General features: G+C 46.1%; 51 protein-coding genes and 1 tRNA gene (1 of these 52 running past the window's edge). 44 read left to right on the top strand and 8 right to left on the bottom strand.

The window, feature by feature from the left end:
- The 17 genes from BLP57_RS00275 to BLP57_RS00195 all read left to right on the top strand — a co-directional run.
- Positions 1 to 158, top strand: the 3' portion of a protein-coding gene (locus BLP57_RS00275) for an HPr family phosphocarrier protein (protein ID WP_015527198.1). The gene continues 73 nt to the left of window position 1, outside the view; the window shows 158 of its 231 coding nt (coding positions 74–231); its start codon lies off the left edge, out of view; it ends in the stop codon at positions 156 to 158.
- A gap of 216 nt (positions 159 to 374) precedes the next feature.
- Complete coding sequence (locus tag BLP57_RS00270; RefSeq protein WP_015527197.1) at positions 375 to 653, top strand: autorepressor SdpR family transcription factor; 279 nt, start codon at positions 375 to 377, stop codon at positions 651 to 653.
- On the top strand, positions 640 to 1299 hold the full coding sequence (locus BLP57_RS00265; protein WP_330389271.1) for an SdpI family protein: 660 nt from the start codon (positions 640 to 642) through the stop codon (positions 1297 to 1299). The genes BLP57_RS00270 and BLP57_RS00265 overlap by 14 nt, the downstream gene beginning before the upstream one ends.
- A gap of 157 nt (positions 1300 to 1456) precedes the next feature.
- The gene (locus tag BLP57_RS00260; RefSeq protein WP_092068357.1) at positions 1457 to 1888 is read left to right on the top strand and encodes a hypothetical protein; all 432 of its coding nucleotides are present in this window, start codon (positions 1457 to 1459) and stop codon (positions 1886 to 1888) included.
- Between the two features lie 34 nt (positions 1889 to 1922).
- Positions 1923 to 3209: a vWA domain-containing protein gene (locus BLP57_RS00255; protein WP_242872523.1), complete on the top strand. Its 1287-nt coding sequence runs from the start codon at positions 1923 to 1925 to the stop codon at positions 3207 to 3209.
- On the top strand, positions 3206 to 4726 hold the full coding sequence (locus BLP57_RS00250) for an ATP-binding protein (RefSeq protein WP_092068350.1): 1521 nt from the start codon (positions 3206 to 3208) through the stop codon (positions 4724 to 4726). The genes BLP57_RS00255 and BLP57_RS00250 overlap by 4 nt, the downstream gene beginning before the upstream one ends.
- Before the next feature lie 124 nt (positions 4727 to 4850).
- Positions 4851 to 5723, top strand: a complete 873-nt coding sequence (locus BLP57_RS00245; protein WP_015527192.1) for a phosphoribosylaminoimidazolesuccinocarboxamide synthase — start codon at positions 4851 to 4853, stop codon at positions 5721 to 5723.
- 176 nt (positions 5724 to 5899) lie between these two features.
- Entirely contained in the window at positions 5900 to 6718 is an 819-nt protein-coding gene (gene srtB / locus BLP57_RS00240) for a class B sortase (protein WP_021651401.1), read from the top strand.
- Between the two features lie 32 nt (positions 6719 to 6750).
- A complete protein-coding gene (locus BLP57_RS00235) occupies positions 6751 to 7473 on the top strand; it encodes an NAD-dependent protein deacylase (RefSeq protein ID WP_015527191.1) in 723 nt (240 codons plus the stop codon).
- A gap of 49 nt (positions 7474 to 7522) precedes the next feature.
- On the top strand, positions 7523 to 7717 hold the full coding sequence (locus BLP57_RS00230) for a DUF951 domain-containing protein (RefSeq protein ID WP_092068713.1): 195 nt from the start codon (positions 7523 to 7525) through the stop codon (positions 7715 to 7717).
- Positions 7718 to 7832: 115 nt separating this feature from the next.
- Entirely contained in the window at positions 7833 to 8120 is a 288-nt protein-coding gene (rpsF, locus tag BLP57_RS00225; protein ID WP_015527189.1) for a 30S ribosomal protein S6, read from the top strand.
- A 73-nt stretch (positions 8121 to 8193) separates the two neighbouring features.
- Entirely contained in the window at positions 8194 to 8652 is a 459-nt protein-coding gene (locus BLP57_RS00220) for a single-stranded DNA-binding protein (RefSeq protein WP_015527188.1), read from the top strand.
- Positions 8653 to 8700: 48 nt separating this feature from the next.
- Positions 8701 to 8964 (top strand): 30S ribosomal protein S18, encoded by a 264-nt coding sequence (gene rpsR, locus BLP57_RS00215; protein WP_021651398.1) that lies wholly within the window; start codon positions 8701 to 8703, stop codon positions 8962 to 8964.
- A gap of 173 nt (positions 8965 to 9137) precedes the next feature.
- Positions 9138 to 11186: a DHH family phosphoesterase gene (locus tag BLP57_RS00210; RefSeq protein WP_092068347.1), complete on the top strand. Its 2049-nt coding sequence runs from the start codon at positions 9138 to 9140 to the stop codon at positions 11184 to 11186.
- A gap of 2 nt (positions 11187 to 11188) precedes the next feature.
- Positions 11189 to 11635, top strand: a complete 447-nt coding sequence (gene rplI / locus BLP57_RS00205) for a 50S ribosomal protein L9 (RefSeq protein WP_015527184.1) — start codon at positions 11189 to 11191, stop codon at positions 11633 to 11635.
- 3 nt (positions 11636 to 11638) lie between these two features.
- On the top strand, positions 11639 to 12967 hold the full coding sequence (dnaB, locus tag BLP57_RS00200; protein WP_015527183.1) for a replicative DNA helicase: 1329 nt from the start codon (positions 11639 to 11641) through the stop codon (positions 12965 to 12967).
- A gap of 226 nt (positions 12968 to 13193) precedes the next feature.
- A complete protein-coding gene (locus tag BLP57_RS00195; RefSeq protein ID WP_021651396.1) occupies positions 13194 to 13763 on the top strand; it encodes a MerR family transcriptional regulator in 570 nt (189 codons plus the stop codon).
- A gap of 46 nt (positions 13764 to 13809) precedes the next feature.
- On the opposite strand, the gene BLP57_RS00190 is transcribed toward BLP57_RS00195, so the two are convergent.
- Complete coding sequence (locus BLP57_RS00190; RefSeq protein ID WP_015527180.1) at positions 13810 to 13980, bottom strand: DUF362 domain-containing protein; 171 nt, start codon at positions 13978 to 13980, stop codon at positions 13810 to 13812.
- A gap of 207 nt (positions 13981 to 14187) precedes the next feature.
- On the opposite strand from BLP57_RS00190, the gene BLP57_RS00185 reads away from it, so the two are divergent.
- Positions 14188 to 14388 (top strand): DUF1858 domain-containing protein, encoded by a 201-nt coding sequence (locus BLP57_RS00185; RefSeq protein WP_015527179.1) that lies wholly within the window; start codon positions 14188 to 14190, stop codon positions 14386 to 14388.
- Between the two features lie 106 nt (positions 14389 to 14494).
- Here the strand turns inward: BLP57_RS00185 and BLP57_RS00180 are convergent, their stop codons facing one another.
- On the bottom strand, positions 14495 to 15262 hold the full coding sequence (locus tag BLP57_RS00180; RefSeq protein WP_021651393.1) for an adaptor protein MecA: 768 nt from the start codon (positions 15260 to 15262) through the stop codon (positions 14495 to 14497).
- Between the two features lie 360 nt (positions 15263 to 15622).
- On the opposite strand from BLP57_RS00180, the gene BLP57_RS00170 reads away from it, so the two are divergent.
- The 10 genes from BLP57_RS00170 (at position 15623) to BLP57_RS00125 (ending at position 26331) form a co-directional block, all read left to right on the top strand.
- Complete coding sequence (locus BLP57_RS00170) at positions 15623 to 15892, top strand: hypothetical protein (RefSeq protein ID WP_021651392.1); 270 nt, start codon at positions 15623 to 15625, stop codon at positions 15890 to 15892.
- A 185-nt stretch (positions 15893 to 16077) separates the two neighbouring features.
- Entirely contained in the window at positions 16078 to 17727 is a 1650-nt protein-coding gene (locus BLP57_RS00165) for a glycosyl hydrolase family 18 protein (protein WP_092068344.1), read from the top strand.
- Positions 17728 to 17812: 85 nt separating this feature from the next.
- Entirely contained in the window at positions 17813 to 18532 is a 720-nt protein-coding gene (locus BLP57_RS00160) for an N-acetylmuramoyl-L-alanine amidase (protein ID WP_242872522.1), read from the top strand.
- Between the two features lie 69 nt (positions 18533 to 18601).
- Complete coding sequence (locus BLP57_RS00155) at positions 18602 to 20599, top strand: hypothetical protein (RefSeq protein WP_092068340.1); 1998 nt, start codon at positions 18602 to 18604, stop codon at positions 20597 to 20599.
- The gene (locus tag BLP57_RS00150; protein WP_092068337.1) at positions 20589 to 21299 is read left to right on the top strand and encodes a glycosyltransferase family 2 protein; all 711 of its coding nucleotides are present in this window, start codon (positions 20589 to 20591) and stop codon (positions 21297 to 21299) included. The genes BLP57_RS00155 and BLP57_RS00150 overlap by 11 nt, the downstream gene beginning before the upstream one ends.
- A gap of 18 nt (positions 21300 to 21317) precedes the next feature.
- Positions 21318 to 23576 (top strand): DUF2298 domain-containing protein, encoded by a 2259-nt coding sequence (locus BLP57_RS00145; RefSeq protein ID WP_092068334.1) that lies wholly within the window; start codon positions 21318 to 21320, stop codon positions 23574 to 23576.
- 136 nt (positions 23577 to 23712) lie between these two features.
- Entirely contained in the window at positions 23713 to 24294 is a 582-nt protein-coding gene (locus BLP57_RS00140; RefSeq protein ID WP_092068707.1) for an HD domain-containing protein, read from the top strand.
- A gap of 12 nt (positions 24295 to 24306) precedes the next feature.
- A complete protein-coding gene (locus BLP57_RS00135) occupies positions 24307 to 25389 on the top strand; it encodes an L-threonylcarbamoyladenylate synthase (protein ID WP_022426059.1) in 1083 nt (360 codons plus the stop codon).
- Positions 25370 to 25798, top strand: coding sequence for a ribose 5-phosphate isomerase B (gene rpiB / locus BLP57_RS00130; protein WP_015527166.1), 429 nt, complete (start codon positions 25370 to 25372; stop codon positions 25796 to 25798). The genes BLP57_RS00135 and rpiB overlap by 20 nt, the downstream gene beginning before the upstream one ends.
- A 38-nt stretch (positions 25799 to 25836) precedes the next feature.
- Entirely contained in the window at positions 25837 to 26331 is a 495-nt protein-coding gene (locus BLP57_RS00125) for a deoxycytidylate deaminase (RefSeq protein ID WP_015527165.1), read from the top strand.
- An 86-nt stretch (positions 26332 to 26417) separates the two neighbouring features.
- Here the strand turns inward: BLP57_RS00125 and BLP57_RS00120 are convergent, their stop codons facing one another.
- The gene (locus tag BLP57_RS00120) at positions 26418 to 29102 is read right to left on the bottom strand and encodes a sensor histidine kinase (RefSeq protein ID WP_092068331.1); all 2685 of its coding nucleotides are present in this window, start codon (positions 29100 to 29102) and stop codon (positions 26418 to 26420) included.
- A 42-nt stretch (positions 29103 to 29144) separates the two neighbouring features.
- The gene (locus tag BLP57_RS00115; protein ID WP_059085991.1) at positions 29145 to 29846 is read right to left on the bottom strand and encodes a response regulator transcription factor; all 702 of its coding nucleotides are present in this window, start codon (positions 29844 to 29846) and stop codon (positions 29145 to 29147) included.
- A 236-nt stretch (positions 29847 to 30082) separates the two neighbouring features.
- On the opposite strand from BLP57_RS00115, the gene BLP57_RS00110 reads away from it, so the two are divergent.
- The gene (locus BLP57_RS00110; RefSeq protein ID WP_044961497.1) at positions 30083 to 31018 is read left to right on the top strand and encodes a radical SAM protein; all 936 of its coding nucleotides are present in this window, start codon (positions 30083 to 30085) and stop codon (positions 31016 to 31018) included.
- Between the two features lie 182 nt (positions 31019 to 31200).
- Here BLP57_RS00110 and BLP57_RS00105 read toward each other — a convergent pair whose 3' ends face one another.
- Both BLP57_RS00105 and trkA read right to left on the bottom strand, forming a co-directional pair.
- Complete coding sequence (locus BLP57_RS00105) at positions 31201 to 32640, bottom strand: TrkH family potassium uptake protein (protein WP_021651380.1); 1440 nt, start codon at positions 32638 to 32640, stop codon at positions 31201 to 31203.
- Positions 32641 to 32652: 12 nt separating this feature from the next.
- On the bottom strand, positions 32653 to 34011 hold the full coding sequence (gene trkA, locus BLP57_RS00100) for a Trk system potassium transporter TrkA (protein ID WP_015527160.1): 1359 nt from the start codon (positions 34009 to 34011) through the stop codon (positions 32653 to 32655).
- Positions 34012 to 34357: 346 nt separating this feature from the next.
- On the opposite strand from trkA, the gene BLP57_RS18155 reads away from it, so the two are divergent.
- The 3 genes from BLP57_RS18155 to BLP57_RS00085 are packed head-to-tail and all read left to right on the top strand — an operon-like array spanning position 34358 to position 35406.
- Positions 34358 to 34501: a spore coat associated protein CotJA gene (locus BLP57_RS18155; protein ID WP_242872521.1), complete on the top strand. Its 144-nt coding sequence runs from the start codon at positions 34358 to 34360 to the stop codon at positions 34499 to 34501.
- A complete protein-coding gene (locus BLP57_RS00090; protein WP_015527158.1) occupies positions 34501 to 34779 on the top strand; it encodes a spore coat protein CotJB in 279 nt (92 codons plus the stop codon). Before BLP57_RS18155 ends, BLP57_RS00090 begins: the two co-directional genes overlap by 1 nt.
- A gap of 3 nt (positions 34780 to 34782) precedes the next feature.
- Positions 34783 to 35406 (top strand): manganese catalase family protein, encoded by a 624-nt coding sequence (locus tag BLP57_RS00085; protein WP_015527157.1) that lies wholly within the window; start codon positions 34783 to 34785, stop codon positions 35404 to 35406.
- 135 nt (positions 35407 to 35541) lie between these two features.
- On the opposite strand, the gene BLP57_RS00080 is transcribed toward BLP57_RS00085, so the two are convergent.
- Positions 35542 to 39783, bottom strand: a complete 4242-nt coding sequence (locus BLP57_RS00080) for a 2-hydroxyacyl-CoA dehydratase (RefSeq protein ID WP_092068328.1) — start codon at positions 39781 to 39783, stop codon at positions 35542 to 35544.
- 302 nt (positions 39784 to 40085) lie between these two features.
- Between BLP57_RS00080 and tgt the strand changes: the two genes are divergently transcribed.
- From tgt to BLP57_RS00025, 10 genes are all read left to right on the top strand, one after another.
- Positions 40086 to 41237, top strand: a complete 1152-nt coding sequence (gene tgt / locus BLP57_RS00075) for a tRNA guanosine(34) transglycosylase Tgt (RefSeq protein ID WP_015527155.1) — start codon at positions 40086 to 40088, stop codon at positions 41235 to 41237.
- A gap of 157 nt (positions 41238 to 41394) precedes the next feature.
- A complete protein-coding gene (gene yajC / locus BLP57_RS00070; protein WP_015527154.1) occupies positions 41395 to 41709 on the top strand; it encodes a preprotein translocase subunit YajC in 315 nt (104 codons plus the stop codon).
- Between the two features lie 643 nt (positions 41710 to 42352).
- Positions 42353 to 43708: an SPFH domain-containing protein gene (locus BLP57_RS00060; RefSeq protein ID WP_015527153.1), complete on the top strand. Its 1356-nt coding sequence runs from the start codon at positions 42353 to 42355 to the stop codon at positions 43706 to 43708.
- 84 nt (positions 43709 to 43792) lie between these two features.
- A complete protein-coding gene (locus tag BLP57_RS00055) occupies positions 43793 to 44878 on the top strand; it encodes a hypothetical protein (protein ID WP_022426084.1) in 1086 nt (361 codons plus the stop codon).
- Positions 44879 to 44891: 13 nt separating this feature from the next.
- Entirely contained in the window at positions 44892 to 45692 is an 801-nt protein-coding gene (locus BLP57_RS00050) for a TPM domain-containing protein (protein ID WP_092068322.1), read from the top strand.
- Positions 45693 to 45957: 265 nt separating this feature from the next.
- Positions 45958 to 47043, top strand: coding sequence for a 3-isopropylmalate dehydrogenase (gene leuB, locus BLP57_RS00045; RefSeq protein WP_092068320.1), 1086 nt, complete (start codon positions 45958 to 45960; stop codon positions 47041 to 47043).
- A 119-nt stretch (positions 47044 to 47162) separates the two neighbouring features.
- On the top strand, positions 47163 to 48836 hold the full coding sequence (gene ilvD / locus BLP57_RS00040; protein WP_092068317.1) for a dihydroxy-acid dehydratase: 1674 nt from the start codon (positions 47163 to 47165) through the stop codon (positions 48834 to 48836).
- 15 nt (positions 48837 to 48851) lie between these two features.
- Entirely contained in the window at positions 48852 to 50534 is a 1683-nt protein-coding gene (ilvB, locus tag BLP57_RS00035; RefSeq protein ID WP_092068314.1) for a biosynthetic-type acetolactate synthase large subunit, read from the top strand.
- On the top strand, positions 50527 to 51609 hold the full coding sequence (gene serC / locus BLP57_RS00030; RefSeq protein ID WP_015527147.1) for a 3-phosphoserine/phosphohydroxythreonine transaminase: 1083 nt from the start codon (positions 50527 to 50529) through the stop codon (positions 51607 to 51609). Before ilvB ends, serC begins: the two co-directional genes overlap by 8 nt.
- Positions 51609 to 52772, top strand: coding sequence for a phosphoglycerate dehydrogenase (locus tag BLP57_RS00025; RefSeq protein WP_021651414.1), 1164 nt, complete (start codon positions 51609 to 51611; stop codon positions 52770 to 52772). The genes serC and BLP57_RS00025 overlap by 1 nt, the downstream gene beginning before the upstream one ends.
- Positions 52773 to 53607: 835 nt before the next feature.
- Here the strand turns inward: BLP57_RS00025 and BLP57_RS00020 are convergent.
- Positions 53608 to 54579, bottom strand: a complete 972-nt coding sequence (locus BLP57_RS00020; protein ID WP_022427213.1) for a carbohydrate kinase family protein — start codon at positions 54577 to 54579, stop codon at positions 53608 to 53610.
- 215 nt (positions 54580 to 54794) lie between these two features.
- Here BLP57_RS00020 and glgB point away from each other — a divergent pair, with 215 nt between their 5' ends.
- Positions 54795 to 57068 carry a 1,4-alpha-glucan branching enzyme gene (gene glgB / locus BLP57_RS00015; protein WP_092068309.1) on the top strand — a complete coding sequence of 758 codons (2274 nt, stop codon included), beginning with the start codon at positions 54795 to 54797 and terminating at the stop codon, positions 57066 to 57068.
- A 125-nt stretch (positions 57069 to 57193) separates the two neighbouring features.
- Positions 57194 to 57266, top strand: a tRNA-Thr gene (locus BLP57_RS00010).
- The last annotated feature ends 405 nt before the right edge of the window (positions 57267 to 57671 follow it).

The following is a 57671-nucleotide window of genomic DNA, read 5'->3' as shown; positions in this document are numbered from 1 at the left end:
CGTTTGCAGTGGATCTGAAAAGGGGAAGCAGAACGGTAAATGGCAAATCCATTCTTGGAGTTGCATCCATTGGCCTTGGCAGAGAGATGGACTTTTGTGCACATGTGCCGGAGCTTGCGCCGGAGATCACATCCAGTCTTGGTTTTTGCATGAGGTAGGTTTAAGAGGGGAAAAAATAAATAATGGTTGATCGATGGTGAATGAGGATATCGTAAGGTCGCAGAGGCGATGATCGGTATCCTCATTTTTTGATAGATGACAAATGTAACTATTTAGAAAAAAATCTAAATACTTATTGACCGGGGAATCCGGAAGTGATATATTCTATTTAGAAATATTTCTAAATACCATCCGAAAGGAGGAAGACATACACGATGGCGTTTGCGGAAACCTTCAAGGCACTTTCGGATCCTGTGCGGAGAGAAATCCTGCAGCTTCTGAAAAACGGGAAAATGTCAGCCGGGGAGATTGGAGGACATTTTGATATGACAGGTGCAACCATATCCTATCATCTGAAAATTTTGAAGAAAGCAGATCTTGTGTGGGAGACGAAGGTAAAGAATTTCGTGTATTACGAACTGAATACTACAGTTGTAGAGGAGCTGCTTCTGTGGCTCAGTGATCTGAAAGGGGGAAAGAATGATGAAAGGTGAAGAAAGAAAAAAGTTTCTGAAGGAATATAAAATGTCTCTGATCTCCGGGAGTATCCTTACGGTCTCGCCGTCACTGGCAGGGATCCTGCTGTGGAACCGTCTGCCGGAGAAGATCGCAACACATTTTGATCAGCATAATCTGGCTAATGGCTGGAGCAGCAAACCGATGGCAGTTTTTGGAATTCCGTTTCTGCTTTTGCTGATCCATCTGTTTTGCGTGTTTTTTACAGCCAATGATCCAAAGCGAAAAAATATCAACAGGCGTATTTTTACTATGATCCTGTGGCTGGTTCCGGTGGTGTCTGTGATCACCTGCATGTCAATCTATGGTCTTGCTCTGGGTATGGACATTGATATAGGTGTGATCGTGAATATCATGGTGGGGATCATGTTTATCATTCTCGGAAATTACGTTCATAAGGTGAAACAGAATTATACAGTGGGAATGAAGCTTCCCTGGACCTTGAACAGTGAGGAGAACTGGAACCGTACCAACCGTATGACAGGCTGGATACTGATCCTGTCAGGGCTGCTTTTTCTTATGAATTCGCTGCTCCTGAAAACGGAAATTGTTTTTGCGGTAATTTTGCTGGTCATCCTTGTGCCAATGATCTATTCATTTATTCTTTATAAAAAGGGAATCTGAGAAAATAATTTCGGACCGTCACTGTCAGAAAAAAGGCAGTGGCGGTTTCTTTTTTAACAAAAAATAATGTTCAAACAAAGCGGTACGTGATATGATAATGTCATACAAAAGCATTTTCTCGAACACTATAAACAGACAGCAGACAGGAGGGATCATTATGACAGAATTAAGCCGTTTTCAAAAAGATGTGGAAGTTGCTGCCACTGCTCTTGAAATGCGGGCGGAGAACGAGGATGCCAAAGAAGAGGCCATTCATCTTTACCGGAAATTCGGAAGTACCAAGCAGGAGCCGCTGCGGCTGGCAGTTGCCCTGCGGGGATATTTTCTGGAGGAAGGTGTGGAGGAAGAGGAACGCGCGCATTATGGAGCATATCTTAAGAAAAGGATCCGTCCGGCTGTGGAACGCCTGATCCTGGAAGATGACTGGGAAAAGATCGAGAAGCTTTATGAGAACGAATGGTTTGGGGAACAGGAGCTGGAGGTGTTCCTGAAACTGGCTGAAGAGTGGAGGAGACCTGCAGCGCTGATGGGACTTCTCCATTTGAAAAAAGCAAATTATGGATTTAAAGAGAAGAAATTCGAGCTGTGATTTTTTTAGGAAATCGGGAATGGAGGCGGATTCGGTGGAACGGAGGCAGGAAGAGCTTGGAATACATATCCTGGAAAATATAAGGAACGAACTGTACTACTATTTTCCATATCTGGACGGTGCTTTTGCCTGCATTTCCGGGAAGGGCTCAGAGCAGACCGGAACCATTGGAACAGATGGAGCTTTTTTTCTTTTTTCCCCGGAATATCTTCTGAAGCTTTATGTAAAAAAGCCGGAGGCAGTGCGAAGAGGTTATCTGCATATGCTGCTGCACTGTCTGTATCTGCACCTCTTTCGGGAGGATCAGGAGGACAGACGCTTATGGAACCTGGCCTGTGATATTGCGGTGGAACAGATCATTTCCAGGGAAAGGATCCCGATTCTGGAGACAGGCGGCGATGCGAAAAAAATCCGTGAAAAGGTTTTTCATATTCTGGGAGACAGGTCGGATTCCGCAGAAAAGATATGCCGGAAGCTGAAGGAACAGGCTTTTCCGTTTCACCTGGAAGAGTTGGAGGAAGCCTTTCATTTTGATGACCACACCCTGTGGGGCATCTGCACAGGAGAAAAAGGAAAAAGAACAAAGGAAAAATGGAACAAGCTTCTTTCCTATACTGTCGCAAACCGTCAGGATTACCGGAAACGGCGGGGAAGCCAGAAAGGGGACCAGAAGGAAGAGGCAGGAACGGTAAGATCCGGAAGATACGATTACAAAAAATTTCTCCGTCAGTTTTCTGTGCTGCGGGAAGAGGTGGAGCTGGATACGGAAAGCTTTGATTATATTTTTTATAATTACGGGATGGAGCATTATGGAAATCTTCCGCTGATCGAGCCGCTGGAATATAAGGAAGTGAACCGTCTGGAGGAGCTGGTGATCGCCATTGATACTTCCGGCTCCTGTGATGGAGAGACTGTGCGGAGATTCCTTGGAGAAACGTATTCCATTCTCAGTGAAAAAGAGAATTTTTTCCATAAAATGAAGGTGTATCTGATCCAGTGTGACTGCTGTATCCAGGATGTTAAGGTGATCCATTCCGAGGAAGAATGGAAGGAATACAGCAAAAATATCACCATACAGGGCCGGGGAGGAACGGATTTCCGGCCGGTGTTCCGGTATGTGAAGGAGCAGCAGGAGAAAAAAGAAATCCGCAGTCTTAAGGCTCTGATCTATTTTACAGACGGGGATGGGATATATCCCGGAAGCAAACCGGATTATGAAACGGCCTTTGTATTTTTACATAAAACAGAAAAAATGGAGCTTGTTCCGCCCTGGGCGATCCGGCTTGTGGCAGAGCAGGAAGGAGTGCGTTACAGAACATGAACATAAAAGAGGCAAAAGAAGAGATCAAACATACCTTACTGGCTTACAACCGGAAGGATGCAGCCGGACGCTACACATTTCCCAAACTCCGGCAGCGTCCCATCCTGCTTATGGGACCTCCCGGAATCGGGAAAACAGCGATCATGGAGCAGGTGGCAGAGGAATGCGAGGTAGGTCTGGTAGCCTATACCATCACCCACCATACAAGACAGAGTGCGGTAGGACTGCCAAGGATCGTGACCCGGTGCTACAACGGAAAAGAGGTCAGCATCACAGAGTATACCTTAAGCGAGATCATTGCTTCTGTGTATGATTGTATGGAACGTACCGGAAAGAAGGAGGGAATCCTGTTTATCGATGAGATCAACTGTGTCTCCGAGACACTTGCGCCTACCATGCTGCAGTTCCTTCAGAACAAGACCTTCGGAAGCCACAGTGTGCCGGAAGGATGGCTGATCGCGGCAGCAGGAAATCCTCCGGAATATAATAAATCGGTCCGGGAGTTTGATATTGTAACACTGGACCGTGTGCGGAGGATGGATATCGAGGCAGATCTTGAGGTGTGGATGGAGTATGCCTGGAAAAAGGAGATCCATGGATCGATCCTGGCTTATCTCGGCATGAAGAAGGATCATTTTTATTTTGTGGAGAATACAGTGGACGGGAAATTCTTCGTGACAGCAAGAGGCTGGGAAGACCTGTCTGAGATCCTGAAGGCCTATGAGGAGCTGGGCGTGGAGATCACAGAGAATCTGATCGGGGAGTATTTATGCAGAGAGGAGATCGCAAGAAGCTTTTTTGCCAGCTATCAGCTGTATCGAAAGTACGGAGAGGACTATGGCCTGGGACGCCTGCTTTCCGGAGAGATGCCGGAGGAGGAACAGCAGAAAAAGGTAAAAATGGCGAAGGAAGCTTCCTTTGAGGAACGCTTCCTTGTGACAGGGCTTCTGCTTGACGGTCTGAACGGAAGTTTTCTGACCTATGAGAAGATGGATGGTGAAACAGGTGCTGTTTATCAGGAACTTCTGCATCTGAAAGCTTTTCTTCAGGATAAAAAGGACATGACAGCGCTGGATGAATTTACAGATATGAAGAAGAAAAGTCTGGCTGTCCGTCTGGAGGCGGAGCTTCTTACCGCAGATCAGCAGACTACGGAAGAGCTTGTGATCCGCACTCTGGAGGAATTCAGCCTTACTATCCGAAAGGAGCATATCACAGAAACAGAGGCTGGCTTTGAACGGATCCGGCAGCTTTTTACGGAAATGGCGGAGAAGAGAAAGGCCTGTGCGAAAAAGATCAGCGGGGAGCTGGAACAGGCCTTTACATTTATGAAGGAATGCTTCGGGGACGGACAGGAAACGGTGCTTTTTGTCACCGGACTGACTCGGAACAGCCATGCGGCGGCCTTTATCCGGGAGTATGGCTGTGATCCTTATTTTGCCTGTAGTGAGAAGCTTCTTTACCGGAAGCAGGAGAAAAAGCTTCAGGAGGAATGTGCGTCGCTATTAGAAATATGAATGATCCCTTAACGAATACTTATGACTGAAAGGGGCCTGACATCTTGACAGGAGGGCTTGTGAGGTGATACGGTAACGGTGTCGAAAACAAAAATCAAATAACCGAATGATGAGGTGTGAGAACATGCAGGAATTAAAACCAATCAAAGAAGGTAAAGTACGTGAGATCTATGACAATGGAGACAGTCTGATCATGGTTGCAACAGACCGTATCAGCTGCTTTGACGTAATTCTGAATAACGAAGTTACAAAGAAAGGTGCTGTACTGACCCAGATGTCCAAATTCTGGTTTGACATGACTGAGGACATTCTTCCGAACCACATGATCTCTGTAGATACCAAGGATATGCCGGAGTTTTTCCAGCAGGAGAAATTCGAAGGAAAATCCATGATGTGCCGTAAACTGAACATGCTGCCGATCGAGTGTATCGTACGTGGATACATCACAGGAAGCGGCTGGGCAAGCTACAAGGAGAACGGCACTGTATGCGGCATCAAGCTTCCAGAGGGACTGAAGGAATCCGACAAGCTGCCTGAGCCGATCTACACACCATCTACCAAGGCTGAGATCGGTGATCACGATGAGAATATTTCCTTTGAGCAGAGTATCGATCATCTTGAGAAATACTTCCCGGGAAAAGGACGCGAGTATGCAGAAAAGCTTCGTGACAACACCATTGCTCTTTACAAAAAATGTGCAGAGTATGCACTCAGCAAGGGAATCATCATTGCAGATACAAAATTCGAGTTTGGTCTTGATGAGGACGGAAACATGGTCATCGGTGATGAGATGCTGACACCGGACAGCTCCCGTTTCTGGCCGGCAGAAGGCTATGAACCAGGACATGGTCAGCCATCCTTTGACAAACAGTTTGCACGTGACTGGCTGAAAGCCAATCCGGACAACGACTGGACACTTCCGCAGGAGATCGTTGACAAGACTATTGAGAAATATCTCCAGGCATACAAAATGCTTACAGGAAAAGAATTGGCCTGAAAATAACAGCAGCTCTGAAATAGAACATACCTTACAAGCCGCTTCGGATGCCCATTCCGAGGCGGCTTTTTTCTGTATAAAACAGGACAAAAACAAAACGGTTGCAAGAAAACGGAGGGATATTTATAATAAATACAGAAACCAGATGATCCTGACAGATTTAAAGGAGTGTGATTATGAGCAGGAAAAACAAGGTGAAAAAGAAAAAAACAGTTGGAGATCATATTCTGACGATCGTTCTGATCGTGGCAATCTGTATTTTCTGTTATGCAGCTTTTAACCTTTATCATATTTATACAGAATATAAAAAAGGAACCGATGAATATAACAGCATTTCCGAAATGGCAGTGACAGAACGTGATCCGGACCAGGTGGAAGAGATAGATCAGCCGGATGAACAGCCTGTAGCACCTGTGAGCATTGATTTTGATTCTCTCAGGAGTATCAATGAGGATGTGATCGGCTGGATCTATATGGAAGCATTGCCTGAGATCAGTTATCCGGTGGTACAGGGAGAGGATAATAATTTTTATCTGCATCAGACATATGAGAAAAATTATAATTTTGCGGGAACGATCTTTATTGATTATGAGAACAAAAGAGATTTCAGCGATTGTAATACCCTGGTGTACGGACACAACATGAAGAATGGTTCCATGTTTGGAATGCTGAAAAAGTACAGAGCGGATGAGACGCTTTATAATACCAGCAAATATTTCTGGATCCTCACACCGGAAAAAGATTACCGGTATGAGATCATTGCAGCGTATACGACTTCTGTAAACAGCGATACGTATACCTTATTTAAAGGACCTGGCAAAGAGTTTCTGGAATATGAGAAAAAAATGTTCCAGAATTCGGAGATCAGAACAGATGCCACTGCAAGTGAAGCCAATGTGAAGGATAAGATCGTTACATTATCAACTTGTACCGGCAATCAGGCAACACGTTTTGTGGTACAGGGAAAAAGAGTGAATGCGGTGAACCCGCAGTAGAGCTTTTGCGGATAAGTTTGGGAGGAAATGATATGGGAAATGAGATAGAAAAATTACAAAAGATCATTGATGAGAGCAGAAATATTGTATTTTTCGGCGGTGCAGGTGTTTCAACAGAAAGCGGGATCCCGGATTTTCGAAGCCAGGACGGACTGTATAACCAGAAATATGATTACCCGCCGGAGACGATCTTAAGCCATACATTTTTTATGCGAAAACCTGAGGAATTCTTTAAATTTTACAGAGATAAGATGCTTTGTGATACTGCAAAACCGAATGCGGCACATCTTAAGCTGGCGGAGATGGAGCAAACAGGAAAGCTGAAGGCTGTGATCACTCAGAATATCGATAATCTTCACCAGATGGCAGGAAGTAAAAAGGTCCTGGAGCTTCACGGAAGCGTTTACCGAAATCATTGTGTGAAATGCGGGAAATCCTATGATTTTAAATATATGAAGGAATCGAAAGGTGTTCCGCGGTGCAGCTGCGGCGGCATGATCAAGCCGGATGTGGTCCTTTATGAGGAAGGGCTGGATGACTATACGATCCAGGAATCAGTAAGAGTGATCTCGGAGGCGGAGGTGCTGATCATTGGGGGAACTTCTCTGGCGGTATATCCGGCAGCAGGTCTGATCGATTATTTCCGGGGAAATCATCTGGTGGTGATCAACAAGGCACCGACACCGAGGGATAAATATGCGGATCTTCTTATTAAAGAACCGATCGGGCAGGTGTTTTCTCAGATAAGAGTCTGAAAATATGGGAACCTGGGATGATCTGCAAATTAAAAATGAGGAGTATCAAATGGAATTAAATTATGAAGTTGGAGATATTGTCACACTGAAGAAGGCTCATCCCTGTGGCAGTAAAGAATGGGAGATCCTTCGCGTAGGAGCGGATTTTCGCCTGAAATGCAAGGGCTGCGGACATCAGATCATGGTGGCACGTAAGCTGGTTGAGAAAAATACACGAGATTTGAAAAAAATTGAAAAAAATTAAATTTATGCTTTACATCACGGGAGAGATGTGCTAGAATCAACAATCGTGATATATTTCATATCCTTGCTCTTTGACAGGCAAAGGGCCAAAAGACCATAAGGAGGTTAAGACAAGCATGAACAAGTACGAGTTAGCATTAGTTGTGAGCGCTAAGCTTGAGGACGAAGCACGTGACGCTGTAGTTGAGAAAGCAAAAGGCTACATCACACGTTACAACGGCGTGATCACAGAAGTTGAAGAATGGGGTAAGAAGAAATTAGCTTACGAGATTCAGAAAATGCATGAAGGCTTCTACTATTTTATTCAGTTTGAAGCAGATTCTCAGTGCCCGGCGGAGATCGAGAGACATGTCCGCATCATGGACAATGTATTAAGATACCTGGTTGTCAAGAAAGAGGCATAATTTTTGCAGCGGATTTTTGAAAACACCATTAAGAACCTGTTCAGTTAAGTGAAATCATAAGAGAGGTAGAACGATGAACAAAGTAATATTAATGGGACGCTTGACAAGAGATCCTGAGGTAAGATATTCCGCAGGAGAAAATGCCCTGGCAATCGCCAGATATACACTGGCAGTTGATCGCAGATTCCGTCGTGACGGAGAGGCAAGTGCTGATTTTATCAGCTGTGTTTCTTTCGGACGTACAGCAGAATTTGCAGAAAAGTATTTCAGACAGGGACTGAAAATTGCAGTTACGGGACGTATCCAGACAGGAAGCTATACGAACCGTGAGGGACAGAAGGTTTATACGACAGAGGTTGTTGTTGAGGATCAGGAATTTGCTGAGAGCAAAGCATCAAGCGACAGCTATGCAGCAGCTCATCCGAGAACAGAGGCAGCACCTGCAACGTCTATGCCGAGTCCGAGCGCAGCAAGCGCCGACGGCTTCATGAACATTCCAGATGGAATTGATGAGGAGCTGCCGTTCAATTAGAACATCTGATCAAGACAGATGAGACGAATAAGATAGGAGGAAACAATCATGGCTTACAATAGAGGCGAGAGACCAGATTCTCCGATGAAGAGAAGAGGCGGACGCAGAAGAAAAAAAGTTTGTGTATTCTGCGGTAAAGAGAATAACGAGATCGATTACAAGGATGTAGCAAAGTTAAGAAAGTATGTTTCCGAGAGAGGTAAAATTCTCCCGAGAAGAATTACAGGTAACTGTGCGAAACATCAGAGAGCACTGACAGTTGCTGTTAAGAGAGCACGTCATATGTCCCTGATGCCATACGTTCAGGACTAATTCTGATCTTATACGGGGTCGTTGCGAAACAGATGAGCAGTCATCTGGAGGCAGCGGCCCTGTTTTTTTTATGAGCAAAACAGATTTTATCATTGCTATGGAATTATAATAAGGAATCTGGTATAATGTTAAATAACTTGTGGGTTAAATTACATTAAGAACAGGAAAAAGCAATGAACAACAAAGTTAAATTCAAGGGGCCTATGAAACACTTCATGCGCTGGCCGCTGTACCTTTCGGTCCTGGTCGTGCTGCTGGACCTGCTGGTGTTTATTGTAAGTGTAAAGGCCGGAATTCTGGTGTCTGTAGGTACTGTGATCTATATTTTTATCGCAGTACAGCTTTTTCGATATCACAAACCGCTGATCATCAATGATATGATCGCATTTGCCAATCAGTATGATGTGGTAGAAAAGCGGATGCTGGAAGAACTGGCGCTTCCTTATGCCATTATGGATATGGAAGGCCGCATGATCTGGTCCAACCGTGTTTTTTCAGAAATCACGGGGAGAGATCAGTTTTATAAAAAAAATATCAGCACAGTTTTCCCGGATATTACTCCGGACAAGCTTCCTGTAGCCGATGAACCGGAAATTTCCGAGATGAGTATACATTTCGGGGATCGGATCTACCGGGTTTCCATGCAGCGGGTGACTATGGGTGAAGTAGTCAGCCATGCGGATATTCTGGAGAATATGTCCCAGAATGTCAGTCTGATCGCCATGTATCTTTATGATGAAACAGAGCTTAAGGAATACATCCAGAAAAATGAGGATAACAAGCTTGTTGTAGCACTGGCTTATCTGGATAATTATGAAGAAGCACTGGAGAGTGTGGAGGATGTGCGAAGATCGCTGCTTATCGCACTGATCGACCGAAAGATCACCAAGTATTTTTCCAACTTTGACGGCCTTGTGAAGAAACTGGAGAAAGATAAATATCTTCTGATCATGCGCCAGAGTTCACTGGAAACACTGAAGGAACAGCGTTTTCATATCCTGGATGAGGTTAAGACGGTTAACATCGGAAATGAAATGGCTGTGACATTAAGTATCGGAATCGGTCTGAATGCTTCTACGTATATCCAGAATTACGAATATGCCAGAATTGCCATTGAGATGGCACTGGGCCGTGGCGGTGATCAGGTAGTGATCAAAAATGAAAATAATATTACCTACATTGGCGGCAAGGCACAGCAGATGGAGAAATCAACCCGAGTGAAGGCACGAGTGAAGGCTCAGGCTCTGAAGGAATTTATGAGCACCAAGGATCGAGTGGTGGTTATGGGACACAAGATCACAGATGTGGATGCTCTGGGAGCTGGGATCGGTATTTACCGTGCCGGTAAGACTCTTGGTAAGCCGGTGCATATTGTGATCAATGATCCGACCACATCCATTCGGCCGCTGATGAGTGGATTTATGGAGAATCCGGATTATGAGCCGTCCATGTTTGTGGACAGTAATCAGGCCAAAGAACTGGTGGATAACAATACGGTAGTAATTGTGGTAGATACCAACAAGCCAAGTTATACCGAATGCCAGGATCTTCTCTATATGACAAAGACCATTGTGGTATTGGATCATCACCGCCGCGGCAGCGAGGTGATCCAGAATGCAGTTCTGTCCTATGTGGAGCCATATGCATCCTCAAGCTGCGAGATGATCGCAGAGATCCTGCAGTATTTTGCAGACGGGCTGAAGCTTCGCAGTATTGAGGCGGACTGTATTTATGCGGGTATCATGATCGATACCAACAACTTTACAACAAGAGCGGGTGTGCGTACCTTTGAGGCAGCAGCATTCCTGCGCAGATGCGGAGCAGATGTGACACGTGTACGTAAGATGCTCCGGGATAATATTGATTCCTATAAGGCGAGAGCGGAGGCAGTTCGTACTGCGGAGATCTACAGAGATTATTTTGCCATTGCAAGATGTCCGAGTGAAGGTCTGGAAAGTCCTACCGTTGTAGGAGCACAGGCGGCCAATGAGCTGCTCAATATCGCAGGAGTCAAGGCATCTTTTGTTCTTACCAGCTATAATAATGAGGTTTACATCAGTGCCAGAGCCATTGATGAAGTGAATGTACAGGTCATGATGGAACGGATGGGCGGCGGCGGACATCTGAATATTGCCGGTGCACAGGTGAAAGACACCATGGATGAGACCGAAAGAATGCTGAAAGAAATTATAGACCAGTTATATCAGGAAGGGGACAAATAGAAATGAAAGTAATTCTTCTGGAAGATGTTAAATCCCTGGGTAAAAAGGGACAGATCGTAAATGTAAGTGACGGATATGCAAGAAACATGATCCTGCCAAAAAAGCTTGGTGTTGAAGCTACATCCAAGAATCTCAATGACCTGAAACTTCGTAAGGCAAATGAAGAAAAGGTTGCACAGGAAAACCTGGACGCTGCCAAGGCATTTGCAGAGGAGCTTTCCACAAAGGAGGTTATCCTTACTCTGAAGGTAGGTGAAGGCGGAAGAACATTCGGTTCTGTATCCTCAAAAGAAATCTCAGAGGCAGCCAAAAAACAGCTGAATCTTGATATCGATAAGAAAAAGCTCCAGCTGGAGAATCCGATCCGTAACCTGGGTGTTACCAATGTTCCGGTACGACTTCATCCGAAGGTAACCGGAAGTCTCAAAGTCTGGGTAAAAGAGGCGTAATCAATGGAAGAAGCACTGATCAAGAGGATTCTGCCTCACAGCATTGAGGCAGAGCAGTCAGTGATCGGATCCATGATCCTGGATCGTGATGCGATCCTGGTGGCTTCCGAGATCCTGACCAGTGATGATTTTTATCAAAAACAATACGGCATCATTTTTGATGCCATGGTGGAGCTCTGTAATGAAGGACAGCCGGTAGATCTGATCACTCTGCAGAATCGTCTCAAGGAGAAAGAGCTTCCGCCGGACATCAGCAGTATGGAATATGTCCGTGATCTGATCGCAGCAGTTCCTACATCAGCCAATGTGAAATACTATGCCAATATCGTAAGCGAAAAGGCAGTTCTCCGTCGGCTGATACGGACTACGGAAGAAGTTGCCAATGCCTGTTATCTGGAAAAGGACAGTACGGAAACCATACTTGAGGAATCCGAGAAAAAGCTGTTTAATATTTTGCAGAGAACAAATGGCAGCGATTATGTGCCAATCCAGCAGGTTGTGTTGAATGCAGTCAGCAATATTGAGAAGGCTTCCAAGCTGAAGGGCTCCGTTACCGGGATCCCGACCGGATTTGTGGATCTGGATTATAAGACTTCCGGTATGCACGCGTCCGATCTTGTACTGATCGCAGCTCGACCTTCCATGGGAAAAACTGCCTTTGTATTGAATATTGCCCAGTATATGGCGTTTCGTAAAGATGTGACCGTGGCTATTTTCAGTCTGGAGATGTCCAAGGAGCAGCTGGTAAACCGTCTTCTTGCTATGGAATCTCACGTGGATTCCCAGAATCTCCGTACCGGAAATCTGAAAGATGAGGACTGGACGAAGCTGGTAGAAGGAGCGGATATTATCGGTGGCTCCAATCTTATTATTGATGATACACCTGGAATCTCCATTGCGGAGCTTCGTTCCAAATGCAGAAAATATAAGCTTGAGCATAATCTGGGGATCATCATGATCGATTATCTTCAGCTGATGAGCGGAAGTGGAAAATCGGATTCCAGACAGCAGGAAATTTCAGATATTTCACGATCGCTGAAAGCGTTGGCAAGAGAGATCGATGTACCGGTAATTGCGTTATCACAGCTTAGCCGTGCAGTGGAACAGAGACCGGATCACAGGCCGATGCTTTCGGATCTTCGAGAGTCCGGAGCTATTGAGCAGGATGCGGATGTGGTCATGTTTATCTATCGAGATGATTATTATCACAAAGATACCGAGAAGAAAGACATTGCGGAAATTATCATAGCCAAGCAGAGAAACGGCCCGATCGGAACTGTGGAGCTGGTATGGCTGCCGAGATATACCCAGTTTGTAAATATGAAAAAATAGAGCCGTGCAGACGGTAAATGAAAGGCTGTCAGGATGAAAGCTTATAGTTATCCTGATGGCCTTTTGTATTTTTGTCTGTGTGATCGTGGAGTTCGGGATGCTATGGATATAGGCAAAGAGTCATATTTTGTAAAATTATGTCAACCGATTATTCTTGCTATTTCCTGATCTCAGGGGTTATACTGTAGACAGCAGCAGTGAATCTCTATATAAGGGGGCGTTCACAATGGAAAAAAGATATACAGTCAGACAGGCCGTAACACTGACCGGAGTGAAATCTTATGTCCTGCGTTACTGGGAGGAAGAACTGGAGCTTCGGATCGGACGCAATGAACTGGGACATCGCTATTATACACCGTTTGATATCCAGCTTTTTCTTAAAATAAATGAGCTGAAAAGTAAAGGACTTCAGTTGAAAGCAATCCGTACACTGATCCCACCGGAGGTAAGAAAGACAGATACACCGGATTTTTCAGAATCTGGTATCAGGATCCTGGATGGAGAAGCTGTTGAGCTTGAAGATAGCCCAATGAAAAAAACGGGATCTGAAAAGGAGTTCATGGAAAAAACGGAATCCGGGAATACAGAGAAGTGCGAGGCAGATAACGATAAGATATTGGAGTTTCAGGAAATCATGGAACGCCTGATCCGTGAGGAAATGCAGAGAAAGAAAGAAGGAGAGTACCGGTGTCGTTCTCTGGATGAAGCAATCCGCAGGCAGCAGCAGGCAAGAAGAGAAGCGGCAGCTTCCTGTGAGGGAAAAAAGAATAAAAAAAACAGAAAAGGCTGCCGGTAAACCGGCAGCCTCATTCATTATAGCAGCTTATCAAGCTAATGATGCATTACTCAGCAGAGATAGCACCAACTGGACAGGCCTCAGCGCATGTTCCGCAGTCAACACAAGCGTCTGCGTCGATTACATAATGCTCGTCTCCCTGAGAAATAGCCTCGTTCGGGCACTCACCCTCACATGTTCCACAGCTAACGCACTCGTCAGAAATTACATATGCCATAATTGATATCCTCCTTTTAAATTGTGTATTGTATGTATCCCCTACCAGGGATTCTATTCCCATTCTAATATATCTGCATAAAGAATACAAGTATAAATTTATAAACAAAACTGAAAATTCGTAACCCGTTGATTCCATTCCGGATTCGTATTATAATAGCAGAACGGAATGAAATATTTCGATAAAACAGTAAAGGAGAATACAATCATGGCAAAAGTTACAAAGAGCATGCTGATCGGAGAACTGCTCACTGTAGACCCGAATATCGCACCGATCCTGATGAGAGCAGGAATGCATTGTCTTGGCTGCCCGTCTTCACAGATGGAATCTCTGGAAGAAGCAGCAATGGTCCATGGCCTGGACGCAGATGTCCTCGTAGCTCAGATCAATGATTTTCTTGGTGAGTAATAAACAGAAGCTTTTTTGCTGAAACAAAAGGACCGCTGTCGGGAAATGCAGATCATATGGATCGCATTCCGACAGCGGTTTGTTTGTCTGTAGGATATTTGGTTTGTCAGATATTCAGAAGTTTCTGAAGTGCATGATCAGCGATCAGTGCACAGTGCTCTCTGAGGTAGGCTTCACCGGCTGGTGTGAATGCGCGGCCGATGCCATACTCGGAAAGGATATTGCAGACCTTGTTAAATTCTTCAGGTGTACAGTCTGACTGATGAAGTACCAGCTGATAGACACCGTCTTCTCCTTCACGATAGAGAGTATTATCACCGGTAAAGAAACCATTCATACCATGAGATGCGGCAATAACATCATCCAGCCCCGGGAAAGAGTACAGGCGTATAAGCTTTACAGAACTCTCAGCCGGCTGCTGTGATGCATCCGGAGTTTCTGTTGCCTGAGAGGCGGAAGTTTCCGCCCTTTTTTCTTCCGGTTTCTGTGAAAGATCCTTAAGCTTGGATTCACAGAGCTTCTGGAAGATATCGATGATATTGTCAGCGCCATCGATCTCTACGGTATCGGAAGGTTTGTTGCCCTTGAAGGGTGCAAATTTGGAAAAACGTGTATCCAGTTCTTCAGGATCTTCCACTTTAGTGATAATGAGGATAATACTTTCGGCATTGACAGGAATAGCCTCGATCATCAGAGGAATATTATCTGCTTCAAAACCAAATTGTATCTGTGCCTGCTGCATCATATCACGAAAGAGACGTTTGGCTTTTTCGGTACCGTATGCAAGTTCGCTGATACGGATCTGATGACTGTCCAGATCTTCTTTCGTCAGGGTACAGCGGATCTGATTTTCATTGATTTTTTCTATTTTCATATGATCACATCCTATAGGTAAATAAATTTAATCTTTTACATACTGTATTATATAACAGTTATACACAAGATGTAAAGATGTAGAAACCGGAGAAAAAAGAAAATTTCTGATTCTTTTATAAAAGACTTGCATCTGAAGGGAAATCAGGTATAATGAAAAGCAGAAAAGCTGTCTCCTCCCGGAAACAAGAAGACAGTAACGATAACTTAAAGTCATATTTTTCTGAAGATAAGGATTCTGTGTGAAATTCATCGGCGAGTCTGTCGGTACACAGAGAAATTTTCCCCCATTTTATTATTTATATTTTATTACAAGTATCATCCTAACAGGGAAGTTGCAGCTTTTCGAGAACCATTGCTGGTGTTTTCTGAAAATCTAACCAGGAAAGGAGGTCGGGATACGCCAAATATATCACAGGAAAAAAAGAAATCCGCAAAACCCCTTCGAAGGGAGCTGGAGCTTTATCGTGAGAACGGAGTTTCTCTTTATCTCAATGGAGCACCAAGCACTCCGAAAAAAATCGCAAAAGCCTGTCAGATTGCGGAAAACGGGGTCTACATGCGGGATTATACGGAAGATGAAGACGGCCATATCGCCTGTGTAAGCTTTGATCTTATTCGCAAAGAATGACCGTACATAAGAAAAAACGGTTCCCCGGATAACGATCATCCCCTGCACTCATGCATACCATGCGGGGAACCGAAATTTTAAAGAAATTGTGAAAAATTATTAAAAGTCGATTTTTATAACGAAATGTAGACAAGATATGTTATAATGAAACAAATTATGACATTTTATACCGAAAGGAAAAAAACATGATAAAAAAACACATACCGGTCCTTGTGGTAGGTCTGCTGATCGTTCTGGTCGCTCTTGCCGGAGGGGCTGTTTACGGGATCAATAAGCTTATACCAAGCAGGAAACAGATGGATCTGACAGAATACTACGGACAGAATGCAGACGGTGAGGCTGCGTTGATACTTGGAACTGAGAAACTGGAAGAGAAGGCACTTATCTCAGGAGAAGATGTATATCTTCCGCTGGATGTAGTGAACGGATATTTGAATCAGAGATATTACTGGGATAGCGAAAACAAGAAGATACTGTATGCAACACCATCCAGTCTCACAGAGGAACCGGCTTCAGATAAGGCAGACGGAAATGTGTGGCTGAAGGATGACACGGTTTATCTGAAACTGGATTATGTAAAAAAGTATACAGATATCGATTCTTATATAGAGCAGGATCCTGCAAGGGTTGCGATACAGTACAAATTTACCAATGTGGAGACCGTGACCACGAAGAAAGATACCGTGATCCGTTACCGGGGCGGGATCAAGGCGCCGATCCTTTCCAAACTGGCGAAGAATACAGTTCTCCGGCTGATGAATGAAGGAGAGGACTGGGATCAGGTGGCAACCGATGACGGTTACATCGGTTATGTTCAGAAGAAAAAAGTAAGTGCTGTGGATACAACGGATTATGAAAGGGATTTTAAAACAGAGTCCTATACATATCTTACCATGGATGAGCCGGTGAACCTGGCATGGCACCAGGTTACCAGCACAGATGCAAACAGCTATTTCGCAGATGCGGTACAGAATATGACAGGCGTGAATGTGATCTCTCCAACCTGGTTTTCTGTAACAGATAACTCCGGAAATATTTCAAGTCTTGCATCTGGGGAGTATGTGATGCAGGCACATGAAAAAGGACTGAAGGTATGGGGACTGGTGGATAATTTTAATGAGAACATGAGTACCACAGAAGTTCTTTCAAAAACCAGTTCAAGGCAGAATCTGGAGAATCAGTTGATCACTTATGCACTGAAAGCAGGACTGGATGGAATCAATGTTGATTTTGAATCTTTGAGCGAAGGAGTAGGAATCCATTTCCTTCAGTTTTTAAGAGAGCTTTCTATCCAGTGTCACGCCAATAATTTGGTACTGTCTGTAGATAATCCGGTTCCGGAAGATTTTACCAGTCATTATGACCGTGCGGAGCAGGGCAAGGTTGTGGATTATGTGATCATTATGGGTTATGATGAGCATTACGTAGGCTCCGATGCCGGTTCTGTGGCATCTCTGCCATGGGTAGAACAGGGGGTTAAGGATACGCTTTCAGAAGTAGCGGCTCAACGGACGATCCTTGCGATTCCGTTCTACACAAGGCTCTGGAAGACTACAGATGGCGGTGCACTGACAAGTGAGGCCATCGGTATGGATCAGGCACAGCAGACGATCAGTGATAACGGAGCAGAAACATACTGGGACAAGAAGACAAGTCAGAATTATGGAACCTATGAAGGGGACGGTGCCACATACCAGATCTGGCTGGAGGACTCTAAGTCTATTGCGGAAAAGGTTAAACTGATCAAAAAATACAAACTGGCAGGTGTGGCAGAGTGGAAGCTTGGATTCGAGAACAGCGGGATCTGGAGCGTGATCACAGAAAACCTGTCATAAACAGAAGAAAACATTGTGATCTTCACAATGCTAAAAACACTCCCGGCAACATATATTAAAATAAATATGCCGGGGGTGTTTTGCGTTGAAAAAACATTTCATAGAATTGGCAATGGCAGTTCTTATGCTGGTCTGTTTTTATATTCTGTCATGGGAAGCGGCAGAAACTGCAGGCAGACTTATAGATGTATCTGGAAATATAAAAGCAGATCAGGTGATCCTGGTGGATGCCGGTCATGGCGGTGTGGATTCTGGAATGGTGGGAATCGGTGGACTGAAGGAAAAAGGAATCAATCTGGATATTGCCATGAAGCTAAAAACGATCCTGGAAAAAAAAGGCCTTGTCGTAGTAATGACCCGGGAAGAAGATAAAGGTCTTTATGAAAATGGTACAAAAAATATGAAAGCACAGGATCTGCAGAATCGTATTGAACAGATCCGGAAATATGAACCGGTGCTTTCTGTGAGTATCCACCAGAACAGCTACAGTGATCCCGGAGTAAAAGGTCCGCAGGTATTTTATTATGAGGATTCGGAAGGCGGAAAAGAACTGGCACTTGCGATCCAGGAAAACATGAACCGGAAGCTTTCCATTGCACGGCCGCGGGTGGCAAAAGGAAACAGAACCTATTATCTTCTGAAGAGAAGTCCGGGTGTGATCAATATCGTAGAATGTGGATTTCTTACAAATCCGGAGGAAGCCGCCCTGCTTCAGACAGAGAAGTATCAGAGAAAGGTAGCAGAGGCTGTGGCTGATGGAATCGTTACATATCTGAAAAAACAGAAGGAAAACGAAAATAATTGAAAAAAATGTGAATAGCCTTTTCATAGGAAGGTGATTCTGCTATACTTTACGTGAATTAAGGAGAATCCTATGCTTGGAATCATTTATCTTATATTATGTATGTTAACAGGAATGGAAATGGCAGGATGTCTGTTTCCGCGTCAAACAACTGAAAGAGGAAACAGGATATGGGTGGTCCTGCCGGCAGCGTTTGGGATGGGAATCCTGATGCTGACCTGGGCAGTCTATATTCTTTCCTGGATGTTCAGCATATGCGCGGGGGCAGAGCATCCTCTTTTTTATGGAAATCTGATCGTATTTCTGGTAGATATCCTGCTGCTTTCGGGAATCTTCCGGTGGAAAAAGAAAAAACAGCAAAAAATGTTTGTGATATCCGAACGGATGATCAGCAGAAAATGGATCCTGAAAAAAGAGCTTCTGCTTTTTGGCATTTTGACGGTTTTTGTGACCTGGATGATGTTTTACGTTTTCCATATGAAAGACGGCATTCTGTACTCCGGCTTTTCGGTATACGGAGATTATGCACCCCACACGGCAATGATGCGATCTTTTTCACGGGGAAATAATTTTCCTACCCAGTATCCGCATTATGGCGGGCAGGATGTGAAATATCATTTTATGTTCCAGTTCCTTGTGGGAAATTTGGAGTATCTGGGCCTTCGTCTTGATCTGGGATATAATCTGGTAAGCATCCTGTCTCTGGCGGGATTTCTTATGGTGCTTTACGGGATCAGCTACCGGATGTTCAAAAGCTTCTGGGCAGGGGCAGCTGCCATTGTTTTCTTTTTTTTCCGCAGCGGAACAGCGTTCTGGCGTTATCTGTGGGAACATCTTCAGGCGGGGGACCTTGTACGGACGCTGGAAGAAAATACGGCGTTTATCGGTTATACTACCAATGAAAACTGGGGATTATGGAATTTCAATGTATATCTGAACCAGCGTCATCTGGCTTTCGGCCTTCTGATGGCAGCTGTAGCGGTATGGACCTTTATGGATTGGGTGGAAGCCGGATGCAGTCGCAAGGAGCAGGGATTTTTGTGGGTCCGTAACCGTTTTTTTACAAAAAAAGCCTGGATCTGCAGAAATGTGGATACGGCGATTCTTCTGGGACTGTTTCTGGGATTAACTGCCTTCTGGAACGGAGCTGCGCTGATCGGCGGACTTCTGATCCTTGCCGGACTGGCAGTGTTTTCTGACGGTAAGCTGGATTATGTGATCTGTGCCGGATTGGCAGTGCTTTTTTCGGAACTGCAGTCGAAGATCTTTGTGTCGGGAAGTGTTATGAGTCCATCCTTTTACTGGGGCTTTCTGGCAGACAATAAAAGCATTTCCGGTGTACTCTGGTATCTGGTGGAGATCAGTGGATTTTTCTTTGTGGGAATGATCGTGGCAGCAGTATTTCTGAAGAGAGGTCAGCGGGCAGTGCTGATGGGCTGTTTGCTTCCAATGGCATTTGCATTTCTGGTATCTCTGACTCCGGACATCAATGTCAATCATAAATATGTGATGATTTCCTATGCCTTTGTGACAGTTTTCTGGGGCTGGATCGTAAGATGTGTTTTCCTTGCAGGGAAAAACAGCTGGAAGAAATGGGCCGGTCGCGCAGCGGCAGCGGTCCTTTGTATCTGTCTTAGTGCAACGGGGATCTATGATTACGTGATCATCTTAAGAGACAACGATTCCGCACACAGGATGACTGTAAATATGGAAAGCAGCCTGACGGACTGGCTCAGTGCAAATCTTAAGAAAAATGATCTTCTGCTGACACCGGAATATACCATGAACGAGGTCACTATGTCCGGTGCCATGCTGTATTGCGGATGGCCTTATTATGCATGGTCTGCAGGGTACGATACGAGCTATCGTGCCGGCCAGGCAGTGCTCATATATACCACGGATGATCCGGAGCTACTGAAAGCTACCGTAAAACAGGAAAAGATCACATATATCCTGTTTGAGGAGGATATGGAATTTGAACAGCAGGAATGTCGTGAGGATATCATCAGGGAGACATATCCACTGGTGTATACCTCAGAGGATGGGAGAATAAGAATCTATGAAACATGACAGCTTATATATCATTATGCCGGCATATAATGAAGAAAAAAATATCGGGACCGTGATCGAGCAATGGTATCCGGTAGTGGAGAGGATCGGCGGGGACAGCCGCCTGGTGATCCTGAATGATGGCAGCAAAGATGCTACCTACAAAAAGATACAGAATTATCAGAAAAATTATGACCGTCTTATCGGAATCGATAAACCGAATGAAGGACATGGAGGAACAATCCTTCGGGGATATCGTTACGCAGTAGAAAAAGGTGCCGATTATATTTTTCAGACGGATTCAGACGGCCAGACACTTCCGGAGGAATTCTGGCAGTTCTGGGAAAAACGTCAAAAGTGTGGGCTTCTTATCGGCTACCGGAAGAAGAGAGAGGATGGGCTTTCCAGGATTTTTGTGACAAGAATACTGCGGCTTGTGCTTTTCCTTATTTTTGGAACCTGGGTAAAAGATGCAAATACGCCATATCGGCTGATGGATGGAAAACAGCTCGCCAAAGTACTGAAGCGTATCCCAGGCGGATTTTTCCTTTCCAATGTGCTGATGACCGTGATCTATGAAAAACATCATCTTTATGTGGAATATATCCCCATTACATTCCGACCGAGACAGGCCGGAAAAAATTCTATCAACATGAAACGGATCATAAAGATCGGAAGACAGGCATTTGCGGACTTTATCCGTCTGCGGGGCAGGCTCTGATACAGGAGGGACAGAAGGATGAAAAAAAAGATCAGAGAATTATTTCCGGAGCTGACTGCAGCAGTGCTCCTGACAGTACTTTCTGCGTATCTCCTGGGAGGAGATGTATGGACATTCTGGACCTGGTGGCTGCTTGCACTGTTCATGGGAATGGTGGCAATGCCGGTCACAGGAAGGCTTTTTGGTGGTTTTGAAGACCGGGGATGGCTTTTTTCAAAGGTACTTGCCATTGCAGTTACCGGATTTCTCACCTGGATTCTGGTAGCGGTGGAAATCCTTCCTTTTACAGCTGCAGTGTGTGTAGGGGTATCTGTGGCTGTTGGCATTTTATGTGCTGTACTTTTTCATGTTCAGCTGAAGCATGGCATTGAATGTTATCCGACGGGAAAGGTGCGGCTGATCTTTCGGGAGGAGCTTCTGTTTTTTGGGATCTTTCTGCTGTGGACTTATCTGGCAGGATTCCGGCCACAGGCATACGGAACAGAGAAATTTATGGATTATGGCTTCATGGAGGCCATGATGCGGAGCAAAACTCTTCCTGCACGTGATCTCTGGTATTCTCAGGGAACCATCAATTATTACTATGGCGGGCAATATTTTGCAGTGTTTCTTACGAAGCTTACAGGAAGCCGAGTGGAAGTGACTTATAATCTGATGCGTACCTTTGTGGCAGCGTTTGCCTTTGTGTATCCGTTTTCCCTGGTCCGTCAGATGACGAAGGACAGGCTGTATGGACGACTGGATGGAAAGAAGAAATATATTCCTTCACTGGCAGGAGTTACTGCAGGTATTGCAGCATCTATCGCGGGAAATGTACATTATATCGTCTACCGTTGTGTACTGCCGCTGATCCGGAAGATACAGGGAGTGGCAGAAACAGCCAGCTACTGGTTCCCGGATGCAACTCGTTACATAGGGTATAATCCGGTGAATGACAGTGATAAGACCATACATGAATTCCCATGCTATTCCTTTGTTCTGGGAGATCTTCATGCCCATGTGGTAAATGTGATGTTTGTGACATTTCTGGTGGGAATGCTCTATGCATGGCTGAAAATGATCCGAAAAAGAGGGTCTGAGCCTGAAAAACAGGAACGCAGTGTTTTCTGGCTGAGACAGCTTCTGATGCCGCACATCCTTCTGGCGTCCGTTTTTCTTGGCATGTTCCAGTGGACCAATTACTGGGATTTTGTGATCTATTTTGTAGTGACCGGTGGAGTTGTCCTGATCGCAAATATCATACGATTTGAGGGAAAGATAATCAGGATCCTGGCAGTGACGATCGTACAGGCAGTGGAGATCATAGGTCTCTCTTATCTGGTGATCCTGCCCTTTACATTGAAATTTGATACGATGGTACAGGGGGTGGCACTGGCACAGCATCATTCACTGTGGTATCAGCTTCTGATCCTCTGGGGACTTCCGGTGCTCCTTACTGTTTTGCTGATCCTGTCTGTCATCACAGAAAAAATGAGGGGACTGAAGCATAAAAGTCTTTATAGGCTGCTGGAGGCAATCACAGTTCCGGATCTTTTTGCAGTGATCATGGGCTTATGTGCTATCGGACTGGTTTTGATCCCGGAGCTTGTATATGTGCGGGATATTTATGAAAATGGAAATGCTAGAGCCAATACTATGTTCAAGCTGACGTATCAGGCATATATCCTTTTCGGAATGACAATGGGATATGGGATTTATCGTATGCTGGTGATATCTAGACAGAAGATCATCCGGATCCTTTCAGGTGTGGGGCTTTTTGTACTGCTCTGGACCGTGGGCTATTTCGGAAATGCCGTGCATTCCTGGTTTGGGGATGTCTGGAAGGTTTCGGAGTATCAGGGACTGGATGCAACTACATTTCTTGAGCAGGATTTTCCTCAGGATGCGTCGGCGATCCGCTGGCTGAAGCAGAATATCAAGGGCTCTCCTGTGGTGCTCGAGGCTAACGGGGACAGCTATACCGGATATGAGAGAGTTTCTGCATCTACGGGGCTTCCGACCGTACTGGGATGGTATGTGCATGAATGGCTCTGGAGAAATAATGTACCTGACCTCAATGAAAAAAGTGCGGACATCCAGACTATTTATACATCTACAGATGCAGAGACGGTAAAAAAACTGATCAGCCGTTATGATATTTCCTATATCTTTGTAGGAGGACAGGAAAAAGAAAAATACGGAACAGAGCTTAATGACAGTGTTCTTCAGAGTCTGGGAAGTATTGTCTTTGAAGATGATATGTCAGGAACCTACATTGTGAAAGTGGAGCAGGATTGACATTTTTTCCATAATAACGCTATAATGTAACTATTATGTAGCTATCTGTTAACGGATATGCTCAGCAGGAGATTTCTGCTGAGCAGTATACAGAAAAAAGTGACAGTTGCAGGATGGCAGCAGAGAGGAGGATATTATGAACAGAATCGACAGACTTTATATGGAAATGATCCATTATTATCAGGGGGATCCGAAGCATATCCAGCATTTTGTGAAGGTGCATGATCTTTCAAGGCTGATCGGCCAGAGTGAGGGTCTGGATGAAGATACGATGTATGTTCTGGAAGCTGCGGCTCTCGTTCATGATATCGGGATCAAAGTCGGTATGGAAAAATACGGACGCTCTGATGGAAAGACGCAGGAAGCAGAAGGTCCGGCAGCTGCCAGAGAGATGCTTACCGCACTGGGCTTTCAGGAGAGGGTGATCCGCAGAGTGGAATATCTGGTAGGACATCATCATACCTATAAGGATATTGACGGGCTGGATTATCAGATCCTTGTGGAAGCTGATTTTCTGGTTAATTATTTTGAAGATGGACTGGATAAAGAACATATAAAGAAAAGTGCAGAGAAGATCTTTAAAACAGAAACAGGTAAAAAAATAGTAAAAGACATGTTTTTCCCGGAGACTTTTCAGAAATCCGAAACCTGGGCACAGGATGCCCTTCAGGATCTGGAAGATTTTATTGAAGAGCAGGGGATTTATATCAGACAGTAAATGGAGCGTAAAATGAAAGCAGAAATAGCAGTTATGACAGCAGAGAATATAGACAGAAAGGCAATTGCCAGAGGTGGCGAGATCCTGAAAAACGGCGGGCTTGTGGCATTTCCCACAGAGACTGTATACGGTCTTGGAGGAAATGCCCTGGATCCGAAAGCATCGATGAAGATCTATGCAGCCAAGGGAAGACCTTCGGACAATCCGCTGATCGTACATATCGCAGATATCCGTGACCTGGATAAGATCGTTACGGAGGTTCCTGAAAAAGCCAGAGTACTGGCTGAGAAATACTGGCCGGGTCCGCTGACAATGATCCTTCCCAAGGCAGATATCGTGCCAAAGGAAACAACCGGAGGACTGGACAGTGTGGCAGTACGTTTTCCAAGTGATCCTATCGCACAGGAGCTGATCCTTGCGGCTGGCGGATATGTGGCAGCGCCAAGTGCCAATACTTCCGGAAGACCAAGTCCTACGACAGCGGGACATGTGGCAGAGGATCTGGGAGAAGCCATTGATATGATCATTGATGGAGGACAGGTAAATATCGGTCTGGAATCTACGATCGTAGATTTTACAGAAGACATACCGGTAGTCCTGCGGCCGGGATATATTTCCCTGGAAATGCTCCGGGAAACACTTGGAGATGTAAGGATGGATAAGGGGCTGATCAAACCGGACAGCAAAGTCCATCCAAAAGCACCGGGAATGAAATACCGTCATTATGCACCAAAGGCAGATCTTGCCATTGTGGAGGGGTCCACAGAGGGTGTGATCGCGGAGATCGAAAAAAGAGCCGGAGAGGCTGAGGAGAAGGGACTGACGGTGGGGATCATCGCAACAGATGAAACAAAAGGCCGATATTCACATGGAATCGTAAAGAGTATCGGAAGCCGGGAGCAGGAAGAAACCATCGCGCATCATCTGTACGAGGTCCTGCGTGATTTTGACAGCTGTAATGTAAGTGCCATTTATTCAGAGGCATTTTTTACACCAAGAATGGGACAGGCGATCATGAACCGCTTACTGAAAGCGGCTGGTCATAAAATTATCAACGTTGAGGAGGAGAAAGAAAATGATAGCACTGGGATGTGATCATGGCGGCTATGAGCTGATGCAGGAGGTAAAGAAGCATCTGGAAGAGAGAGGACTGGAGTACAAAGATTTTGGATGCAATGGTCCGGAATCTGTAGACTATCCTGTTTATGGAAAGAAAGTAGCACAGGCGATCGTGGACGGTGAGTGTGAGAAAGGAATCCTGATCTGCGGAACAGGTATCGGAATTTCCATCACTGCTAATAAATTCAAGGGAATCCGTGCTGCACTTTGTACAGATTGCTTTACTGCAGAGGCAACAAGACTTCATAACGATGCCAACATTCTGGCCATGGGCGGTCGTGTAGTAGGACCGGGACTTGCTCTGAAGATCGTGGATACATTCCTGGATACACCATTTTCCGGGGATGAGCGTCATATCAGAAGGATCAACATGATCGAGGATTGATCGATCAGTAAGAAACCAATAGAAAAAGAGGATTCTGTATGGATAAAAAAGGACAGAAACGACAGGGATATCTTTCCTGGGATGAGTATTTTATGGGTGTTGCCATGCTTTCCGGCATGCGTTCCAAGGATCCGCATTCACAGGTTGGTGCCTGTATCGTAAGTGAAGATAACAAGATCCTGTCAATGGGGTACAATGGATTTCCAAAGGGATGTTCCGATGATGAGTTTCCCTGGGGAAGAGAAGGAGATCCGCTGGATACCAAATATCTTTATGTGACACACAGTGAGCTCAATGCCATCCTGAACTACCGGGGAGGAAGTCTGGAAGGTGCCAAGCTTTATGTGTCCCTGTTTCCCTGCAACGAATGTGCCAAGGCTATTATCCAGGCAGGGATCAGGACTATCGTATACGACTGTGATAAATATGCAGATACTCCGTCGGTGATCGCATCCAAAAAAATGCTGGATGCAGCCGGAGTCCGGTATTATAAATATAACCGGACAGACCGTGAGATCACCATTAAAGTGTAAAAGAGAACAAAAATAAAAGAAAAACAGCAGCCTGGCTCCTGATCCATCATATCATCAGGGCTTCCGCTGCTGTTTTTTATGAATGGTTAAGAATGTGCTTCGGAATGAGAATCTTCCGGTGCGGATAAGGCTGTGGGAGAGATCTTTTGTGGAAAACTTAAGCAGACTTTGAAAAGGTCACCGTCCAGATAAAGTTTAAAGGTGCCACCTTGAAGCTGGGTAAGGCTCTGTGCGATGGATAATCCAAGTCCGCTGCCTTCTGTATTTCTGGCAACATCGCCGCGGATGAAACGTTCGGTCAGTTCTTCAGCCGGAATGTTCAGAGGCTGTGCGGAAATATTTTTCAGGGTAAAGATGACTTGATCTTTTTCCAGAAGAACTTCTGCATAGACTCTTGTGTTCTCCATGGCATATTTCAGAATATTGCCGAAAAGATTTTCAAGGATACGCCACATCCGTCTGCCATCGGCATAGATCATGGCAGGAAAATCAGGCAGATGTGTCATCAGGGTCAGATGTCTGCTTTTCATCCGTTCTTCGAATTCACCCATCACCTGGTAAAGCATTTCCACAAAGTTCAGTTCCGTCATTTCCAGAGAAAGATTTCCGGTACTGGCTTTGGAAGCTTCCACTACATCTTCGGTCAGACTTTTCAGACGATGTGCCTTTGAGTCCAGGATCTCAAGATATTTCAGTGCTTCCGGATCTTTGAGGTTCAGCCTTTTCAGCAGATCAATGTAATTGATGATGGAAGTCAGTGGCGTTTTCAGATCATGGGAGACATTAGTGATCAATTCGGTTTTCATACGCTCATCTTTGAGGCTTTTTTCCACGGCAGCGTCCAGCCCGTCACCAATGCGGTTGATATACTGTGCCATTGCTTTCTGATCACCACGGAGTTCCTTTTCCGGGATCTTGTAAGTGAGCTCTCCATCGGTGATCCGTTTTAGGCCATCAAGGAGGAGTTCCCGTCCAAGAGCAATTTTGTAGACGCAGAAAAGCGCACCCAGATCCAGAAGGAATAGAAGCAAAAACATCAGGAACCATCCATCAGATGCCGCGAGCAGGGCACTGAAGAAAAATTCAAGGAATAGAAATACGCCAAGTCCCACTACCATACGTATTCTGCTGATGGTATTCCTGGAGAAAAAATCGATCAGCTTACCGGCTTTACAAAGACACAGACGGGGAAGCTTCAGGCATTTGCGAAGCAGGCTGTTTTTCCACAGGGTGCGAGCTTTGATTCTGCGGATCAGGCTTAAATAGCCGATCCAGAACAGGCACGTGATCAGGAAAATCGTGATACCCAGGATGATCAGGGAGGAGACAAGGTTATAGGTGGAAGCTTGCATGCTCAGTCCTGCAGTCAATACACCAAGTGCCGGGATACACACAAGTCCGGCTGCTACTTCCGTATAGATCCTGTCAAAAAAGTTCAGTTCTGGTTGAGCAGTGTCTGTATTACCGCTAGCGGAATTTCTTTTTCCGGTGTGGACAGTAAGCCAGATAAAATCTATGATAAAGAGCAGAAAACTGATCACGGTGATCACAGCAGCCGGGATAAATAAAGTACGGTAAGTCAGGAAATGCTGTCTGTCAGTTTTAATGGAATCCTGTACAGGAAGGCTGGTATCATCGATCCAGGCAAGAAAACTGCAGTTTTCATCGTATGTGGAGTTTCGAAGGAGATCGATCCAGTTTCCTACAGAAGGGTTTGCAGCAGCGGAAAGGTTCAGATTCATAAGACCATTCCGGGCATTTTTCTCATCTGTGGCAGTTTCGTTGACATTTAGGAACACGTAAGGCTTTTTGTCTGAAAAACCGGAAATATCAGTCAGGTCGGAAGTATAGGCTGCATCTGTATTTGTGAAGATTTTCTGTGAGGTGTTATCCGTATAGGCATAATGGATATTGGAATTATCACTGCTGTATTCATCCAGTGTCTGAGCAGCTTCTGTCCAGCTGGAAAAAAGATCCCGGGCATTATCCAGCTGCTCAAAGGCATCGTTCAGGTTCCCTTTGAAATTCCTGGTTTTGGATGAGGTGGAATTCATGTAATCCAGGAGACTGTCGTAACCTTCCGGTGCACAGGGGATATCAAGGATCGGAGTGAGCATATCTGCCACGTCTGTGTAAACCACGTTTCCGTTTTTGTCTGTAATGTTTTTCAGAGGTTCCTGTGACTGGATGCCGCCGTCTGCATATTCGGCGCTCAGAGCGGAAAGAATCCTCTCAGTCCAGTCTTTCTGGGAAATTCCCTCGTATTTCAGGGCACCGGAGTTGGCATTTAGTTGCAGGGTTCCGTCTTCCAGAGCTTTTTTGAAATCGGAATAGTACATATATTTTTTTTCACCCTCCGGGGTGGTAAGGCCCAGGACGATCCAGTCATCATTGGAATGGATGCTCTGTGAGCTCCATTCCTTAAGATCATTGAAGGAATAGGCTAGTCCGGAGGTGTTTTTGAAGGAGAGGGAATCTCCGTTATAAAGCTCTCCGAGATCAATGTATGCATCTTCGTTTGTTTTATCTAGGATTTCTCTGGCTGAGATTCCGGACAGGATTGTGGAAGCTTTTGAGTAAAAGCTGTCAGCAAAAGCAGAGGTCTGGAAATAATCCTTTGTTTTAAGATCCTCGGCAGAGTCCATCCGGATACCTGCCTGGATCACCAGTGCCGCTGAAAAGACCATGATCAGAGGCAGGATAAGGGCAAGGACAAGAGCAGGAATGCGCATAAATGAACGGTTTTTTTCCGTATGTTTATTTTTATTCATAATACCCCTTTCTGAAGTACAGATACTTCATGGCCGGCTGGTTCACCGGCTCAGTTTTTCGATTTTATAACCCAGGCCCCAGACAACTTTCAGATAGCGGGGATCCCTGGGGTTGATCTCAATCTTTTCGCGAATGTGACGGACGTGGACAGCTACCGTGTTATCCGCGGCCAGAGCATCTTCATTCCAGATGCTCTCGTAGATCTGCGTAGTGGAAAAAACACGTCCGGGATTTTTCATGAGAAGAAGCAGGATATTATATTCGATGGGCGTCATCCGTACCGCTTCTCCATCTACCAGCACCTCTTTTTTGTCGTCGTTTACCGTAAGACCTCCGGTTGTGTAGATATGTTCCGATGCTGTCGGTGCAGCGGAGCCAAGCTGTGTGTACCGGCGCAGCTGGGATTTTACCCTGGCGATCAGCTCCAGAGGATTGAAAGGTTTGGTGATATAGTCATCTGCACCGATGTTAAGGCCCAGGATTTTGTCCGTGTCTTCAGATTTTGCGGACAGGATGATGATGGGCAGAGGATTGCTTTCCCGGATCTTGACCGTTGCCCGGATCCCGTCGAGACGGGGCATCATCACATCGATGATCAGCAGATCTACAGTTTCGCTGTTCAGGATATCCAGCGCTTCCTGTCCGTCATAGGCTTTCAGAATGTGATAGCCTTCCTGCGTAAGATAGATTTCGATAGCTTCCACGATGTCTTTGTCGTCATCGCAAACAAGTATGTTAGCCACTTTTTTGTACCTCCCTGATGTTATTAGAATAGCAGCCGGAAATTAAGACGAAAGGGGTAAATTCTTAAGATTCCATGAAATCCATTGTACTATATTAAGTATATAGTGTAAACAGAGAAAGCCTTGTTGGCAGCAGACGTGATGTGCTAAACTAGTACTAGATAACAGAAAATAACGATATTGGAAGAAAGATCAGGAGAAAAGTGAAAGTGGAGAATGAAAATAAAATCAGCAGTATGGCAGGGAGCGCGCACTGTACGGAAGAAATTATGTCAGCTTGTGCTCTTTGTCCAAGAGAATGCCTGGCAGACCGGAGTGCAGGGAAAAAAGGCTTCTGTGGCATGGATGAGAGAATTTATCTGGCAAGGGCTGCACTTCATATGTGGGAGGAACCCTGTATCTCCGGAACAAAAGGCTCCGGGGCAGTGTTCTTTTCCGGGTGCGGGCTGCGCTGCTGTTTCTGCCAGAATCATGATATTGCCATCGGGAGCAGGGGACGGGCTGTAAGTGTGGAACGGCTTGGAGAGATTTTTCTGGAACTGAAGGAAAAAGGAGCTGCAAACATCAATCTGGTAACAGGTGCACACTATGTACCACAGATCATAGAGGCACTGGATATGGCCCGAAGGAATGGTCTGGATATTCCGGTGGTGTATAATTCCAGCGGGTATGAAAAAACAGAAACCCTGAAGCTTCTGGAAGGATATGTGGACATTTATCTTCCGGATCTGAAATATCTGGATCCGGAGCTTGCACAGAAATTTTCTTATGCGCCGGATTATGTGCAGGCTGCAAAGGCTGCAATTGGAGAGATGGTGCGTCAGACCGGGAAATGTGAGTTTGGAGAGGATGGATACATCCGGAAAGGAACTATTGTCCGTCATCTGATCCTGCCGGGACATACAGGAAATTCCATAAAGGCTTTGAGGTATCTTCATGAAACCTATGGGGAAGATATTTATATCAGTATTATGAATCAGTATACGCCGGTGAGAAAATTTGTGGAATTTAAGGAATTAAACCGGAAAGTTACAAAAAGAGAGTATGAAAAAGTTCTGGATGCTGCTGTGGATATGGGGATTCAGAATGGATTTATACAGGAAGGAGAAACTGCTTCAGAAAGCTTTATTCCGGATTTCGATTATGAGGGAGTGGAAAAAAATACTCCATAAATGGAAGGAGGCCGGTACTTTCGTACCGGCGCGTATGAAAAAGAAAAATATTATAGAAAGTTCATCACCTTCTATGGTTTATAATATACAGTAAAAATGTGAAGAAAGTGTGTCTAACATTTGAAATAAATGTGAAAAGAACAATTTATGCCACAAACATAGCAAAATATGACGAATATTTATCAGAATTTCTTCCAGGTTTCACGAAGGAAAAGGATCAGGATCGGAAATAGCTCCAGTCGGCCGGCCAGCATATCGAAAGAAAGGACCAGCTTGGACAGCGGAGAAAAGATCCCGAAGTTTCCGGTAGGACCGATCAGGGAAAGACCGGGACCCACATTGTTTAAAGTGGTGACTACGGCTGTGAAATTTGTTACAAGATCAAATTCATCAAAACTGATGATAAAGATAGATGTAGCCACGATCATCAGATAAACGATCATATAAATATTGGTGGCACGCATAACTTCGTGAGACACCGCTTTTCCGTCCATTTTGATCTTTTTTACTGCATTGGGATGCAGATAAAGATGCAGTTCCTTGCGGACGGATTTTGCAAGAAGCAGAAGACGGGAAATCTTGATTCCGCCGCCTGTACTGCCGGCACAGGCACCACAGAAGGTAAGCAGTACCAGGATCGTTCTGGATACCGCAGGCCACTGGTTAAAATCCGTAGTGGCATAACCGGTGGTGGTGATAATAGAACCAACCTGGAAAAATGCCTGTTGAAGTGCTTCCCACACATTGTCAAACAGATGTCGGACATTGAATGTGATCATCAGGGCAGAAGCGATGATCACAAAGAAGTAGCAGCGGACCTCTTCAGATTTCAATGCTTGAGAAAACTTCCTGGTGAGAAGAAGAAAATAGACATTGAAGTTTACGCCAAACAGGATCATAAAGATGGTGATGACGATCTGAATATATAAGCTGTAGCTTCCCATACTGTCGGATTTGATTCCGAACCCACCGGTTCCGGCAGTTCCAAATGCTGCACAGAGACTGTCGTAAAGAGGCATCCCCCCAAGAAGCAGGAGGATGATCAGTGCAACAGTGAGTGCAATGTAGATCTTGTACAGGATCTTGGCAGTTGACTGGACTTTTGGAAGAAGCTTTCCTACGGAAGGACCGGGGCTTTCTGCCTTCATAAGGTTCATATGATAGCCACCTGCAAGCGGAAGCAGTGTCAGGATAAATACCAGAACACCCATACCACCGATCCAGTGGGAAAAACATCTCCAGATATTGATGCTGTAAGGCATCTGTGATGGATCGGAGAGAATACTGGAACCGGTTGTAGTGAAACCGGAAACAATCTCAAAAAAAGCATCAATGGGATTCGGGATAGCCCCGCTGAGCACAAACGGCACAGCACCGACAATACTGAGGACGATCCAGCTTAAAGCAGTAGTCACAAGGCCTTCACGGGCGTAAAACGCTTTCTTGGACGGTTTGCGGCTGACCAGTGGAACACCGATGGCCAGACATGCCAGAATCGTGATCAGGAAGGCAATACCGGATTTTTCGCGGTAGATAAGGGCAGTGATGCCGGGAACCAGCATACAGACAGCCTCCACATTCATGATCCATCCCAGGATATAAATAATAATCGAATAATTCATTTGGCAGTACCTCTATTTTTCAAGTATATCTGTGATGTCGCGAAGCCCCTTGTGAGTGGTTACGATGATCACGGTATCTCCCACCTGGATCATATCCTGACCACGGGGAATGCGGATGCGGCCGTTGCGGTTCAGGCATCCCACCAGAAGATTCTTGCGGAGATTCAGCTCTGCAAGAGGGATATAAGTTACGGCAGATTCCTCACGGATCGCAAATTCCAGTGCTTCTGCATTGCCATCCAGAATATGATAAAGGGTTTCTACATTGCTGCCGATGCTGTTCTGAGTGGCACGGACATACTGCAGGATATAATCAGCAGTGATATTTTTCGGGTAGATGACACTTCCGATATCCAGGGAGTCGATGACATCATCAAATTCCAGACGGTTGACCTTGGCAACCAGCTTGGCATCGGAGATGCTTTTGGCAAAGAGAGCAAGAAATACATTCTCCTCATCCAGATTTGTCAGAGTGACAAAGGATTCGGACTCGGAAAGTCCTTCTTCTAGCAGAAGAGAACGGTTCGTTCCGTCACCATTGATGATAGTCGCATCTGGAAGCAGTTCGCTTAAGTGCTCACAGCGGTTTTTGTTCTGCTCGATGATCTTGACACTGATCTTCATACCCAGAAGTGCATGGGCAAGATAATAGGAAATGGTTCCGCCACCTACGATGATACAGTTTTTGACCTGATTGGTCTTGAGACCGATCTTACGGAAAAATGCCGCTGCATTAAGCGGAGAGGCCAGAATGGAAACCATATCTCCGTCGTGTATAATGTGATCACCACCAGGAATGGATACATTGTCACGGCTCTCGATCGCGCAGACCAGAATATCACTTCGGAAAGCATCTGAGATCTGGGAAACGCTCATTCCGTCCAGCTTGAATTCCGGGAGAACTTTAAACTTGAGAAGTTCTACACGACCACGTGCAAAGGTGTCAATCTTGATCGCAGATGGAAAACGGAGAAGCCGTGAAATTTCCTGGGCAGCGGCAAACTCCGGGTTAATGATCATGGTAACACCAAGACGTTCTTTGATGAATCCGATTTCTTTTTCATAAATGGGGTTACGGACGCGGGCGATAGTCTGGCAGTGGTTGGCCTTCTGCGCGATCAGACAGCAGAGAAGGTTCAGCTCGTCAGAAGCGGTAACTGCGATCAGGATATCTGCAGTATCAACACCTGCCTCCATTAAAGTATTGATGCTGGCACCATTACCGACGATTCCCATAGCGTCGATATTTTCGCAGAGATCATTGATCTTGTCGGCAATAACGTCGACAAGAGTGATATCAATATCCTCTGCCTGAAGCTGCTCTGCAAGATTTCTACCGACTTTTCCGCAGCCTACAATAATTACCTGCATAATTTCCTCCTTCAATAGCCGGTCAGGGCTACAAATCATAAGTAAAAGCGCCCATCCGTGTAAAGATAGGCAAGGATATTATAGCACTGTATATCTGATTTTTAAACAGTAATATTTTCCTGTATATATAGAAAAAAATGGCAGAAAGATAGATATATGTGAAGGAAAGTGAACATTCCTGTTTTCACAAGTTTAAAAAACGGTCATAAAATATAGCGTGATCATGAATGAAAGGATTTCGATTATGGACCGATTTCAGATGAATCGTTCGGGCTGCCGGCCATATCAGTATACCTGTGGGATGAATAGCGGGATGGCAGGCCGGACGGATCGATCATTTTCTGATATGGCAAAACAGGTTCCTGCAATGGCGTATGTGCCATACCAGGAATTTGCGCCTACCTTTGAGCTGAAAAAAGCTCTTCAGGTCGGAACTATTTTCCCTGAGCTTTGCAAGCCGTTCTGCGGCAGGAGAGGAGGAAGTCGATGATGTATGGAAATTGTACTTCCAAAAAAGAACTGCTGCAGTTTATTGACCAGGTAAGCTTTGCCATTGACGATCTTCTCCTTTTTCTGGATACGCATCCAAAAGAAAAAAGAGCTCTTGAATATTACAGTGAGCTTTCAGCAAGAAGAAATGAGCTTCTGGAAAAATATGCAAAATTTTATGGACCGCTGACCATTGATACCGGAAACGACAGCAATCTTAAGTCATGGCAGTGGATGGAACAGCCGTTTCCATGGGAACAGGAAGGAGGGTGCAGATAAGGTATGTGGAATTATGAAAAAAGACTCCAGTATCCTGTAAATATTAAGACGCCTAACGCAAAGCTGGCACAGTTTATATCCAGCCAGTATGGCGGGCCGGACGGAGAAATAGGAGCTTCCATGCGGTATCTTTCCCAGCGTTTTACCGCACCGAACCGGATGGTCGCGGCAGTGCTCAATGATGTGGGAACAGAAGAATTGGCACATTTGGAAATCGTGTCTACCATTGTCCATCAGCTGACAAAGGATCTTTCTATGGAAGAAATCGAGAACAGCGGACTTGGGCCGTATTATATTGACCACACGGTGGGAATCTGGCCGCAGGCTGCAGGTGGAGTGCCATTTAATGCCTGCGAATTTCAGAGTAAGGGTGATCCGATCACGGATCTGTTTGAAGATCTGGCAGCAGAACAGAAGGCACGCTCCACCTACGATAATATCCTCCGGGTGGTGAAAAATATCCCGGAGGTTGCAGATCCCATCCGTTTCCTTCGGGCAAGAGAGGTAGTCCATTTCCAGCGTTTCGGTGAAGCACTGAGATCCGTGCAGGAGCAGCTGGATGCCAAAAATTTCTATGCCTTTAACCCGAGCTTTGATGCTCCGTGCAAAGCCTCCTGTGAAGAGTGATGGATCAGAGAAAAAATCTGTCTGACAGGAATCATATCTGAAATAAAAAGAGCTGCACAGCCGGCAGGAATCCTGCGGCTGTGCAGCTTTGAATTTGTTTTTTGGGAAAAAGATGTTTGTAACCTACATTTCTTGTTATGCGTCTTTTTTATCGTCTTTATGCAGATTCTTCTGTGCTGTGGAAAGCATAAGTTTGATCCTGTTCAGCTGATTTACTTCGCTGGCACCTGGATCGTAGTCGATGGCAACAATGTTGGCTTCCGGATGCTCACGGCGAACTTCCTTGATGACACCTTTTCCTACGATGTGGTTCGGCAGGCATCCAAAAGGCTGGATGCAGACGATGTTCGGGACACCGCCATGGATGAGTTCCATCATCTCTCCGGTCAGGAACCATCCTTCACCGGTCTGATTTCCGGCAGAAACGATGGGCGCAGCCATTTTTGCAAGATCACGGATATCTGCGGCCGGTGTAAAGTGGCGGCTCTGCTCCAGAGCCTCATTTGCTGTTTTTCTCAGCCAGTCGATGGCTCTGAGACCAAGATTTGCGATGGTTGCCTTGGATTTCTTGAATCCAAGCTTTTCAACCTTGAAATTCTGGTTGTAGAAGCAGTAACAGATAAAGTCGATAAGATCCGGAACAACCGGTTCTGCCCCTTCTGCCTCCAGAAGATCTGCCAGGTGGTTGTTGGCAGCAGGCAGGAACTTGACAAGGATCTCACCTACGATACCAACGCGAGGCTTTTTCTCATCGGAGATCGGGATCGTATCAAAATCATGGACCATCTCACGGCACATTTTTTTGAAGGTACCATGGCTGACGCTGCTGCCTGTTACGAAGGCAATGACGCGCTGCTCCCAGATTTTGTGCTTGCGGTTTACGATACCCTTTTCCAGCTCGTAAGGACGCATGCGATATACGCATTTCATCAGGATATCACCGAATACGGCACCGTAAACGATACGCTTGATCAGCGGCAGTGTCAGCTTAAAGCCAGGGTTGCTCTCCAGTCCGCTTAAGTTGAGGGAGATAACCGGAATCTGTTCCATGCCGGCTTTTTTCAGAGCACGGCGGATGAATGCGATATAGTTGGAGGCACGGCAGCCGCCGCCTGTCTGAGACATGATGACTGCAGTTTTGTTCAGGTCATATTTGCCGGAAAGAAGAGCATCCATGATCTGTCCCACAACCATCAGGGACGGATAGCAGGCATCGTTGTTTACATATTTAAGGCCCACATCAACAGCATGCTTGTTGTCGTTGGGGAGGACTTCCAGGTTATAGCCGGATGCCTTAAAAGCAGCCTCAAAGATTCCGAAGTGGAATGGAGACATCTGCGGGCAGAGAATGGTGTACTCCTTACGCATCTGCTTGGTAAAGGATATCTTCTCAATGGAAGCCGGCTTGATGTTCCTTTTTTTATTCTGTGCCTGTTTTGCACGGATAGCAGCGATCAGGGAACGGATACGGATCCTTGCCGCACCCAGGTTGTTGACCTCATCGATCTTCAGGCAGGTGTAGATCTTGTCACTTCCATCCAGAATCTCATAAACCTCATCGGTGGTAACGGCATCAAGTCCGCATCCGAAGGAATTCAGCTGGATCAGATCCAGATCTTCTCTTGTTTTTACAAAATTTGCGGCAGAGTAGAGACGGGAGTGATACATCCACTGGTCGTTGACACGGATGGGACGCTCCAGATGTCCAAGGTGTGCAACGGAGTCTTCGGTAAATACGGCGATTCCGTAGCTGTTGATCATATCCGGGATACCGTGGTGGATTTCCGGGTCAATATGGTATGGACGGCCTGCAAGAACGATTCCGCGGCGGCCGGTTTCTTTCAGGTACTGCAGGGTTTCCTCACCCTTTTTCTGGATATCCGTATGTACGGCTGCAAGTTCTTCCCAGGCCTTGTGGGCAGCAGCTTTGACCTCGGCGGCAGGAATATCCTGGAATTCTTCCACAAGGCGGTTTGTCAGGATATCCTCGGAAGTAAATGCCAGGAACGGGTTGCGGAAGGTGATGGATGGATCACTGAGCTCGTCCACATTGTTCTTGATATTTTCCGCATAGGAAGTAACGATCGGGCAGTTATAATGGTTGACCGCATCCGGGAACTCGTTGCGTTCGTAAGGGATGCATGGGTAGAAGATAAACTTCACACCGTTACGGATCAGCCATGTGACATGTCCGTGAGCAAGCTTGGCCGGGTAGCATTCGGATTCACTTGGGATGGATTCGATACCCAGCTCGTAGATCTTACGTGTGGAAGTAGGAGAAAGCACCACCTGGTATTTCAGCTCTGTGAAGAAGGTATACCAGAACGGGTAATTCTCAAACATGTTCAGAACACGTGGGATACCAACCTGTCCACGGGTAGCCTTATCTGCGGAAAGAGGTTCATAGGAAAAAATCCTTTTATATTTGTAATCGAAAAGGTTCGGGATATGATCCTTGTTCTTTTCCTTTCCAAGTCCGCGCTCACAGCGGTTTCCGCTGATGTATTTACGGCCACCGGAGAATTTGTTGATGGTCAGACGGCAGTTGTTGGTACATCCGCGGCAGTTTGCCATGGAGGTGGTGTACTGGAGGCTGTTGATCTGATCGATGGAAAGCATGGAGGTTTTTTCACCCTCCTGATAGCGCTCCCTTGCGATCAGAGCAGCACCGAAGGCACCCATGATCCCGGCGATATCCGGGCGGATGGCCTGGCAGTTGGCAATCTTCTCAAAGCTGCGGAGAACTGCGTCATTATAGAAGGTACCACCCTGTACAACGATATGCTTGCCAAGCTCGGAAGCATCGGAAACCTTGATAACCTTGTAGAGGGCGTTTTTGATAACGGAGTAGGCAAGACCAGCGGAGATATCGGAAACCTCAGCGCCTTCCTTCTGGGCCTGCTTAACTTTGGAATTCATAAATACAGTACAGCGTGTTCCAAGATCAATGGGATGTTTTGCAAAAAGAGCTGCTTTTGCAAAGTCCTGTACTGTGTAGTTCAGAGATTTTGCAAAGGTTTCGATAAAGGAACCGCAGCCTGAGGAACATGCTTCGTTGAGCTGTACACTGTCAACAGTCTGGTTACGGATCTTGATACATTTCATATCCTGACCGCCGATATCCAGAATGCAGTCTACTTCAGGATCAAAGAAAGCAGCTGCGTAATAATGGGAAACGGTTTCGACTTCACCTTCGTCAAGAAGAAGTGCCGCTTTGATCAGGGCTTCGCCGTAACCGGTGGAGCAGGAAAAAGCAATTTCTGCATCTTCCGGAAGAAGGCTGTAAATCTCCTTGATGGAGTTGATGGTGGTTTTCAGCGGGTTTCCGTTGTTACTGCTGTAGAAGGAATAAAGAAGAGTTCCGTCTTCGCTTACCAGCGCGGTTTTTGTTGTGGTAGAACCGGCGTCGATCCCCAGGAAGCATTTTCCCTTATAGGTGGAAAGATCTCCGGTTTTTACCCTGTAGGCACTCTGACGGTCATGGAAAGCCTGGTAGTCGTCCTCTGTGGCAAAAAGCGGCTCCATACGTTCTACCTCAAAATCCAGCTTGATGGTGGTCCGCATGCGTTCCTTCAGTTCAGTCAGGGAAACGGTAACATCCTGCTTTGCATTCAGGGCGGAGCCGATGGCTGCGAACAGATGAGAGTTGTCTGGTGCGATAATATGTTCATCATCCAGCTTCAGGGTTCGGATAAAAGCAGTCTTCAGCTCAGAAAGGAAGTGAAGAGGCCCGCCAAGGAAGGCAACGTGTCCGCGGATCGGTTTACCGCAGGCAAGACCAGAAATGGTCTGGTTGACAACTGCCTGGAAAATGGAGGCAGAAAGGTCTTCCTTGGTTGCTCCGTCGTTGATCAGTGGCTGGATATCTGTTTTTGCGAAAACACCGCAGCGTGCCGCAATGGGATAAAGTGCCTTGTAATGTTTGGCGTATTCATTAAGACCTGGTGCATCGGTCTGGAGCAGAGATGCCATCTGGTCAATGAAGGAACCGGTACCGCCGGCACAGATGCCATTCATACGCTGCTCTACATTTCCGTTTTCGAAATAGATGATCTTGGCATCCTCGCCTCCAAGCTCGATAGCAACATCCGTCTTTGGTGCCAGCTTCTGCAGGGAAGTGGATACGGCGATAACCTCCTGTACAAAAGGTACTTCCAGATGATTGGCAAGTGTCAGTCCGCCGGAACCTGTAATGACCGGACAGAGTGTCAGTTCACCAAGCTGATCCTCAGCTTTCTGAAGAAGATCTGCAAGGGTTTCCTGGATATTTGCAAAATGTCTCTCATAGTCGGAGAAGACAAGCGTATCGTTTTCGTCTAAGATCGCAATCTTAACAGTGGTGGAACCAATGTCAATTCCAAGTGTGTGTTTCTTCATAAAAAATTGATTTCCTCCTCGTTGTATCTATACAGGGGTTGCCCGACTCTGACATTTCTGTCAGATGGGAGTTGTTTCTTCTTATTATAAAGGATTTTTAAGCGAATATTCTATATTATACGATATCGTTTAAAAAATGGCAATGTAAAAGTTTAACAATCAGTAGCCGTAAAGAAAAAAATGTGTTATGATATTGACTAAAAGTTTTGAAAGATATTTGCATCGGCAGCTGGTTATGGCTGTATCTGCGACGCAGATGCCGGGCAGAGACAACTTTAAAATGTTTTTAGAAGGGAAATGAAATGGCAGAATATAAACTGATCACAACAGAAGGAAGAGCGAAAAGGGGCGAGTTTAAGACGGTCCACGGAACGATCCAGACTCCTGTTTTTATGAATGTAGGAACAATTGCGGCAATTAAAGGTGCAGTTTCCACTGTGGATCTTCATGAGATCGGTACACAGGTAGAGCTGTCCAATACCTATCATCTTCATGTGCGCCCTGGAGACAAGGTGGTAAAGCAGCTGGGAGGTCTTCATGAATTTATGAACTGGGACAGACCGATCCTTACCGATTCCGGCGGATTCCAGGTGTTTTCGCTGGCGAAGCTTCGTAAGATCAAGGAAGAGGGCGTGTATTTTAACTCTCATATCGATGGTCATAAGATTTTTATGGGACCGGAGCAGAGCATGCAGATCCAGTCAAATCTGGCTTCTACCATTGCAATGGCCTTTGATGAGTGCCCAAGCAGTGTGGCAGACAGGGATTATGTACAGAAATCGGTAGCGCGTACAACACGCTGGCTTAAAAGATGCAAGGATGAGATGGCTCGTCTGAACAGTCTGCCGGATACCATTAACAAGAACCAGCTTCTTTTTGGCATTAACCAGGGGGCTGTTTATGAAGATATCCGTATTGAGCATGCCCAGGCTATCGCGGAGATGGATCTGGACGGCTATGCAGTGGGCGGCCTTGCAGTTGGTGAAAGTCATGAGGAGATGTACAGGATCCTGGATGAGGTGGTTCCGCATTTGCCGCAGAACAAGCCGACGTATCTTATGGGGGTTGGTACCCCGGCCAATATCCTGGAGGGGGTTGAGCGTGGTATTGACTTTTTTGATTGTGTATATCCCAGCCGTAACGGCCGTCATGGTCACGTGTATACCAACCATGGCAAGATGAATCTTTTTAATGCAAAGTATGAGCTGGATTCCAAACCGATCGATGAGGAGTGCCAGTGCCCGACCTGCCGTCATTACAGCAGAGCGTATATCCGTCATCTTCTGAAGGCGAAGGAGATGCTTGGCATGAGGCTTTGTGTTCTGCATAATCTGTATTTCTATAATCATATGATGGAAGAGATCAGAGATGCGCTGGATGCAGGGAATTTTGCGGCTTATAAGAAGATGCGTCTGGAAGGCTTTGAGGAAGGCAGGATCAACGGGAACCGGTAAGTTTTATTTATAAAATTTGTGTAAATTACTTTGATTTTATAAGAAAACTCTTGAAGGTTTTTTGGTTTTTGTGTATGATAGTACGAAGTGACACTTTTAGAGGTCAGTAACGGCGGGGGTACCGCAGATTATTTGTTTTTAGCAGGAGGAATTTGAAATGATCGCATCATCTACAGCGGCAGCTGGCGGACTTAGCGCGGGTCTTGGTATTGTCTGGATCGTAGTTCTGTTTGGAATTATGTATTTTATGATGATCCGTCCGCAGAAGAAGGAGCAGAAGAGAACTCAGACTATGTTGAACAGCATGGAGGTTGGTGACAGTGTTGTTACTACCAGTGGTTTTTATGGTGTTGTTATTGATATGACTGAGGAAGATGTTATTGTTGAGTTTGGTAATAATAAGAATTGCCGTATTCCTATGAGGAAGCAGGCGATTGCTGAGGTTGAGAAGGCTGATCAGGCTTCTGCTTGATGCTTTTTTCGCAATAACTTGAATATGAGAGAGGCACTGCGTTTTTTTGTGACGTGGTGTCTTTTTTTGTTTGGATGGGGGATGAAGGGATGAAGGGACGCCGGGGAAGGGGATGCTGGCTGGTCTGCGGCTTCGTCGGGGGCTGGCTTCTAGGACGCCGGAAATCTGCTAAAAGCGTTTTTCAAAAGTCCGAACTCGCGGCCTGCTGCCGCTCAGACAGCGGACTTTTGAAAAACAACGCAGATTCCCGCCGTCCAAGAATCAGCTCCCCTCCTGCAGAAGCAGAGCCATCCAGCATCCCCTTCCCCGGCTGGTGCTTCCGGTGAGAAATAGTGTCGTTTGACGGTTGGTTGTGGGTCGTCAGCGCTGCGCTGGACGACTGCAATGGCTGAGTTTGTGTTTGGTTGGGGGGACGGCTGAGGCGCTGCGCTGTCAGCCTGGATTGCGGATGTGCTGAGATTGCGGATGTGCTGGGAGTGTGGATGTGATGGGAATATGACAATTGTAATATTGTATAGAAATAAGTGGATTTTTGGTAAAATTCGTGTAATAATGATGTTACTATCAGAAATGAGAGTGACGATAGCTTTGGAATATCGTAAAATTGTAAATAAGAATGAATTTTCAGAAAGGGGTTGGATTTATGGGTCTTATCAGAGCGGCTGTGGGTGCAGCGGGTGGTACGTTGGCGGATCAGTGGAAGGAGTTTTTTTACTGTGAGGCTATGGATAAAGAAGTGATGGTTGTGAAGGGGACGAAGAGGTCTTCTTCCAGGTCTTCCAATAAACATGGGAGTGATAATATCATTTCCAGCGGCAGCGGGATCGCTGTGGCGGATGGTCAGTGTATGATGATCGTGGAGCAGGGAAAGGTTGTTGAGGTTTGTGCGGATCCGGGAGAGTATACGTATGATGCTTCTACGGAGCCGAGTATTTTTTCAGGTAGTCTGGGTGACGGAATCAGGAAGACCTTTGATACGATCGGGAAGAGGTTTGCTTTTGGCGGTGATACGGGTAAGGATCAGAGGGTGTATTATTTTAATACCAAGGAGCTTGTGGATAACAAGTTTGGTACTGCTAATCCGATCCCGTTCCGGGTTGTGGATTCTAGGATCGGGCTGGATGTGGATGTGGCTGTGAGGTGTCATGGTGTTTATTCCTACAGGATCGCGGATCCCCTTCTTTTTTATACGAATGTGTGTGGAAATGTGGAGCGGGAGTATACCAGAGAGGAGCTGGACGGACAGCTGAAGGCGGAGTTTATCAGTGCGCTGCAGCCTGCTTTCGGAAGGCTTTCGGAGCTGGAGTTGCGTCCGAATCAGATCGTGACTCATAATACGGAGCTGGAGAATGCCATGAATGAGGTGCTTTCTGCCAAGTGGGAGGAGCTTCGTGGGCTTAAGGTGGTCAGTGTGGCACTTGGTTCTGTGACATTGCCGGATGAGGATGCCGAGATGATCAAGCAGGCTCAGCGTACGGCTATGATGCGTGATCCTGCTATGGCTGCGGCTACTCTGACCGGGGCCCAGGCGGATGCTATGAAGGCTGCGGCTTCTAATTCAGCAGGGGCTATGACTGGCTTTATGGGCATGGGTATGGCTGCTAATGCAGGTGGTCTGAATGCTCAGCAGTTGTTTGAGATGGGCCAGAAGCAGCAGGCGCAACAGCAGAGTGTACAGCAGCAGGCAGCGCAGCCGGTTTCGCCGGCAGGGAACGGAGCAGGGGCTGCGGCTGGTTCCTGGACCTGCAGCTGTGGTGCGGTTTCTTCGGGGAAATTCTGTCCGGAGTGTGGTGCATCGCGTCCGGTGGAGGACAGCTGGACCTGTTCCTGCGGTACGGTGAATAAAGGAAAGTTCTGTATGAACTGCGGAGCGAAGAAGCCGGAGAAAAAGATGCAGTATCGTTGCAGCAGGTGCGGATGGGAACCGGCAGATCCGGAGAATCCACCGAAATTCTGCCCGGAGTGCGGTGATCCGTTCGGACCGGAGGATGCAGTATAGATCAGAAAGAGAGATGGTCAGGAGCAAAATGCAGGGTAACTCCTGTCGGTTGTTGGATACAGAATGATGAAGTGAGGTGAATATATGGCGAAGATGCAGGAGTTTAAGTGTCCGTGCTGTGGTGGCTCCATAGAGTTTGACAGTTCTGTGCAGAAGATGAAGTGTCCGTTTTGTGATACGGAGTTTGATGTTGGTACGTTATCGGAATATGCTCAGACTGTGGAGGAAGAACAGCCTGAGGATATGAGCTGGTCGGATGAGGCCGGCAGTGAGTGGCAGGACGGGGAGAGTGAGGGGCTGCGTACCTATGTGTGCAAGTCCTGTGGCGGTGAGATCGTGGGAGATGCCAACACGGCAGCAACGGCCTGCCCGTTTTGCGGAAGTCCGGTGGTAATGACCGGGCAGCTGTCCGGTGCACTGAAGCCGGATTATGTGATCCCGTTTAAGCTGGACAAGAAAGCGGCAAAGGAGAGGCTGAAAAAGCATCTTACCGGTAAGAGGCTTTTGCCGAAAGCATTTAAGTCAGAGAATCATATCAGCGAGGTTAAGGGCATCTACGTTCCGTTTTGGCTGTATGACACAGACGCAGATGCAGATATCCGTTACCGTGCAACAAAGACCCGGTTCTGGAGCGATAGTGATTATGATTATACGGAGACCAGCTATTATGCAGTACACAGAAGTGGTTCTCTTGGTTTTGATCATGTACCGGTGGATGGCTCTGCCAGCATGGAAAATGATCTGATGGAGTCTATAGAGCCTTTTGATTTCAAAGAAGCAGTGGATTTTCAGACTGCGTATCTGGCTGGATATTTTGCAGATAAATATGATGTGACAGCCAGTGAGTGTGAGGAACGTGCCAATGAGCGTATCCGCCGCAGCACAGAGGCTGCATTCCGGGATACGGTGAGAGGATACGCCAGTGTGGTACCGGAGAATACCAGTATCCGGCTTCATAATGGGACAACGAAATATGCGCTATATCCCGTATGGATTCTGCAGACGAAGTGGAAGGGGGATAATTACATATTTGCCATGAATGGTCAGACAGGGAAATTTGTGGGAAATCTGCCTACAGACAAGAACGCTTTTGCACGATGGTTCCTGGGAACAACGGGGGTCGTGGGTGTGATCACTTATATTATCCTGTATCTGATCTGGGCTTTGTAGGGAGGTGGATGCCATGAAAAAAAGAATATCTGTATTTTTGATATCGATCCTTTTGTGTCTGGCATGTGCTTTTCCGGTATGGGCAGGCACCGTAAGCCGTCTGGATGATCAGGCGGGACTTCTGGATGCAGAGCAGCAGGAGAGCCTGAGCAGTACTCTGGATGAGATCAGTGAGCGGGATCAGGTAGATGTTGTGGTCGTTACCGTTAACAGTCTTGAGGGAAAAACAGCCCAGGCGTATGCGGAGGATTATTTTATTGACCATGGATATGGGCAGGGGGAAAATGGTGACGGTATTTTATTCCTGTTGGATATGGGAGACCGTAACTGGGCCATTGCAACACACGGATATGCGATAGAAGTGTTTACGGATGCCGGACAGTCCTACATCATGGATCAGGTGAAGCCTTATTTAAGTGACGGTGATTATAACGAAGCGTTTCATAAGTTTGCCACGGAATGCGATGATTTTATCACGCAGGCAAATGAGGCAGAGCCATACGATGTGGAAAACCTTCCGGATGAGCCTTTTGCGGTTGGGATAAACCTGCTGATCGCTCTTGCTGTGGGGCTTGTGGCAGGATTACTGGTGACCGGAAATATGAGAAGAAAGCTGAAAACTGTGCGAAAACAGGATCGGGCGGCTTCTTATGTGCGGCAGGGCAGTATGAATGTGACCAGAAGTAATGATTTTTACCTCTACAGTACGGTATCAAAATCTGCAAAACCGAAAAATGAGGATAATAACGGTGGTTCCAGCACCCATACCTCATCTTCCGGTGATACCTTCGGTGGTTCCAGCGGGAAATTCTGAGAAGATCATCAGGAAAAACAGAATATGATAAAAAAAGAAAGACTGCTGTACCGGAATGGTAGGCAGTTTTTCTTTTTTCTGTGTGCGAAAGTATGTCTCTGTGGCGGCAGAAACAGGGAATTGCCGTTTATTTTTTGCATTCCGGAAATAACTTTATCTATTTAATAGGTTGAAATCCGTCGAAAAGTGCGTTATGATAATAACAATTATCCACACCAGTGCGTTAAAATTTTACAGCACAGGGGAAATCGGAGGAGTGAATAAAATGGAGTACAAGATTGCCCTGATTCCGGGAGACGGAATCGGTCCGGAGATTGTTGCCGAGGCCAAAAAAGTTTTAGACAGAGTATGTGAGAAATACAGTCATAAATTTTCATACACAGAGGTTCTTTTAGGAGGGGCATCCATTGATGCTCACGGAGTACCTCTTACAGAGGAAGCCATTGCCCAGGCAAAAGCTTCTGATGCAGTACTGATGGGTTCCATTGGCGGCGATGCCAAGACATCCCCGTGGTACAAGCTGGAGCCGTCCAAACGCCCGGAGGCAGGTCTTCTTGCGATACGTAAGGCGTTGAACCTGTTTGCAAACCTTCGTCCGGCTTATCTTTACAATGAGCTTCGTGATGCATGCCCGCTCCGTGATGAGATCATCGGAGATGGTTTTGACATGATCATTGTAAGAGAGCTTACAGGAGGTCTTTACTTCGGAGCAAGAAAGACTACTGAGGAGAACGGAGTCCGCACAGCAGTAGATACTCTTTCTTATAATGAGAATGAGATCCGCCGTATTGCCATTAAGGCATTTGAGATTGCACGTAAGAGAAGAAATAAGGTTACAAGTGTAGATAAAGCCAATGTTCTTGATTCTTCCAGACTCTGGAGAAGTGTAGTGGAGGATGTGGCAAAGGATTATCCGGATGTAACACTGGAGCATATGCTGGTTGATAACTGTGCAATGCAGCTGGTACGTGATCCGAAGCAGTTTGATGTTATCCTTACAGAAAACATGTTTGGAGATATCCTCTCTGATGAGGCAAGTATGGTGACCGGTTCCATTGGAATGCTTTCCTCCGCAAGCTTAAATGAGACAAAGCTTGGTCTCTATGAGCCGAGCCACGGTTCAGCACCGGATATCGCAGGACAGAACAAGGCAAACCCCATCGCAACCATTCTTTCCGCTGCTATGATGCTGAGATATTCTCTGGATCTTGATAAAGAAGCAGATGCTGTGGAAGCAGCAGTACAGAAGGTTCTTACAGATGGTTACAGAACAGGAGATATCATGTCTGACGGATGCAAGCTTGTCGGAACCAGAGAGATGGGCAATCTGATCGCAGATGCCATTGCATAAATAAAGTGGGACAGAGAGAAGAAAACGAAACAGAACAGAAAAAACCGGTACCTGGAAGAGGAAGTCTATAAACAGATACCGGATCCTATCGTAAAGAATAAAAAGGAGAGACCTTAAAAATGAAAAGTGATACCGTAAGAAAAGGCACACAGCAGGCACCACATCGTTCCCTGTTCAATGCCCTTGGAATGACAAAGGAAGAAATGGACAAACCACTGGTAGGAATCGTAAGCTCTTATAACGAGATCGTACCGGGACATATGAACCTTGACAAAATTGTAAATGCTGTAAAGCTCGGCGTTGCAATGGCTGGCGGCACACCGGTTGTATTTCCGGCGATCGCAGTATGTGACGGAATCGCAATGGGACACGTTGGAATGAAATATTCCCTTGTAACACGTGACCTGATCGCAGATTCCACAGAGGCCATGGCACTGGCTCATCAGTTCGATGCTCTGGTCATGGTTCCCAACTGTGACAAAAACGTACCTGGCCTTCTGATGGCAGCGGCAAGGATCAACGTTCCTACTGTATTCGTAAGCGGCGGTCCGATGCTTGCCGGCCATGTAAAAGGACACAAAACCAGTCTTTCCAGTATGTTTGAGGCAGTAGGATCCTATGCAGCAGGAACCATCACAGCAGATGATCTGGAAGAATTCGAGAACAAAACCTGCCCGACCTGTGGATCATGTTCCGGTATGTACACTGCGAACAGCATGAACTGCCTGACAGAGGTTCTCGGTATGGGACTGAAAGGAAACGGTACCATCCCGGCAGTATACTCTGAACGTATCCGTCTTGCAAAGCATGCAGGAATGCAGGTAATGGAAATGTACAGAAGGAACATCCGCCCAAGAGACATTATGACAAAAGAGGCAGTTTTAAATGCACTTACAGTAGATATGGCACTTGGATGCTCCACAAACAGTATGCTTCATCTTCCGGCTATCGCACATGAGATCGGAATGGATTTTGATATCAGCTTTGCAAATGAGATCAGTGAGAAGACCCCGAACCTTTGCCACCTTGCACCGGCAGGCCCGACCTACATGGAAGATCTTAATGAGGCCGGTGGTGTCTATGCGGTCATGAATGAGCTGAACAAGCTGGGACTTCTTCATACAGAGTGTATGACAGTAACCGGAAAAACAGTAGGTGAGAATATCAAAAACTGTGTAAACCTGAATCCGGAGGTTATCCGCCCGATCGACAATCCGTATACAAAGACAGGCGGACTTGCCGTACTGAAAGGAAACCTTGCACCGGATGGTGGTGTTGTAAAACGTTCTGCAGTTGTACCGGAGATGCTGGTACATGAAGGTCCTGCACGTGTATTTGACAGCGAGGATGACGCAATTGTTGCCATCAAGAGCGGCAAGATCGTAGAGGGAGATGTTGTGGTCATCCGCTATGAGGGACCAAAGGGTGGCCCTGGAATGAGAGAGATGCTGAACCCTACATCTGCCATCGTGGGAATGGGACTTGGTTCTTCCGTAGCCCTGATCACTGACGGACGTTTCAGCGGTGCATCCAGAGGAGCCGCTATCGGACACGTATCACCGGAGGCAGCAGTAGGCGGCCCGATCGCACTGGTTGAGGAAGGCGATATCATCAGCATCAATATTCCGGAGCTGAAACTGGAGATCAAGGTTTCAGATGAAGAGATGCAGGCTAGAAGAGAAAAATGGCAGCCAAGAGAGCCGAAGGTGACAACCGGATATCTGGCAAGATACGCTTCCATGGTAACATCCGGAAACCGTGGTGCGATCCTGGAAGTACCGAAAGCAAAATAAGGAGGAACGAAAGATATGCAGCTTACAGGTGCAGAGATCATCGTAGAATGTCTGAAGGAACAGGGCGTTGATACCGTATTTGGATATCCGGGCGGCGCGATCCTGAATGTTTACGATGCCTTATATGAATACAAAGATGAGATCACACATGTACTGACCTCCCACGAGCAGGGTGCATCCCATGCTGCTGACGGTTATGCAAGAGCGACCGGAAAGGTGGGTGTCTGCCTGGCAACCTCCGGTCCAGGAGCAACTAACCTGGTAACAGGGATCGCGACTGCATACATGGATTCCGTACCGATGGTAGCCATTACTGCAAACGTAGGAAGACCACTCCTGGGAAGAGATTCTTTCCAGGAGGTTGATATCGCAGGTATCGTAATGCCTGTAACAAAATACAGTTTCATCGTAAAGAATATCGAAGATCTTGCAGATACGTTAAGAAGAGCATTTTATATTGCAAAAAGCGGAAGACCCGGCCCGGTGCTTGTGGATGTCCCGAAGGATATCACAGGAATGAAATATGAATATGAGCCATGCCATCCGGCTATGGTTAACCGTGAGATCAAAAGTATCCGTAAAGAAGATATTGATCAGGCACTGGAAATGATCAGAGAGGCAGAGAAACCGTTTATTTTTGTTGGCGGCGGATGTGTGATCTCCGGTGCTGACCAGGAAGTACGTGAGCTGGCTCGCAGGATCCAGGCTCCCGTCTGCGATACTCTGATGGGCAAGGGTACCTTCCCGGGAGAAGATCCTCTCTATACAGGTATGGTAGGTATGCACGGAACCAAGACTTCCGATCTTGGCGTAACAGAGTGCGATCTTCTTATTGTTCTCGGTGCACGCTTCAGTGACCGTGTAACAGGAAATACCAAAACTTTTGCACATAATGCAAAAATCCTTCAGATCGATGTGGATGCTGCGGAGATCAATAAAAATATCAAAGTGGATGCCAGTGTGATCGGTGATGTGAAGGAAGTGCTGAAACGCCTTCTGGAGGAAATTCCGAAGAAAGAACATCCGGAGTGGATCGCACATATCCAGGAATTGAAATCAAAATATCCGCTGAATTATGATCACACACAGCTTACAGGTCCGTATATTATAGAGAAGCTTTATGAGTTGACCAACGGTGATGCGATCATCTCCACAGATGTTGGACAGCATCAGATGTGGGCGGCGCAGTATTATAAATACAAAGAGCCGAGAACTCTTCTTACTTCCGGCGGACTTGGAACCATGGGCTACGGCCTTGGCGCTGCAATTGGCGCGAAGATGGGCAGACCGGAAAAAACAGTTGTAAATATAGCAGGTGACGGATGCTTCCGTATGAATATGAATGAGCTGGCAACAGCTGCACGCTGTGGCAGACAGCTGATCCAGATTGTTATGAACAATCATGTACTGGGAATGGTGCGTCAGTGGCAGACGCTTTTCTATGGAAAGAGGTACTCTTCCACAGTACTGGATGACGCCGTTGATTTTGTGAAATTATCAGAGGCGCTGGGTGCAAAAGCCATTCGTGTGACAAAGATGGAGGATGTGGAGCCTGCACTTAAGATGGCACTGGCAGCAGAGGGACCTGTCGTTCTGGATTGCTGGATCGATCAGGATCTGAGTGTGTTCCCGATGGTACCGGCTGGTGCGAACCTTGATGATGTATTTGACGAGGAGGATATGAAGAAACATGAGTAGAGTGTATAATTTTTCTGCCGGACCGGCAGTGCTTCCAGAGGAAGTACTCAAAGAAGTAGCGGATGAGATGATGGATTATAACGGCACAGGAATGTCTGTTATGGAAATGAGCCACAGAAGTGCAGCTTTTCAGGAGATCATTGATACTGCAGAGAAAGATCTTCGCGAGCTTATGAACATTCCGGATAACTACAAGGTACTTTTCCTTCAGGGAGGAGCATCCCAGCAGTTTGCCATGATCCCGATGAACCTTATGAAAAACAAGGTCGCAGATTATATCGTAACAGGACAGTGGGCAAAAAAAGCTTATCAGGAAGCTCAGAAATACGGAAAAGCAAACAAGATCGCCTCTTCTGAAGATAAAACCTTCAGCTATATCCCGGACTGCAGTGATCTGCCGATCAGCCCGGATGCAGACTACGTATACATCTGTGAGAACAACACCATTTACGGCACAAAATTCAAAAAACTTCCAAACACAAAAGGTAAGACTCTGGTAGCAGATGTATCCTCCTGCTTCCTGTCTGAGCCGGTGGATGTAAGCAAATATGGTATTATCTATGGCGGTGTTCAGAAGAACATCGGACCGGCAGGCATGGTTATCGTGATCATCCGTGAGGACCTGATCACAGAGGATGTTCTTCCGGGAACCCCAACCATGCTTACTTATAAGACACATGCAGACGCAGGCTCTCTTTACAATACGCCGAATGCTTACTGCATCTATGTATGCGGAAAAGTATTTAAATGGCTGAAGAAGATGGGCGGTCTGGAAGTGATGAAACAGCGCAATGAGGAAAAAGCAAAAATCCTTTATGATTACCTGGATTCCAGCAAGCTGTTCAAAGGAACTGTAGTTCCGGAAGACAGATCTCTTATGAATGTACCGTTCGTAACCGGTGACAAGGAAATGGATGCCAAGTTTGTCAAAGAGGCAACTGAAGCAGGACTTGTAAACCTGAAAGGACACCGTACTGTTGGCGGAATGCGTGCCAGCATCTACAATGCCATGCCAAAGGCCGGCGTAGAGGCACTGGTTGCATTCATGAAAAAATTCGAGGAGGAGAATGCATAATGTTCCAGTATCATTGCCTGAATCCTATCGCTGAAAAAGGTCTGAAACTTTTTGGCGATAATTATAAAAAAACAGAGACCGCTGACCAGTGTGATGCAATCCTTGTAAGAAGTGCAAAAATGCACGACATGGAGCTGCCGAAGAGCGTTTGCGCAGTTGCACGTGCAGGTGCAGGCGTCAATAATATTCCGGTTAAGGAGTATGCAGAGAAGGGGGTTGTTGTATTCAACACGCCTGGAGCTAACGCAAACGGCGTAAAAGAGCTGGTACTTGCAGGTATGCTCCTTGCATCCAGAGATATCGTAGGAGGTATCGAGTGGGTTGCACAGGAGAAAGATAAAGAGCACATCGGCAAGCTTGCCGAGAAGCAGAAAAAACAGTTCGCAGGATGCGAGATCAGCGGCAAAAAGCTTGGTATCATCGGTCTTGGAGCCATTGGAGCCATGGTGGCAAACGCAGCATGCGGTCTTGGCATGGAAGTATATGGCTATGACCCATATCTTTCTATTGATGCGGCATGGAACCTGTCCAGAACCATCAAGCACAGCAAGAGCCTGGATGAGATCTACAGCCAGTGCGATTATATCACCATTCATGTGCCGCTTCTTGACAGCACTAAGAAGATGATTAACAAAGAAGCTTTCGATAAGATGAAGGACGGCGTAGTTCTTCTGAATTTTGCAAGAGATCTTCTTGTTGATGAGGATGCGCTGATCGAGGCTGTTGAGAGTGGCAAGGTTAAGAAGTATGTAACTGACTTTGCAAATGAGACAGTTGCAGGACGCGAGGGTATTCTGGTAACTCCGCATCTTGGTGCGTCTACAGAGGAATCTGAAGAGAACTGTGCAGAGATGGCTGTAAAAGAGATCCGTGATTACCTTGAGAATGGTAATATCAAAAATTCTGTTAATTATCCGAACTGTGATATGGGTACCTGTGTGGCTGTCGGAAGAATCTCTCTTGCGCACAGCAACACACCGAATATGATCAGTCAGGTTACCAAGATCCTTGGATCTGAGGGACTGAATATTGCGGATATGACGAATAAGAGTAAAGGGGAGTTTGCTTATACTCTTATTGATCTTGAGAGTGCGGCGTCTGCTAAGGCGTTAGATGAACTCAAGGAGATTGAGGGAATGTATAGGGTGCGTGTTGTTAAGTAAAGTAACAAGAGGTTAGAAATACTTTTTTTTAAATACTGTGTGGCGTTTGCTTTTTTTGGCGAATGGCGCACAGTATTTTTTTGAGGAAAAAAGGAAAACCGCAAAGGGGCCGCAAAGCCGCGGCCCCTCTGCACACCCCTCGGGCTTTTTTTAGGAGTGCTTGGTTGTGGAGGACGGGAGTTTTGTTGACTTGTGTCTGTATGCGACGGTGCTCGGAACGAAAGGTTGAGCCGATGGAGGAGAACGGCCTGAAGGGGTTGTTGAGAGTGAAAAAGTCTTGAGGCGTTATAGGTATGTGACGGTATTGGATGTGGAAGGTTGAGCCGAGAGTGAGGGTGGGAGGGCGTTGGCAGGTCTCGATGTGCGGGGCACATCTGCGGATTTTTTGGAATAATATAGAAGTGAATTTGAGGGGGAAATATATCAAATGCAGATATATCAAATGATCAAATGCAAATATATCAAATGATCAAATGTAAATATATCAAATGCAAATATATTAAGTGTAAATATATCAAATGCGAATATATTAAATGTAAATATATCAAATACAAATATAATGTGCAAATATAATATGCGTAATGATATTGGCTGTAAATTTTTATACGATAAGATATTAATAAAAATATATGATATAACAGGGAAAATATGAAGAATACACAACAATTGGCGGATAGGCGCGAAGCGCCGTTTCCGCGGTACGTGCCCGGAAAGAGGGGGTGCAGGGGGAGAAAAACGGGCTTCGTAACTTTGAGTGCTTTCTCCCCCTGCGGTGTTTTCTCAGCTTTTCAAAGCCAATAAACAAAAAAATAATTCAATAAAAGAAAAACATACACTACTTGCGGGATGCAATGAAGTCAAGAACTTCATCTCTTTCAGGCATTACGCGGAGTGCTCCCTTCTTTGTTGTGATGAGAGAAGCTGCTGCATTTGCAAAAGTAAGCAGCTCTGCGAGATTTTCGTCAGTGAGATCCTCAAGACCGTGTTCCAGCACATAATTCAGGGTGCTTGCACAGAAGGTGTCTCCTGCACCGGTGGTTTCAATGGTTTTTTCCTGAAGGAAAGGAGCAGCCTCGACCTTCCGTCCGCGATAATAAGCGCGGCTTCCGTCTTTTCCCATTGTGATCAGCACAAGCGGGATATGATATTTTTCTTCGATAAGGGCAGCACCCTTGTCATAATCTGTTGTGTCAAAAAGAAATTCCACTTCATTATCAGAAATCTTCAGTACATCACAGCGTTCCATGCCGTATTCGATCTCTTTGCGGGCATCGTTCAGATCCTTCCAGAGTGGAGGGCGTAAGTTCGGGTCAAAGGTGATGATGCATCCGGCTTCTTTTGCCACGTCAAGAGCATAGCGGGTTGCTTCACGGACACCCTCATGTGTGGAAGAAAGCGTGCCGAAATGGAAGATCCTGGAATTGCGGATCAGATCGGCATCTACCTCATCCTTTGTCAGCATCATATCTGCACCTGGATTACGGTAGAAAGAAAAATCACGGTCTCCGTCCGGGTAAGTATGTACAAAAGCAAGGGTAGTGTGAATTTCATCGTCCATGACAAGATTTCTGGTATCAATGCCGCATTCTTCTACGGCAGCCTTCAGCTGCTTGCCGAACATGTCGTTTCCGACCTTTCCGATAAATGCAGTTTTTTTGCCAAGACGGTTCAGCATGGCAAGAACGTTACAGGGAGCTCCGCCCGGGTTTGCCTCGAAAGTAGGGTTTCCTTGGGAACTGTCACCGTTTTCTGTGAAGTCGATCAGAAGCTCGCCGAGAGCTGTTACATCATACTGTCTGTTTTCCATTGATGATTCCTCCTGATAAGTTATTTGTTTCATATTCTGCTTCATATTATAATCGTTACACATGATTTTGGGAAGAACCAAATCGAATTATTTTCTGTTCTGTTACCGGTTACTTGTGGTGCTTTTTGCGAAGATTAGAACTGTTATCTTTATTTTTCTGTAAAATGGTGGTAAACTTAGTCTATAAAACAACAAATATGATGGAGGAGACGATTATGGCTGATAAAGCGTATGAATATATGGATTGGCCCCGGATCGAGGCGATCGTTTATGGGGAGGAGGCATCACCTCGTGATGTGATGCAGCCAAGGGTAACAGAGGATGGCGTTCTGATCCAGGGATTTTTTCCGGGAGCGGATGCTGCAGAGGTTGTTGTAGGGGAAAAGAGTTATCCGATGATCCTGGAAGATGAGGCTGGTTATTATGCTGTAATGCTTCCACTGAAAAGGATTCCGGAATATCGTTTCCGTGTGATAAGAGGAAGCAGGAAAGAGACTTTTTACGATGCGTATGAATGTCCATGCCAGATCACGGAAGAGGAGGAACGAGCTTTTTGTGCCGGTGTCTATTACAAGGCATATGAGAAGCTGGGAGCGCATCCGGGGACCTGTGGCGAGGTAGAAGGAACATATTTTGCTGTCTGGGCACCCAATGCAATCCGTGTCAGTGTGGTCGGTGATTTTGACAGGTGGGATGGAAGGCGTCTTCCGATGCATCGGATGCCAATGTCCGGAATTTTTGAGATTTTTGTTCCAGGTGTAGAGGCAGGGGACTCTTACCAGTATGAGATCAAGATCAAAGGCGGCGATGTACAGCGGAAGTCTGATCCTTACGGAAATGGAACTCAGGGAGCGCCGTCTGTGATTTCTGTTGTAACAGAGCTGGGGGATTTTTTATGGCAGGATGAAGCGTGGATGAAGGAACGTGAAAGGTTTGCCAGCCGTGAAGTTCCGGTTTCTATTTATGAAACGGATGTAACAGAGTGGAAAAACAGTGGTGAACTGGTGGAGTTTCTGAAGGAAACCGGTTATACGCATGTAGAATTTCATCCGGTGATGGAGTATCTTGACCGAAGTTCAGGAGGATATTCTACGTCTGCGTATTATGCTGTGACTACCCGTTTTGGGACTGCGGCAGATTTCCGGACACTGGTGGAGGATCTTCATCAGGCAGGGATTGGCGTGATCCTGGACTGGACACCGGCTCAGTTTCCGCGGTTTGATGCAGGGCTTGAGAAATTTGACGGAACTTCTCTTTATGAAGTACAGGATCCGGCTATGGCCGTTCATCCGATGTGGGGCACCATGCTTTATAATTACGGAAGTCCTATGGTCAAAGATTTTCTTATTTCTAATGCGTTTTTCTGGCTGGATGAATTTCATGTGGACGGATTTCGGATGGATGATGTAGATGCGATGCTGTATCTGGATTTTGGAAGAGAGGCGGGACAGTGGACGGCTAATCTTTATAGTTCCAATGAGAACCTTCAGGCAATGGAGTTTCTGAAGCATCTGAATTCTATTGTGAAGAAGCAGTATCCGGGGATTCTTCTGATCGCACAGGAGGATGGTTTATGGCCGCAGCTTACAGACAGTGTGGAGAATGATCATCTGGGGTTTGACTATAAATGGAGTGGTGGCTGGACAAAGGATCTTCTTTCTTACCTGGAAGCAGAGCCTTTGGACAGACGAAATTATTATGATCAGCTGACGCTTTCCATGATGTATGCATATAGTGAGCATTATGTACTGACTCTGGGGAAGAGAGATGTGGGTACGTTAAAAGAGTTTCTGGAGAAGCTTCCGGGATCTTCAAGGCAGAAGGATGCTCAGCTGCGTGCTGCGTATGGCTATCTGATGCTTCATCCGGGTGTGAAGATGACAGCGCCGGATGGGGATGTGGGGCCGGAAATGAGGGCGTATCTGCATGATCTGAATGAACTTTACAGGAATCATCCGGCGTTGTATGCAATGGATGGTAATTCGGATGGGTTTGAGTGGATCCAGTTTACCAGCTATGATGAGAATGTGGTTGCGTTTCTTCGTAAGACGGAAAAGCCGGAAGAAACGATTCTTGCGGTGTGTAATTTTTCACCGGTATCTTATGACAGTTACCGGGTTGGTGTGCCTTTTGCGGGGAAATATAAGGAAATTTTCAACAGTGACAGTGAAAAGTTTGGCGGACAGGGTGTGGTGAACGCACGGGCGAAAGCTACTGTTCATATGGAGTGTGATAACAGGGAGTTTTCTTTGAAGCTGAAGCTTCCGGCTTATGGTGTGGCGGTATTTGGGTGTACACCGGAGAAGGGGGATGTGAAGAAAAACTCTGTGAAGAAAGGAAATGTGAAAAAGACTGTGGGGAAAAGCAGGGGAAAGCGTATGGATAAGGCGAAAATGAAGGTGGTTGAAAAATCTGTGGCTGTAAAGGATGCGGTAAAGGTTGTGAAACGGGTGGCTTCTCGCAGGAAAGGGGCTTCCGGGGATGAGTGATGGTTTGTGAATTAAATGGGAATATGGTTGGGGGTGATTGGAGGGTAAGGATTTGAGTGGATTGTAGGAAAAAGTGCTTGCATTTTTTGTAAAATACGGTATAATATCAGTTGTATTTAGCACAAGCTGGAATAGCTCAGTCGGTAGAGCACTTCACTCGTAATGAAGGGGTCGTGAGTTCGAGTCTCATTTCCAGCTTATATATGACTGATGGGAGTCCGGTGTCTTTGGAATATGAAGATGCCGGGCTTTTTTTGGTGTGTATGGATGTGGTCGAGGGACGCCAGAGGAAGGTGGCATCGCTCCGGGCAGGGACTCCGTCGGGGGATACTACTAGGGCTCCGTGAGACGGCTAAAAGCATTGCGGCAGGGTCAGAACTCGCCTTCGGCTCAGACAGCAGACCCTGCCTCAATAACGCCGTCTCCCGCAGCCCGAGTAGTAATCACCCCTCCTCCGCAGCAGCCCGGCCCGATGCCACCTTCTTCTGGCTGACGCTTCCAAACGACAGGAAAAAACATGCGGGGGGATGGAAGCGGACTGGGCGTCCTGTCCTGAAATGTCAGACTGGTACAGAATATTCCTATAAGTATCGAAGAATACAG

The sequence above is a fragment of the Blautia sp. SF-50 genome (assembly GCF_900101315.1).
Classification (GTDB): domain Bacteria; phylum Bacillota; class Clostridia; order Lachnospirales; family Lachnospiraceae; genus Blautia_A; species Blautia_A fusiformis.
The sequence above is the reverse complement of the archived record's forward strand: the minus strand, read 5'-3'. Positions and strand labels throughout refer to the sequence as shown.

Bases quoted from the DNA above. Each gene is read 5' to 3' on its own strand.
- serC (WP_015527147.1), top strand. From the start codon at position 50,527: ATGAGTAGAGTGTATAATTTTTCTGCCGGACCGGCAGTGCTTCCAGAG.
- BLP57_RS00060 (WP_015527153.1), top strand. From the start codon at position 42,353: ATGGGTCTTATCAGAGCGGCTGTGGGTGCAGCGGGTGGTACGTTGGCG.
- leuB (WP_092068320.1), top strand. From the start codon at position 45,958: ATGGAGTACAAGATTGCCCTGATTCCGGGAGACGGAATCGGTCCGGAG.
- BLP57_RS00190 (WP_015527180.1), bottom strand. From the start codon at position 13,980: ATGGCATATGTAATTTCTGACGAGTGCGTTAGCTGTGGAACATGTGAG.
- BLP57_RS00235 (WP_015527191.1), top strand. From the start codon at position 6,751: ATGGGAAATGAGATAGAAAAATTACAAAAGATCATTGATGAGAGCAGA.
- BLP57_RS00145 (WP_092068334.1), top strand. From the start codon at position 21,318: ATGAAAAAAAAGATCAGAGAATTATTTCCGGAGCTGACTGCAGCAGTG.
- BLP57_RS00155 (WP_092068340.1), top strand. From the start codon at position 18,602: ATGCTTGGAATCATTTATCTTATATTATGTATGTTAACAGGAATGGAA.
- rpsF (WP_015527189.1), top strand. From the start codon at position 7,833: ATGAACAAGTACGAGTTAGCATTAGTTGTGAGCGCTAAGCTTGAGGAC.
- BLP57_RS00250 (WP_092068350.1), top strand. From the start codon at position 3,206: ATGAACATAAAAGAGGCAAAAGAAGAGATCAAACATACCTTACTGGCT.
- BLP57_RS00140 (WP_092068707.1), top strand. From the start codon at position 23,713: ATGAACAGAATCGACAGACTTTATATGGAAATGATCCATTATTATCAG.
- rpiB (WP_015527166.1), top strand. From the start codon at position 25,370: ATGATAGCACTGGGATGTGATCATGGCGGCTATGAGCTGATGCAGGAG.
- ilvD (WP_092068317.1), top strand. From the start codon at position 47,163: ATGAAAAGTGATACCGTAAGAAAAGGCACACAGCAGGCACCACATCGT.
- BLP57_RS00090 (WP_015527158.1), top strand. From the start codon at position 34,501: ATGTATGGAAATTGTACTTCCAAAAAAGAACTGCTGCAGTTTATTGAC.
- rplI (WP_015527184.1), top strand. From the start codon at position 11,189: ATGAAAGTAATTCTTCTGGAAGATGTTAAATCCCTGGGTAAAAAGGGA.
- ilvB (WP_092068314.1), top strand. From the start codon at position 48,852: ATGCAGCTTACAGGTGCAGAGATCATCGTAGAATGTCTGAAGGAACAG.
- trkA (WP_015527160.1), bottom strand. From the start codon at position 34,011: ATGCAGGTAATTATTGTAGGCTGCGGAAAAGTCGGTAGAAATCTTGCA.
- BLP57_RS00195 (WP_021651396.1), top strand. From the start codon at position 13,194: ATGGAAAAAAGATATACAGTCAGACAGGCCGTAACACTGACCGGAGTG.
- BLP57_RS00020 (WP_022427213.1), bottom strand. From the start codon at position 54,579: ATGGAAAACAGACAGTATGATGTAACAGCTCTCGGCGAGCTTCTGATC.
- tgt (WP_015527155.1), top strand. From the start codon at position 40,086: ATGGCAGAATATAAACTGATCACAACAGAAGGAAGAGCGAAAAGGGGC.
- BLP57_RS00055 (WP_022426084.1), top strand. From the start codon at position 43,793: ATGGCGAAGATGCAGGAGTTTAAGTGTCCGTGCTGTGGTGGCTCCATA.
- BLP57_RS00165 (WP_092068344.1), top strand. From the start codon at position 16,078: ATGATAAAAAAACACATACCGGTCCTTGTGGTAGGTCTGCTGATCGTT.
- dnaB (WP_015527183.1), top strand. From the start codon at position 11,639: ATGGAAGAAGCACTGATCAAGAGGATTCTGCCTCACAGCATTGAGGCA.
- BLP57_RS00125 (WP_015527165.1), top strand. From the start codon at position 25,837: ATGGATAAAAAAGGACAGAAACGACAGGGATATCTTTCCTGGGATGAG.
- BLP57_RS00135 (WP_022426059.1), top strand. From the start codon at position 24,307: ATGAAAGCAGAAATAGCAGTTATGACAGCAGAGAATATAGACAGAAAG.
- BLP57_RS00270 (WP_015527197.1), top strand. From the start codon at position 375: ATGGCGTTTGCGGAAACCTTCAAGGCACTTTCGGATCCTGTGCGGAGA.
- BLP57_RS00220 (WP_015527188.1), top strand. From the start codon at position 8,194: ATGAACAAAGTAATATTAATGGGACGCTTGACAAGAGATCCTGAGGTA.
- BLP57_RS18155 (WP_242872521.1), top strand. From the start codon at position 34,358: ATGGCAAAACAGGTTCCTGCAATGGCGTATGTGCCATACCAGGAATTT.
- BLP57_RS00080 (WP_092068328.1), bottom strand. From the start codon at position 39,783: ATGAAGAAACACACACTTGGAATTGACATTGGTTCCACCACTGTTAAG.
- BLP57_RS00230 (WP_092068713.1), top strand. From the start codon at position 7,523: ATGGAATTAAATTATGAAGTTGGAGATATTGTCACACTGAAGAAGGCT.
- BLP57_RS00120 (WP_092068331.1), bottom strand. From the start codon at position 29,102: ATGAATAAAAATAAACATACGGAAAAAAACCGTTCATTTATGCGCATT.
- BLP57_RS00265 (WP_330389271.1), top strand. From the start codon at position 640: ATGATGAAAGGTGAAGAAAGAAAAAAGTTTCTGAAGGAATATAAAATG.
- BLP57_RS00210 (WP_092068347.1), top strand. From the start codon at position 9,138: ATGAACAACAAAGTTAAATTCAAGGGGCCTATGAAACACTTCATGCGC.
- BLP57_RS00025 (WP_021651414.1), top strand. From the start codon at position 51,609: ATGTTCCAGTATCATTGCCTGAATCCTATCGCTGAAAAAGGTCTGAAA.
- BLP57_RS00185 (WP_015527179.1), top strand. From the start codon at position 14,188: ATGGCAAAAGTTACAAAGAGCATGCTGATCGGAGAACTGCTCACTGTA.
- BLP57_RS00050 (WP_092068322.1), top strand. From the start codon at position 44,892: ATGAAAAAAAGAATATCTGTATTTTTGATATCGATCCTTTTGTGTCTG.
- BLP57_RS00180 (WP_021651393.1), bottom strand. From the start codon at position 15,262: ATGAAAATAGAAAAAATCAATGAAAATCAGATCCGCTGTACCCTGACG.
- yajC (WP_015527154.1), top strand. From the start codon at position 41,395: ATGATCGCATCATCTACAGCGGCAGCTGGCGGACTTAGCGCGGGTCTT.
- BLP57_RS00110 (WP_044961497.1), top strand. From the start codon at position 30,083: ATGGCAGGGAGCGCGCACTGTACGGAAGAAATTATGTCAGCTTGTGCT.
- BLP57_RS00260 (WP_092068357.1), top strand. From the start codon at position 1,457: ATGACAGAATTAAGCCGTTTTCAAAAAGATGTGGAAGTTGCTGCCACT.
- BLP57_RS00105 (WP_021651380.1), bottom strand. From the start codon at position 32,640: ATGAATTATTCGATTATTATTTATATCCTGGGATGGATCATGAATGTG.
- glgB (WP_092068309.1), top strand. From the start codon at position 54,795: ATGGCTGATAAAGCGTATGAATATATGGATTGGCCCCGGATCGAGGCG.
- BLP57_RS00245 (WP_015527192.1), top strand. From the start codon at position 4,851: ATGCAGGAATTAAAACCAATCAAAGAAGGTAAAGTACGTGAGATCTAT.
- rpsR (WP_021651398.1), top strand. From the start codon at position 8,701: ATGGCTTACAATAGAGGCGAGAGACCAGATTCTCCGATGAAGAGAAGA.
- BLP57_RS00150 (WP_092068337.1), top strand. From the start codon at position 20,589: ATGAAACATGACAGCTTATATATCATTATGCCGGCATATAATGAAGAA.
- srtB (WP_021651401.1), top strand. From the start codon at position 5,900: ATGAGCAGGAAAAACAAGGTGAAAAAGAAAAAAACAGTTGGAGATCAT.
- BLP57_RS00085 (WP_015527157.1), top strand. From the start codon at position 34,783: ATGTGGAATTATGAAAAAAGACTCCAGTATCCTGTAAATATTAAGACG.